Genomic DNA, 57,671 nt, shown 5'->3' with positions numbered 1-57,671 from the left:
CCTACTATGAAATGGATTCTGGGAAGCATCTCATCCTGATTTATGAAAAAACCCTCCTCAATACCGTGGGTGATATCAGACAACTTACGACTTTCTTCTCTATCCAACGGCTTTTCATTTTTAGAACATGGAGTTCTAGATTGTAGAATATCTTCGTACCATCCATGAAATTTTGAATTTGTCATAAGCTGATTAATCAATTCGAGCTTCTTTTCTTTCTCCATTCGTTTATTCTTCTGCTCACGGCCTTTTCGCTCATCGTTCGAATATTGGAAAAGATCGTGCTCGTACCCTTCAATAATTCGACAATCTATATAAAAGCTGTCCAACAAAAAAACCATGAACTCAGAAGAATTCGCGTACTGTGAAATATTACGACATAGAATTGTTTCTCCATTTTTCAAAAAGATCTCTTTCCAATCATTTCCGAGCAGCTCAGCTTCCACATAAATACCTTCACTTGTTTCAGGCAACCCGAACTCGGCTTGGATGATTTCACCTTCTGCGATGCTCAGTCTACGACGTCCACTTTTCATCTCCGAGACGCGCGGAGGATCCACACTTAAGAGTTCTGCTAACTGATTGGTCGATATAAAGTTACAGGCGTGCTCAACATAGAGCTTTGTGACCACTTTAGTATGTTTCTCGTCTTGCACTTGCATTAGACTCTCCATTTTTCCGGTTGGGATTGCCTAATCACTATACGGTCAAGACCATTACACTAAAAGCGTAAATGATGCGTAATAATTACAAAATTAGTATGGGTTGGTTAGGTTTATTGGATTGATAAAGTAGGGCCAGATAGGAGTTAACTCATCTAAAATAAAGTCAATTCAGGGGACTACTCCAAGGCGCTTTTGTCCCTGAGTGAACCGAAATTGGATAATGTAGAAAAGCAAACAGAACTGCATTGGCACTGCACGTACTGTTTGCATTAATTTCTGATTATTTCGCTAACTTAAGTTTACTCACCCGAGTCATACCTTCTGACTCGCTAACTTCTTCTAATGCCGCTCCGCCCACAAAAACTCCAATTTTGATATAGTTTTCAACAAAATAGTTTTTTTTCGGTTCCGTCTTGATTATAAGATCATTTGGGCTAAATTCTGATTCAGTAGATATTACATGCTTACCAGCATCAAGAATCTTGTAAAAATATACGTCTGGAGCTGATTCACCAATAACTTGCTCATCGACACGAATCGTCTTTTTAAGCGCTTTACCTACAAATGAGTCTCTGAATATATATAAACCAGATTTGCCATCTGGTGGTGTTACAAACTCTTTAGCTTTTGCATCGTCTTCATTAGAAGCCATTGGCACTGTTGCACAGCCGCCTAGAGTCATTAAAATTAAACCAACTGCTAATATTTTTCTCATTATTATTCTCTGTTGCATATGTAAAAATACAGGATATTTTAAATATGATTACTTATCAATATGATATGAGGAAAATTTAGAGCCTAAAACACCCCCCCTGAACATAATGCTGGAGGCAGGAATAGAGAATTACATTAAGGCGCTTTTGTCCCGAAGCGAAAGACGAACCAACACTATTTCAACGAAAAAAGAAATCCACTGCTAATTCTTCAACATCAGGTGTGAATGAAATTGAGTAATTAACCTCTAAAATGATCGCTTACAGGGCAAAAAACTTTGTCCTTACATTGAAAACTATGACTGTATGGGCATAGCATAGGCAAGTTCATGAACTAATTGTCTAAACAACGATTCTTTGCCCTCTGGGATAATTAACTGGTCTTTTCCTACGCGTTGGCACAATTTCTGTAATTTAGGTGCTGACGCTATGTTCTTTGCTATCGACTCGGTGTCGCATTTCAAAAGTAAAAAACGCCCCTCTAATCGTACTGCATTCTTATTGCTCTCCAACGTTTTGAAGAGGTGCTCAATTTGAGTCGGGAAATAAGGTTGTTCATCTCTTTCTGATAGGAAAGATTGTATTTCTTCTAAGTCACCACCATTTTCGAGGTGTGAGAGTATCTTGCTTGTGCATAGCTGCCAGACTTGGTCGGTAACTTCATCCGCATAATTAGTAAGAAATACTCGCTCACTTGTAGTGGGTGGCTGCATAAACTGAACACGATTCCTCGGCAATAATGCGATCGATGTTTTCGTTGATTCGGATACATCGATGTAGGTATCAACCACTCCAAGTACATAGGCTCCGAGCTTTGTAAGCCTGATATATTTTAAACCATCATAAATGGATAAATAATCTAGGTCATATTGCCCCCAACGGTCATAGTAATGATCTTGAGCGCTCTCCGGCGTTACGTAAGCTATGTCGACGATCCCTAGAGTCGCGAAATACTCCATAATTAAACAGCGAGAGTAAGCATTAGTAAGAAAAGTACCGTCATGAATGCGGCCATACGTCGAATCACCAATATACAAGCTATAGGGCTCAAACGTAATATTAAAGAATTGCCCCTCAACCGCCATTAATCTCATATAGTCATCAAAAGAGACCCATTCTTCAGGTGGGCAAGATCGCAATGTTTCTATACAAGCATCCCTGCGGCTCAGAACATTGGTAAAATATTTCTGACCTTTTCCTTTTTGCCCTTTAATCTGATTGATACGTGAGAACTCGTCAAATTTGCTTCGATCTTTCCAGTCCAAGAAAAGCTGCTTAATGACGTCACAATGTCGTTGTTGAAGAGCGGCTTTTTTTAGGTTGATTTGCAATTCGCCATTTGTCTCTTTGAACCATAGAGCGGCCCTTAGAATTTGAATCCAACCAAAAGCCTTTATACTTTTCGCTGATTCGTCATCAAGTGATGTTGCCTTTTGGTATGGTTCATTGAGTTTGTTGCACAGTTGGTTGAGCAATGCTTTAGAAGGCAGCCCAGTTTTCGGACTGACTTTTAACTTCTTAACCTTAATAGTGTTAAGAAGAACGTTAAGCTCGGCTTCCGTGTATTGTGGTGTTTCTGACGTTTCAACTTCGTCACCATCGACAATTGCCGTTGGCACAGAGAAATGTGGTGGCAATGGAACATGAGGTTTCAAAAAAGCTAATAGGTCATTAGGTATTCTGCGTGAAGATCCGTAACGGCGATCAGGATAAAAGAACGGAGATAAAGCTTTGTCACCGTTCTCTTTATCTCGACTTCGATACAACGACCAGTCTTCTGTACTAGGTGGTTCTTTTTGATATTTTGACCAGAATACGAAACCGTCCATATAACCTGCTTGATTATGAACGGCCTCTTGCAAAGCAAGCTTCTGAACCTCTGAGAGGTGGTTCCAAATTGACTGTAGGTTGTCTGGGGTCATCAATGCATTAAAGAGTACACTTGCAACTTCTGCTTTGCGACTGGGGATAGCACAAGAAAAGGGTAATGACTTGATACGAAATTTCAGGTCATCGACGGTGCTGTAATCAATAAGGTTTTGAAAATTATCCATGCTGTTCCTAGCTCTCTTTATATCTTCAGGAGATTTTATACCATCCCCCTTGGCTCTTTTCCCTTATTTTCGAAAAGGCGTACTTTGTATGGTTTGAATAAATGCAAATTCAATGGAAAATGTAATTTTCCTAAGGCGCTTTTGTCCCAATGAGTGCTATCACCGGAGAGGTCAAGCACGTCTCTGGACAAAAGTGTGTCAACGGTTTTGCTAAATTAGCAAATTACGGATTAGTCTACGTACTGCAAATTGCTTTTCTAGCTCTATGCGTTTATAGTCTTCACCAGTTTGAGGGAGTAGCTATTTTGCTTTGCTAGCATTGCAAAAGGTTGTGTCAACATATTTGACTAGACGTCATGGTGCAACCAGTAGTTTTTAGTACCTACCCAGCGAGACTCGAACAACTTACACACTTTATGCGAGGGCTAAGTGTGGGGTTGTTCGTGTTTGTTATAAGCCCTCTGAATACTTATTCTATGACTGTTTTTTTACTCCCATCGTTAGCGTTATCAATCGGCTTAGTTTTAGTGGCATTCAGTGCAGATCGGCTTATTTCTGCATCTGCAACCTATGCCAAGCATTGCAACATATCATTGATTTTTATAGGTATGACTGTTGTTGCGTTTGGAACATCGGCCCCCGAATTACTCGTATCTGCCGTTGCTGCTTTAAATAATGCAGGAGAGTTGGCTGTAGGCAATGGTATTGGTTCTAATATTATTAATATTGGTCTTGTGCTTTCCATTGCTGTGTTAATGGCTCCCATCCAAGCTAACAAGCGCTTTATCAAAAAAGAGTTTCCGATATTGGCAGGATCAATGCTGATCTGTAGCGCACTGATGTCCACAGGAAAGCTAAATATTACAGACGGTCTATTATTGGTGATTTTTCTAGCCGTATACTGTTTCTATTTAGCTAAGTCCGTAAGACAAGGTGAGGTTTCTGAAGATGATCTCGAGTTCTTGCCATTAACTAAAAAACGAGCCGGGTGGGAAAGTTTAGTGATGTTGTTACTGCTGTTAACCTCATCGCGGTTAATGGTCTGGGGAGCGGTTAACTTGGCTCAACTAGCTGGTTTGAGCGAGCTTACCATTGGATTGACTATAATTGCATTTGGGACAAGCTTACCCGAACTGGCGGCTGCGATTGCTGGAGTGCGCAGAGGAATGTACGACATTGTATTTGCCACTGTAATAGGCTCGAATATTTTCAATTTATTGGGAGTAATCGCTATACCTTCGATAGTAGGTCAAGAGTTGATCATTCCAGAGCAAGTCGTAAGCCGAGATATTCCTTACATGATTATTTTAACAGGGGTATTAGGTGTAATGCTTGCTGTTCCCTTGCTTAAATCACAATCATCGAGTAACAAACAAGCCACTTACACTCTTCATCGTTGGGGAGGTACTTTGCCATTAATGATATTTATAGCTTACCTAACAAAAGTAGCTAATTCGGCATTTTAGGACCTCGAAGAACATAGTTTCGAATTCTGTTAACTAACATCCGAAAGACAACATTCACCTTTATATCCTCCCCAACAGTTAATGCTGTTGGGAGATAATCTTACTATTTCTGCCAACATGTTTAGGTTCAATACCCAGAGTGTTTATCCGTTTCTAACATTAGAAAATTTTGGATAATCTCAGCAGACTCGCTTAACGAAGAGCAATTACTCTAAGTGAGAATGGGGCATTTCTGAGTCAGTGATTTTGCTAAATTAGAAAGTAATGAATAACTACAAGTATGGAAAGACGCTTAACTTGGTGTCCAGTCTATCTGGTGCAGATCATGTAGGTTTAGGAGATTTAATTAAGACAATTAGACAACAATACCCTGTAGAAGTGAAAATCTAAAAACTGTTTGAGGTGGATTCGCAACATGTGACATTTGTACTATGCGTTGGTTTAAATGATTGCGTTGTTCACGCCTACATGGATTCCCCTATTTATCAAGCATCAACTTGACTAGTGATGATGGTTCTTGGCTTGCTTATCGACGAATCGCATATGTAGTGGCCTAGTTTATTCAGTGTTCTTGTACCACCACACACTTCAGCTCTTATACATATGAAAGGTATACTTGCTTTTTGAATAAGTAGGTTACAGCGAGTAACCTACTTATGATGTATAACCTTACTATTTTTGTCTAAAGCATAAAGCATAAAGACAGGAGTGTTTTTTTGACTAGGTCGATACCGAAGAAATAAGAATCATCAAAGATGATGCCTCCGTTGCAATTAATTACCATATAAGTTTAGATAGCTCCTTGGGAGGGGGAGATGACTTATCCTTGAAAAACTTCCAGCCACCTTTTTTAAGACTTCAACTCATTTTTCACAGCAAGTCCAGCACGTTTCATTAAATATTTTTAAATATGAATCCCTTGTTACCGTGATGAGCTAGGTATGTTTGTCTTATCTGTGATAATTACAAATCAAGGGACACCTTACATCCCAACAAATGGAAAATATTTAACCCCCTTTGACGCTACCAATAATATGATGCGCCAAATTCAGGACATATTGTGCTGTAGTTTTCGTTACAGTAATCGAAAGTAAGTATCGAATCTTGGAACTTAGCTAACTATTTAAAACCTTCCGCGTCAGTTGTAGATTGTCCCCTTAACTTGATTCACTTGATAATTATTTTTCCTGAAATAACTAAATATCGGAAAGACGAATAGTCATGGGAATAGATGTAATAAAGATGTGGAGCCGTTTTACCTCTCATAAATTCATTCAGGGCAAGCTGCGTTTTTGGGAGTAAGCTAATGGGATCAACCACCTTGAAAGGGGTACTATCATTAAGTATGAACTCTTTCAATTCAGGCACTAACAAGTTTACATTAACCAATTTCTACTTATCCCAATTTTGTACGTTCGCTTGTTTCAATATTCGCTTTGGTACAGGTCCTTTTTCAATACACGGAATAGTAAACGCCTCATTGATATTCCCAGCGGACGGCATTGGGATTTTATTTCCATCCCCATCTCTTCGATATGTAGCAACCCGACGCACACTCACCTTGTTACCTGAAACTGGGATATTTAGATGCATATTCCAACCTTTAAAAATTGCTGAAAGTTTGCAAAGTAATGAGTAACTTGTTGACTCATGGACTAAAGACTGTAGGTAATTACGCACTTGATATTCAATATCATCTTCAGACGCTAGCCCTATTGAAGAAATGATTCGAGTGAGATATGTCTCTGGAGATAAGGGGAGTTCCTCATTCAGTGAGAAGTCTTTTAGTTTTTGTTTAATCAAGTAATGTGCGAAAGCATAAATCGCTTCAGAAACTTGGCTCTCTAGTTTGTGTCGCTTCACTATCTGAGATACAAAATCGACAGACAAGGCAAGTTCTTCATTCTCCTCTACATAAGACAGTATTTCAGAGGGTTGAAATGAGGTACCTTGAGTACCACGGAATGCAAATGGGTTAGTGGTCATGCCAAACGCTTTTGATAACATAGCTACACGAGATAGTACCTGAGCATTCACCTTAACCCCCGCCATTTCCAAAACTTGAGACCGAGAACGCAAATTACCTACATCGATATTTGCAAATGATAAATCGTCAGTTACATCATAAATAACTGCTGTAATAAAACCCACATTCGATGCGACGGAGGCTTCTAGGCGATGATGCCCATTGAGGATCTCGCCTTCAAATGAGATTAGAATGGGTTCTCCAGTAAGGCACCATTTACCCTTCCTCAAGGAGTCTGCATACATATTTATTCTACTTCTGCTTAGCTTTCTATTGGTGTTATTTGAGTTAACCACACCACGACGAGAATACTTCAACATATCACGTGCGAGCTGAGGGCTTATATAAATGACCAAACACTTCAACGTCGTTTGAACAGCTCTTAACCCTGCATAGTATCGAGCTCTTGATTTAAAAATACCTTCAACCTGTTGAGTTGATAGAATCTTTGCAGTTTTTAGCAGTTCTTTTGAACTGCCTAAATAGCTATTTTTCTTTTTTTCGTCGTATCGGTTAAACAAGCCGTCAACGATAGATGTTTCTAAATTTTCATCCAAAATGTCATTGCTATTATTAATTTTTTTATCTTTCATGTTACAACCTCTCAATTGTGGCATTATTACTATCAGAAGAGCTCGCGACTCTGCACTTACACTATTAGTATTGATCCGACATGCTTGTCGGATCAAGTTTAATTTTCAACATTTGAGTTGGTTTGTTAAGTTATTGGATGTAAAGAATTGAAACTTTTAGAAAAAAAAATTAGTGGTATGTTAGTTACGTCTCAAGGGCGATCACAGCAAACTTTGATAGCTACTATGCCAATGGTAGAAGTCGGTACATACTTCACAACGGATAGATTGTTACCAGAATTGAGGTGGATTGTTGATGCCGCTGTTAATCCTAAAAATGCTCAGCGGGTTGAGAAAATACGGACTGAACTGCAAAAGGTAGTGATAGACCGAACAATCAGCGCACCGTTGTCCCTTACGTTTGTTGTTGTCGGTAAGCCAGTCCTTTCTGAGTCTTCTCATCAGGTATCAGCTTTAAGTTACGATGCCTCCAATACATACGTTGTTGGTAATGTTTTGGGTTTGGTAGCTATCTGCAAAATATTAGGGCTAAAAACATTTCTGTTTAGTTCAAGGCTGAGCGTTAAAGAGGCTAATCAAAAGAGTGAATTGAGACAGCGTTTAGCTATGGAGGATGTTGAAATTCGTATTGTGTTTGATGCTAAGCAAGGCCTAAATCCCACGGATGCCGTCGAGTTATTCAAACAAAGTAACCTTTTTGATTCATCACTTAATCTCCCACACCTGAGTGATGGAAAAGATTTGTTACCAGAAGAGCCTTTCCCATTAAAACTTTTTATAGATCAACTGATACAAGAAACAGCCATTGAATCATATGGCGGTGCTAATTTTGACTCTAAGCATGTAAAAGTTTCGGAACATTACATCACCACTCAATACGTTCTGTTTAAGTTGATCGTTGGTGCGGTCGCAGGTTTAGGTACACAAGAGTACAGCAAGATGTCGAAAGACATTACGTTGCCAGATTCGAGAAGTCTCACGTCTGTATTATCTGATGGCTATTTAGGTAAGATAGTTGCCTTTTTGAAAGCGTGGCTCGAGTCCTTAAACGAAGTGTTTATCACTAGTCGTTCAGGGTATCACCTATCGCCTCAAGTCTGGCAAGCACTAGGATTAACTATCCATCAGTTGGTAAATGAAGGTGCTTCGTTGAGCGATCTGAAAGCAGCTGGAAAAGCATTGGGCTCTCTTGACTACAAAAAAAACGCCACCCATTGGGATGATTGCGCAGTGATGGAATTGGATTCTAAGGGACTAATTTATAAGAATGCGGCAAGTTCAACTAGGCTATTTCGAGTTGGATTATTTGAATATTTTGTTCAGGTTATTAAAGATATGGATAAGTAAAGGGAAGGTTATTAATAGTTGAATGTAATTTATTATTAACATTTGTCATTATTGTTTCGTAGTTTAGGTTAACGATATTTATTAGAAAATTGGGCCTTGTGAAAAGCTTGAGTACAACTTCCATTGTACTAGTCTAAATCTTCCACAGAGGCACTATTTTAGGTTAAGGCTGATGATAACAACAATTTCAAATGTTAAAAATCAAATGTAATCAATAACTTCTAAGTTCCCACATTCGTCCCAATCTCCCCACCACCATTTAAAGAAACCGCTAAGCAATTAGCGGTTTTTTTTCGTCTGTCGTTTATGCTAAGTATGCGAATTCTAATGGCTAGCATCCCCTCCTTTTCTTTCACTTCCTCATCAAGATACAGATCACATCTATACTGTCTCTATCTCTATGTTTCATCGTAAACAAACGATAACCTTTAATGACAATGACTCCCTTTGTTGCTCGCGCAGAGATCTCCAAGAATCGATTTATGCAGGGTGAAACTATTGCTTGTGCTGACTTTTATAAACACCAGATAAAAAAAAGCAGGATTAGTAAAATGCTAATCCTGCTTTATTCATTTCTGGCTTAATTTACTCGTAGTCAGAAGAGTAAGTCTCTTCATAAGTGTGCGAGTAAAGCTCAAATAGGTTACCAAACGGGTCTTCCATGTAGATCATTTGTGCAAGCTTGCTATCGTCTTCTGGGTGGTAACGCATGATATCCATGCGCGCTTTACCGCCAAACTTTTCAACGTTTGCAATTGTTGCTTCAAAATCATCAGTTTGTAGACAGAAGTGGAAGATGCCAATGCGAGAGAAATCGACTTCGTGGCGCTCTTGACGCTCTTTCATTTCAAACAGCTCAAATCCAATGCCATCTTTAGTCAACAAGTGAGCAATGTTAAAGCCTTTAAAGCCTTCACCGAATACGGCAATACACATACGACCAATGGCAGTTTCGCGCTCTTCAGTGACCTTGGTGTTGCCCATAACAATGTCAAGCCCTAGAGCTTTAGTGTAAAATTCAACGGCTTTGTCCATATCGCCAACCATGATGCCTACGTGATTCATTTTCATAATCTGCTCCAAATAATCTATGTAATTAGTGTCGTCTTTCGTTTCGATGTGGAGAAGTATAGGTGAATGATGACCGTATAAAAAATTATCAATAGTTATTACATTGATAATATTATTTTATCTAGGCATAAAAAAACCGGTGACAATGCACCGGTTCTTTATACGAATAGTCGTAAATATATAACTATTCAAATGTTTAACTTAGTAATTTTAGATCGCTTACTTACTTTCAACCAGAGCTAATGCTTTACGCGATACATCATGAGCGGCTTGAGTTAAGTTTTGCTGCTCTAATGTATTGGCTAAATGTGCATAGTCAGAGACACTTGAACGAACCCCTAATGAAGCCTCGAAGTGTTGCTGTGCTTCTTGCCACTTCTCATCACGCATATAAAGTTGGGCTAAGGCACTATGCGCTTCGGCATTATCTGCATTTTTAGCAACCGCATCTTTTAATAGGGTAACCGCTGGGTGGTAATCGGCTAAGTTTAGGCTTGGTAGAAGCGCATAAAGATCATCGGAAGGTGATTTCTTTAAGCTTTCTTTGATCATGGTATACGCTTCATTATCGGCTTTACGAACAATTAACTGTTTAATGAAGCAGTGCTTAAGATGTGTATCTTGCTTAACTTTACGTGGTAGACCATCCCAATGGCTAATTAAACCGCTGCTACCTTGCTGCTCAGCAACATCATTTAATATCCCACACTGTGCTTGTTGCGATAAAGCATCAAATTCAGCCTGATCAATTTGTTTATGCTTTTGTAGGCTAGGGAGCAAATCAAGCAATGGCTGCCACAACTTTAATTGCAAATAGGTTGTTCTGAGCAGATTGATAATCAGGGTATTATTTGGATAGCTCTTTCTTAGATCTTTTAATGTATCTAAAGCTAAAGAGTAAGACTCCTCACGAATAAGCTGCTTGGCACGGGTTAACTCAACAGCAAGGTGTGAGTTTTCTTGTTCGCTGGCAAGAGCAAGATAGCGATCACGGCTAGCCATATTACCAGAGCCTTGTGCTGCTTCAGAAGCAATTAAGTAGCACAGTAAAGGCATATCATGGTGGTTAGCCCAGCGAGTCACTTTTTTCTCTGCGCCTTTCCAATCCCCTTCGATTAACTTGATGACCCCTTCATTCGTTAGGCGTCGTGAACGTTTTAGTTTACGCAGGCTAAACCAGTTCCAAGTGCTTGAGCTAGCGTATAATGCTTTTTTAATTAAATACTCGAGACCAAAGAGAGCGGCGAGTAATACCCCGATCAATAAGACTAATGTTGTGACGCTCATTTCTATCGTTTTATCAGCGATCGAGATAAGAGCATAACCTTGCTGTCCAGAGAATTGGCTACCAGCGAATAAGCCAGCACCTAAGACAATAAAAAGAAAAATCAGACGAATCATTACTCTTCCTCCGAATTAATCGTTGTTACTGAGCGACGTAAACGCTCTGATATTACATCCTCAAGTGAATGCTGTGATTCTAGTTTTACTGGATAAGAGACTTCAATTTTCTGTTGAGCGAGTTGTGTTAGTGCTTTATTGAACTCTTTTACAGCATTATCGTCTTGGTTTAGGAATGATTCAGACCATTCACGCGCAACATTGAGAGCGGTTGTGTAGACTTCGCCTTGTTCGCTGTAGGTTGCGCGGATCGCCGTTTCAATTTTTCCTTTAATGTTTTCTTTTAAATAGAAATCTTGTTCAGGCGAAAGCAGTGGGATCACGTTGCCATCACGACTTCTGAAAGTAATAAATTGCTCTGAAAAGCTTTGTAAGGAAGCCTTGAGGTTATCTTGCCAATCATTAATGTCTTGCGAAACCACCTTTTTCTCTTCTTTGACAGCATCAGGCAAAATCGCGTTAGCTAACGGTAGCCTATCAACCTGTTGTTGTAGGCTCGTAAGGCGTAAAACCAGTCCATCACGATCAATTAAAGGTACCGTTCTGAGTTTTGTTATATCGTTGGCCATTAATTGACGCAATGAAACCAAGCTTGGATCGTTAAGTGATGCAATTCTTTGATCTGCACCTTCCATTAGCTTGGTTGCTGAAACGACGTCTTGCTCTAAGAACAATTTACGACCGGCTAATTTCACTAGGTAGTCTGCTTCTGCTAGTAGCCAATCGTTAGGACGGCGACCTTTTAGATCAGTAATGGCATTTTGTAAACTGGTAATGCTTTCTTGCTGCTGTTGTATTTCAACTTGAGCTCTTTCGCTGGCTGTATTCGCTTTACTGATTGTCTCCGCTTGAGTGCTTTTTAGTTCACTTGAGAGATTAGTTTGAGTCTGTTGGAGTTGCTGTTGCAGAGCACTGATTTGTTCTTTGTATTCTGCTCTATCTTTTTCCATTTTGTAGCTGAGGCCACCACCAAATAAAATCGCTAAAATGATAGCCACGGTGCCTAGCTTCACGCCACGCTTACCCTGTTTTTCCTCAAGTGCTGGAGTAGGTTCTTGCGCTGTTTTTGCCGTTGTTTTTTTATCAGATAGTTTTTCTTTATTACGCTCTGGTTTACGACTTTCTGGCTTGGTTGCCGTCGATTCCTTTTCTACCTCTGTTGGTGACGCCTTTGTATCGGCGACTGAGGTCGATTCTTTTTTATCTTCAGGTTCAATATGATCGTTATTCTTTTTACTTGTCATGCTTAAGTCCTGTTTTAGCTATGGCTGGAGAGCAGCCAGTAAATCGATGTTAGAAGCGCTACCCACATTCGTTACATGGATAAAACCTATCAGTGTAGCGTCTTGTAAAATACGTTGGCTTGGAACCAATAAGTGTCGTTGCAACAACCAAGTGAGATGACACTTAGGCGTTTGGCTTATTAAATGATTCAATTGCTCACTGCTTGTTACTACTATTTTCTCAATATTTTGCTCTTGCCAGAAGAGGAAAATATCGCCATCAGGCAAAGGAATCAGCTCACGTTGGTAAACTTCACTGTATTCAACGTAGGCACCTCGCTGGGTTAATGTTTCTTTAAGTAATTCACGACCACCATTCCCTCTTAAGATTAGGATATGTTTGTCGGTAATGTTTGATAATTCAGCGAGTTTTAGTAGATGCTCACTATCACTAATTAAAGGATAGTTTACGTTTAGTTGACAGTATTTGCTCAAAGAGTGCGCAGTTTTTTGACCGACGGCAAGGTAAATGATCCCTTTGGGCCATTTACTATGTTTTTCTTTCCGTTTTTTTTCGGCAAAGGAAACGGCGTGCTGACTGACTGCGATAACAATATCAGCATCGTGAAGTTGCTTGAAAAGGTGGCTTACTGCGGGGTTTTCGACAATACGAATCAGCGGACAGTGCAGGGCTGAAACCCCGATATCCGCTAATTGCTGGCAAAGTGTTAGCCCCTGCTGATCAGGTCGCGTTACTAACACTGCCATTGTTAATCGTGTTCGCTATAAAGCTTAGTTAAGATTTCACGAGCACCATCATTAAGCAATTGCTGACCAAGTTGCACACCGAGTTGTTCTGCATCTTGACGGTGTCCACGAATTTCACCGCGAATAATTTGTGACCCATCAGGCTCGCCAACCAATGCTCGTAGCCAAATGTTGTCACTTTCTAACAGGGAGTAACTGCCAATTGGAACCTGACAACCACCTTCAAGTGTTAGGTTCATTGCACGCTCACAAGTGACTCGATCAGCGGTATCGGTGTGGTTAAGAGGCTCTAAAAGCTTAATTAAGCGTTCGTCATCGAGACGGCATTCGATTCCAACGGCGCCTTGACCTACCGCTGGCAGTGATTCTTCTGGCTCAATAAAGCTAGCAATTCTATCTTCTAGCTCCAAGCGTTTTAACCCTGCCGCAGCAAGAACAATGGCATCGTAGTTCCCGGCATCAAGTTTACCGAGTCGAGTACCAACATTGCCGCGCAGGTCTTTAATAATAAGATCTGGGCGCTGCTCTTTTAATTGGCATTGACGGCGTAAACTGCAAGTGCCAACAACGGCGCCTTGAGGTAGTTCAGCGATCGTTTTGTAAGTGTTGGAGACGAAAGCGTCACGAGGATCTTCACGTTGGCAAATAGTGACTAAGCCAAGACCTTCTGGGAAATCAACAGGCACATCTTTCATAGAGTGAACCGCTAAATCAGCTCGCCCTTCAAGCATGGCAACTTCAAGCTCTTTGACAAAAAGCCCTTTACCACCCACTTTGGCAAGAGGCGTATCCAGAATGATGTCACCTTTGGTAACCATCGTTACTAATTCGACTTCTAAGCCAGGATGAGCAGCTTGTAAAGCATCTCTTACATAATAGGCTTGCCAGAGAGCGAGTGGACTTTTACGTGTTGCAATTCTGATTGGTGATGAGTGTGCCATAGGAACCCTAATATTTATCTATGATGCTTTCATCCTATCACTCTGAGAATAAAAATCTTACTGTTAGTTCCGCTCGTTTGATTTTTTTTAAGTATTAAGTTTATTAGTGGTTTAAAATTATGTGATTAACATCTCATTTGAACTTGTGATGGTTGTTAGATTTACCTATTCAAGCGACACTACTCTCGGCAAATTTTTGGGTGACCGATCTCATTTATCAACCTTTCGTTAGCGGGGGCTAATTCTTTACCAATCCTAAGAAAAATGTTAAATTGATCACGTTTTACACGTCCAAAAGAACGAAATGTAGACAACACGCGTCCCCATACATAATCCAAGGAAACGCTCTTGCAGGTTTATACTCAGACTTTAATTCAGCGACTAGATAGCCTTAACCAGCAGCGCATCGATCGCGCACTAGCGCTAATGGATGTTCAAAGTCAGAGGGTTTTTCATCTTATTCCTGTATTATTGCATTTCGACCATCCTCTGATTCCTGGTTTTTACGATAAAACAGTTCCTTATGGAATCAAAGATATTGAGTTTAATAGCGTACAATCTCGATTCTTAAGTGATATCCAAAAAATTGCAGGGCATAAATTAAGCTCGCTTGAAACTCCGAATATTTTAGGTCTTTATACCATGGGAAGTACATCTTCTATTGGTCAAAGTACTTCCAGTGATTTGGATATTTGGGTGTGCGTACCAACAAGTATGCCGCTCGATGAGCGTGCAAATTTGAGCAATAAGTGCCTTCTTATTACCGACTGGGCGAAAACTCAGGGGGTAGAAGCCAACTTTTTCTTAATGGATTCCGAGCGCTTTAGAACCAATCACTCCGAAGAGATGACCGGTGATAATTGTGGCTCTTCTCAACACCTTTTATTGTTGGATGAGTTTTATCGCTCAGCAGTAAGAATGGCAGGTCAGCGTCTATTGTGGCAACTCGTACCACCAGAAATGGAAGAGTGCTATGACGATTATGTCGATGAGTTATGCCAAAGAGAGTGCCTACAGCGAGAAGATTGGATCGATTTTGGTAAATTGCACAGTATTCCTGCAGAAGAGTATTTTGGTTCTAATCTGTGGCAGCTGTATAAAAGCATCGATTCACCTTACAAGTCGGTATTAAAAGCTATCTTGTTGGAAGCTTATTCGTGGGAGTACCCACATACACAACTACTGAGTTTAGACACTAAGCGTCGCTTTTTTTCTCAGCAAGGTGATATGTATGGGATGGACGCTTACTACCTGATGCTTGAAAAGGTAACCCGTTATTTAAAGCGTATTAATGATCATACTCGTCTTGATTTAGTGCGCCGCTGTTTCTATCTCAAAACTCATGAAAAACTCTCTCGTACACCAGGAGCAGGATCAGTTGCTTGGCGACGTGAAGCGTTAACCGAGATGATTAAAGAGTGGGATTGGCAACCTGAAGTGATTGAAGAGTTAGATAATCGACGTCACTGGAAGGTTGAACAAGTACAAGAGGTGCATCATGCTTTGTTGGATGCATTGATGTTGAGTTATCGTAACCTAATTCAATTTGCTCGTCGTAACGATATTACCTCCGCTATTAGCCCACAAGATATTAGCATTTTAGCTCGTAAGCTCTATGCCGCGTTTGAGGTATTGCCGGGTAAAGTGACTTTACTTAATCCGCAGATTTCACCTGATCTTCATGAGTCCGATTTAACGTTTATAGAAGTACCGGAAGGGCGAGTAAATAAGTCGGGTTGGTATCTGTATAAGCAGCCTTTAGTTGCGAGTGAAATCATTGGGCGCTCGCCACTAGAGCATAATGAATATCTCAGTAAATTGGTCGCATGGTCGTTTTTTAATGGCTTAATTACTGAGTCGACGCGTTTACAGTCCGTGGTACGTAGCGCACATATTGATATTGATAAGTTTTACCAGATGGTGAGTGACTTACGTAATACTTTCTCGCTCAACAAGCGTCGTCCGACAATGCAGGCACTGGCGAGTCCTTGTGAAATAAGCCAACTGGCAATGTTTATTAACTTTGAAAGCGATCCAACCCGTGACTTGGTGGGTAAGTCATTAAAAGTTGATATGAAAAACTTAGATATTTTTAGCTATGGACCCGAAGGTCGTAGTTTGATTGGTAGTGTTGATTTAGTGTATCGAAACTCTTGGCATGAAGTGCGCACGTTGCATTTTAAAGGCGAGACAGCAATGCTCGATGCATTAAAAACGGTACTTGGTAAGATGCATCAAGATGCGTTGCCACCTGAATCGGTTGATGTTTTCTGTTACAGCAAAAACTTCCGTGGTGTGATGCGTAATATTGTCTATCAACTACTAGCAGAATGCATCGATTTGCGTTTAAAGCCGATTGAACAAGAGAAACGTCGTCGCTTTAAAGCTATTCGTCTGGCAAACCAAATGTATGGCTTGTTCTTTGAGCGTCGTGGTGTGTCAGTGCAGAAGTTAGAAAACTCGGTCGACTTCTATCGCAGTATCTCAACCAGTAAGTTACATGGTTCACCACTACTGATGCTTGATCGCGATAAGGAATATCAACTGCCTGATGTAGTGGATAGTTTCGCGAGTGAAGGTTTGATTCAATTCTTTTTTGAAGATACGGCAGACGGTTTCAATATCTATGTACTTGACGAGTCGAATCAGGTCGAGGTGTACCATAAATACAGTGGTACAAAAGATGAAATGATCGCGAGTGTGAATTCGTTCTACACATCGGTGATTGATAAGAGCCAAGTGACTTCAAAAATTATCAACTTTAATCTGCCACAATATTATCAAGTGGTGACGCCTGAAGAGGGTGGCGTTTATGTTATTCCTTATCGTAATGATTCAAGTCTCTACTCAAAACGACCTGGTGTAGTTGGCGCTTAAAAGGAAAAAAGAGTTAGGAGAGGTTATCCGCACCTTGCTCTTTTATCCTTGCAGTCGATAAGCGAGTTATACCCACTCAATCTTTTCATCAGCTTGCTTTTCACATTCCTGTTTGACCATCGCAAAAAGCTCAATCCCTGTTTTTGAACAGATCCATTGCTCATCAATCAATTTAAAGTGAAAGCCGCCAGATTTAGACGCTAGCCAGATCTCATGCATTGGCTCTTGGCGGTTAATAATAATCTGAGTTCGGTTCTCAAACTCAAGCGTCATAACATTGCCCATCACTTCATAATCAATATCTGCACCTGAATCATCAATCGCTTCTTCGATGATTTGCATCTGAGTATCAACTAGTTGATGAAATTCAGTATCGTTCATCCTTCTATCCTATTGCTTTTCTTGAGTGTGGTGCGATTATAGAGGGCATTGACTCAATAATCACGATATGCAAAATGAAAAAATCATTCGTAGCACTTATTATAGTATCAGTATTGTTTCTATCTGGCTGTGGTCAGACTGGAGATCTCTATCTGCCAGATAAACCACAACCAAGTGAACAAGCACAATAATTCGCATCGTATTTTATAAGGGATAAAAATTTGGATTACTTCAACTATCAGGACGATGGCCAGCTTTGGGCTGAAAATGTCGCAATGTCAGAGCTTGCTCAGCAGCACGGAACGCCACTTTATGTCTATTCACGTGCCACTCTTGAACGCCATTGGAACGCGTTTGATCAATCGGTTGGAGATCATCCGCATCTAGTCTGCTATGCCGTAAAAGCAAACTCTAATTTAGGGGTTTTAAATGTTTTAGCTCGATTAGGTTCTGGCTTTGATATTGTTTCGGTTGGTGAGCTTGAGCGTGTTGTTGCTGCCGGTGGTAACCCAGCTAAAGTGGTTTTCTCTGGCGTAGGCAAAACAGAAGCAGAGATGAAGCGTGCGCTTGAACTGAATATTAAGTGCTTTAATGTTGAATCAGAGCCAGAGCTTGAGCGATTAAATAAAGTGGCAGGCGAGATGGGTGTTAAAGCGCCAATTTCACTACGAATTAATCCAGATGTCGATGCTAACACTCACCCTTATATCTCAACAGGCTTGCGTGATAATAAATTTGGTATCGCATTCGACCGCGCACCCGATGTTTATCGATTCGCTAACAGCCTACCGAACTTAGATATTCAAGGGATTGATTGCCACATTGGTTCTCAACTCACAGACTTAGCGCCATTTATTGATGCGACAGATCGCTTACTAGCATTGATTGATCAACTTGTTGCCGATGGGATTACCATTAAGCACCTTGATGTTGGTGGTGGTTTAGGGGTTGTTTACCGTGATGAATTACCGCCTCAGCCATCTGAATATGCGAAAGCGCTGATGTCGCGTTTAAGTAATCATTGCGAGTTAGAGCTGATTTTTGAACCTGGTCGAGCAATTGCTGCGAATGCCGGTATGCTTTTAACGAAAGTTGAGTTCTTAAAGCCAACAGAGCATAAAAATTTTGCGATCATTGACGCTGCAATGAATGACTTAATGCGCCCAGCACTCTACCAAGCTTGGCAGGATATTGTTCCTGTTAAACCTCGTGAGGGTGAGGCAGTGACATACGACTTGGTTGGACCAATCTGTGAAACGGGTGATTTCCTTGGTAAAGATCGCGCTTTGGTTCTAGAAGAGGGTGATTTATTGGCGGTTCGTTCTGCTGGTGCGTACGGCTTTACGATGTCATCAAATTACAACTCAAGAACACGTGTTGCTGAAGTGATGGTTGATGGCGATCAGATGCACCTTGTCCGTCAGCGTGAAGAGCTCACCAGTTTATGGGCGCTTGAAAATATACTACCGGAGTAATTGAGGCATTATGCATTTCCACTTTTCTAAAATGCATGGATTGGGTAATGATTTTATGGTCGTTGACTGTATTACTCAAAACATCTTTTTTTCACCCGATTTAATTCGTCGTTTGGCAAATCGTCATACAGGTGTTGGTTTCGATCAGTTGCTGGTTGTTGAAGCCCCTTATGATCCAGAAACAGACTTTCATTACCGCATTTTTAATGCCGATGGTAGTGAGGTTGAGCAGTGTGGTAATGGTGCTCGTTGTTTTGCTCGCTTTGTACGCATGAAAGGTTTAACCAATAAATACAGTATTAGTGTTAGCACCAAGAAAGGTAAAATGATCCTTAAAATAGAAGAGGATGACCAGATTACCGTTAACATGGGTGTGCCAGAGTTTGAGCCAAATAAGATCCCATTTAAAGCTAAGCAGACGGAAAAAACCTACATCTTACGCACGGAAGATCACACCCTGTTTTGTGGAGCAGTGAGCATGGGTAACCCTCATGTTGTCACCGTGGTTGATGATGTTGATAACACTGATGTCGATAAAATAGGTCCAGCACTGGAGTCACACGAACGTTTCCCAGAGCGTGTTAATGCCGGCTTCATGCAGGTAGTGAGCCGTGATGAAATTAAACTGCGCGTTTATGAGCGTGGTGCTGGTGAAACGAATGCATGTGGCAGTGGCGCGTGCGGTGCGGTTGCGGTTGGCATCGTGCAGGGCTTATTGGCTGAAAATGTAACAGTTCACTTACCTGGTGGTAACTTACAAATTAGCTGGCAAGGTCCGGGTAAACCTCTGTTTATGGCAGGACCAGCGACGCATGTTTTTGATGGGCAACTTTCTTGTTAACAAAACGAGAGTGCCTATTTTCACCGTATTAGCGCATTAATACGGTGAACCCATTATATTATTTATAGTAAAGGATTGATTTTGTCTCTTATTGAAGCTGACAGCATGACAGCTGAAGTGGTTGCTGGATACCTACGCGACCACCCCGATTTTTTCTTATCTCGTCGAGATCTTGTTGATAGACTCGCTTTGCCTAACCATCAGCAAGGTGCCGTTTCTTTAGTTGAAGTTCAATTGCGCAGGCAGCGCCAAAGAATCGAAGAGTTAGAAGAAGAAATAACCACATTAATGTCACTTGCGGCGAATAACGATAAAACGTTCTACGAGTTCATGGATCTGCAAGAGCAGGTGTTAAAGTGCAGCAGCTTTTCGGCTGTAGTGATGGCAATAGAGTCTATGGCAAGTGAGTTAGGGCTGTGTGCTTATATTCGCTTACTTGATCATGATGATGACGCAATAGCTTTACCAGGTGATGGATGGAAGCGCTTCTCTACCAATCACTTAAATGGTAAATCTGCTTATTTAGGTCGCTTACGTAAAGTGGATCGTGAATCTCTGATGGGTGAGCAGTATGCACCTGAAATGGGATCTTATGTCGTGATGCCTTTGATGCAACAAACGCTGCTAGGCTTTTTAGCTTTTTCTAGTGAAGATGGGGGGCATTTCCAACCGAATATGGATACCTTATTTTTACGTCATCTGGCGCTGGTGGTTGCTCACCTGGCAGAAACCTTACCTTGGCAATCGAGTGTGACTCATGACTGTATCCAATCCACCTCTGCCTAAGGCATTACAAAAATCACTCGATCGCTTTTATGAGTACTTACGCAGTGAGAAAGGTTTGAGCCTACACACACAGCGTAATTATCGTCAGCAGCTTGATACTATGGCAGGTCACCTTGCGAGTATGGGAGTGAATAGCTGGCAGCAGGTTGATGCTGGTTGGGTGAGACAATTGGCAAGTAAGGGAATGCGTGAAGGAATGAAGGCGAGCAGTTTATCGACTCGGTTATCTTCTTTACGTAGCTTCTTTGACTTTCTAATTTTACGTGGTGAGCTGAGTGCCAACCCTGCTCGTGGTGTCAGTGCGCCGCGTAAGCAGCGACCGTTGCCAAAGAATATCGATGTGGATGAAATGGATCAGCTGCTGGATATGGATGATGATGATCCGCTAGCAGTACGCGACCGTGCCATGATGGAAGTGATGTATGGTGCTGGGTTACGTTTGGCGGAAATGGTTGATATTAATGTCAAAGATGTCAAAGGCAGCCAAGGTGAAATCCGAGTCATTGGTAAAGGTGATAAGGAACGTAAAGCGCCTTTTTCTGGTCAAGCGAAAGAGTGGGTAGGTAAGTGGCTTAAAGTACGTAGTCAGTTTGCCAACAGTGGTGAGACCGCGTTATTTGTGTCTAAACTTGGTACGCGTATTTCGCATCGCAGTGTGCAAAAAAGAATGGCGGAGTGGGGACAAAAACAAGCGGTAGCCAGTCATATTAGCCCGCATAAATTACGTCACTCATTTGCGACTCATGTTCTAGAATCAAGTAATAACTTACGTGCTGTACAAGAGTTATTAGGTCATGAAAATATTTCGACCACGCAAATCTATACACATTTGGATTTTCAACATTTAGCTCAAGCATACGATCAAGCGCATCCGAGAGCGCGTAAAAAGAAAAGCGATTAGTAGGGAGTCACCATGCAACGATACCGCCGTACTCAAGCCATTTATGCCATGACCTTTGATCTTGATGATACACTTTATGATAATCATCCTGTCATTGAGCGTGTCGAGCAAAAGATGGTGGTATGGCTGCATACTCATCACCCTGACTCGCAAAAGCTGACTCTTGAGCAATGGCACCAGATAAAGTGCGATGTAGCGAAGGAAGATCCGCGCTTATATCATGATGTTTCTCGCTGGCGTCATACGCAAATTGTGCACGGTTTATTTTTGTTAGGTTATACGCAAACAGCAGCGATACAGGCAGCGAATGATGGGATGGCACATGCGCTTTGGTGGCGCAATCAAGTTGAAGTGCCAGAATTAACTCATCAGGTTTTATCGCAATTAGCCCAGAAATTTCCATTAGTGGCGATTACCAATGGCAATGTTGATGTACAGGCGATAGGACTTGAGTCGTACTTTACGCGTGTCTTACGTGCTGGTCCAGATGGTAAAGCGAAACCTCATGGCGATCTTTTTCACCAAGCACAGAAGATATTACAGCAACCTGCACAGCATATTTTGCATGTTGGCGATCATGTTATTTCTGATGTGCAAGGTGCGGTAGCGAGTGGTTTTCAAAGCTGTTGGTTTAACGATGGTCCACTCTCTTTATCTTCGCATCCTCAGGTTCGCTCTTTACCGGATATTGAAATTAATCAGCTCGATGAGTTACTGACTTTGTTGTAGTGGGGGCAACGTTGTCGTGGGAGCTACATGACCACAACGATCCGCTTGATACACCGCTAGGTAATGCTCAAAGTAAGCCATGAGTTTATCCGCTTCTTGGTCACTTCCTGTCTGTTTTAATAATTCTGCGCCCACCTCACAAGTGCATAAATGACCTTGATGTTGATTGCGGCGCAATGAGTAGCGCGAAGTTTGCTCTGTTTCAAAATGCACGTGAGGTAATGCTTGTAGCCACGCACTGCGTCGAATCATCTTTTTCGCTTCTTGCCACGTCGCATCCAAAATAATAAATAAAGGAATTGGCTTATCCACTGTCTCTGATGTGCTGACGGTGGAGATTAGCTGACTCTCTTCGCTAGGAAAAAGGATCATCGCATGGTAATCCGGGCTATTGATCAACTTGATCAGTTCGCTCGGTGGTGTCTTGCGTTGCCAAATATGTTGGGTGCAGTTGGTTAAAGTTTGTTGCAGTAGTTTGCCGGTATTGGTTTCACGTGAAACTTCATTTTCATGCATCAATAGTGCAAGGTGTATCGGACTGGTTAAGATCGGTACACTCGCACAAATACATTGATGTACAAATCCGCAGTTTGGACAAGGTGCAGGCATAGTAATTACTCTGTCGCTTCTATGTTATCTGTTGTGGTAGGGAACAAGGTTAACCCTCCATTTGCAATAGGGTAAACCACATTACCGACTTTTTCCTTATCTGCGTTCAGTTGGTTACCTTCACGAGTAAAGATGCGCTCTGCAACTAAGTATTGCTGCTGGTGGCGGGTCATCACAACTTGTACTTGGTCATGATTGAGCGCTTGCCAATAGCCTCTTTCTACGGTGTTTTCCGCTGGGTTCGCGTAATGGTATTCAGTGACGGCACTATGATCAGGATTGAGCGTCAGATTAATGCTAAATCCAAATGATTGTGTTGATTGAGCTTGATACTCTCCAGTCCATGCTTGATTGAACGCTTGGCTCGGTACTGTAGTGCAGTGCTTGGACTCATCAGCGCTTAATGTATTGATACTCTCGACGACAAATTTAGCGCGATAATCGGCATCATACCCAGTTTGGCTTGGTGTCGATAAGTAACCACTCACTTCTGTGTAAAGTGTTTGATTAGGACGTTGAGAGAGGGTCATTGCGTGTTGGATTTGCTCTGGGGTTAACTCCAAGAAGAAAGCTTGATTACTGCCACATGGGGTTAACGTGCGAGCTTGTGTTCCAATTACGGAAGTACCGCGCATGATGAAAGTCGGAGCTTTAATGTGGCTCGATGGCTCTAGGCTCACCACACTTTCAGCTTCATACGTGGTGGTTGAAGTCGTAGAGCAAGCTTGTAACCCGAGTAAAGTCACCATTGCTATGGGTAGAGTAAAGCGTTTCATATTATAGGATATGCTCCATTAAGTAGTGCGCGACAGCATCATCAGCATTTGATCCTATCACTTCATGATTTGGTAAAGCTGCCATGACCTTAGGGTGAGAGGTCGCCATGACTAGCCCTTTTCCTGCCATTGATAATAGTTCAACATCATTCATCCCATCACCAAAAGCAATGCAATTATCGAGCGTTAACTGTAAAGATTCAGCAACCGCTTGGAGTGCGTTTCCTTTTGATACATCCGCTGCCATCACCTCTAAACACCAAGGCGTCGAAAAAGCGATATTTAAGGTGTCACCAAACGTTGCTTTTAGCTTATCTTCAAAGGTGACCAAGTATTCATGGTTCTTACTTGGGTGTGAAAAGAAAATCTTCGCAATGCCTGTGGTGGGTGGATTTTGCGTATCAAAAACTTGATAAGTAAAGCCACTTTCAGCATGGAATTTCTTAAGGTTCATATCTTGTTGATTAAGTAGCCATAGATCATCTTGGTAGATATGAATATAAATATCAGGATCTTGAGCCCCAATTTCTACAATGGATTGAATCAGATGAGGAGGAATATTTTCGCTAAACATCAACTGGTTATTTGTGTCATGCACTCGAGCACCATTGGAGGTGATCATGTAGGCAGGAATTCCCACGGTGTCTCGGATACCACTGACATCAATATGGTGTCTGCCAGTGGCAAAGATGAAGGTAAAGCCTTTATCGTGTAATGCTTTTAGTGTCTGCTTACTAAAATCACTCAACAAATGGTTAGGTGATAGCAAAGTACCATCAAGGTCGGATGCGACGATAGAAAAGGGATGGTTCTTAGTTGATGAAGTCATACAGCGTTCTCCAGTGTGAGTCCGTGATCAGCGTGAAAGTACACCTATTGTTCCTCTCATATTAAGAGAAATCGCGTGAGAAAAAGAGGGTAAACATCATCCTTTGGTTTTTCCTCTATTTCTCCGAGCTTAAAAATAAGTGTAATTCCTGTTTTATCCATTTACATGACAGTGGTTTTTATTTCGATGAGCAAGCGGCAAAAAAATCATTGACGGTTTTGAGTGCTAAATTGCGCGCGTTATCTTGCTCAAAAAAGATCTCATGCCTTGCTGCGGGAATAGAAACCTTATGAGAATCAGGGTTGGTTTTGGCAAGTTGAGCAAAAAACGTATTTTGATCATCATTGCTGACAATGACATCTTCAGCAGCCTGCATTAATAGTAGAGGAATTTTTATTTGGTGAGTTTGCTGTAAGCACTGTTTGATGGCTAACGTACTCTGCCATACCCAGCGGCAACTTGGACCACCAATTTTAAATTCAGGGTGTTGTTCATACAGATCACGAAACCATTGATAGCGCACATGACTGTGGGTTAGGGGGTTATTTTCAAACGGTTTGATGTAATAGGCTTTTGAGGTTGGGGCATAGGTCGGTTTACGGTGCAACTTAGTTAAGAAGTGACAAACCGATCCAACGATAGGACGTAAATACCAATCGAGTTGAATGCCATACATAGGGGCAGACACAGCGATAGCATCGAAGTTATGTGGCTGAGTTTGAACGTAGCGAGTTGCCGTAGCTCCTCCCATTGAATGACCGATAATAAAGCGCTGCTGATAATGGCTTAGGTCGAAATGTTCAATGAGTGTCGTCAGATCTTGTACATAATCATCAAATTCCTCGACATGACCCATATCAGTATCGATCCTGTCTGATCTTCCTTGTCCACGATGATCATATGAATAAATATCAAAGCCTTGCTGGAAAAGATCATAAAACAGTTCTTGGTATTTCCAGCTGGTTTCCACGCGACCATTGACGATAACAATCGCTTTATTGTGCTGTTCAGAGGTTAATTTGCACCAATATAGCTTCTTTTTGTCCACTCCAGTGATGAACCCATCATGACGACGCTGCCATAGTTCGTTGATCTCATTTTCCATACAACCAATGAATTGAGGTTCACGTTGCTGATCTACACTTTGATTTGAAGTCATTACTGCTGCCTTACTGCCATCGATAAGCAGATAGAGTAAATCAGACGAACAAGATTGCCAATTAGAATGCTAACACTAAAAACAATAACGGCTTAAGCGGTTAACTCATGGACACTATATGAAGTTTTTATGACATTGTAGTGCGCCTGCTTGACGTTTTTTATCTTATAGCTAAGATATACGCATATGCATATATAAGGTGTTTGGTATGTTACCCCATCAATTTTTTAAGCTACTTTCCGATGAAACACGATTGCGCTGTTTATTACTTTTAGCACGTGAAGGAGATTTATGTGTTTGTGAGTTGACTGAAGCTATGGAAGAGAGTCAGCCTAAAATTTCTCGTCATCTTGCTCAATTACGCCAATCAGGAGTATTAGTAGATGAAAGGCGTGGTCAGTGGGTTTATTACCAAATAGCGAGTGATTTACCTGGCTGGATGACAAAGATTATCAGCGGATTAAAAGATTCAAACTGTTTAAAGAAACAATATCAAAAAGATACCAATAGATTAAGCAATGCGTGCCAAAGTGGCTGCTAAATTTTAAACAATTCAATGAAAGAGAAAAAGACATGACAATTAAAGTTGGAATTAACGGATTTGGCCGTATTGGTCGTCTTGCATTAAGAGCGTCATTTGATTGGCCTGAAGTTGAATTTGTACAAATTAATGATGCTGCAGGCAATGCCGCTACATTAGCTCACCTGCTGGAGTTTGATTCAGTGCAGGGCCGTTGGCACCATGCGGTAACCGCAGAAGGTAATACCATTATTGTTGATGGTAAAAAAATTCAGGCTACTCAAGAGCGCGATATCGATGCGGTTGATTGGTCTGGCTGTGATGTCGTGATTGAAGCAACGGGCGTTCACCGTAAAGTTGCTCTACTTAATAAATATTTAGACCAAGGCGTGAAGCGTGTTGTGGTTTCAGCACCAGTAAAAGAAGCCGGTGTGGCGAATATTGTTGTGGGTGTTAATGATGAACTGTTTAACCCAAGTGAACACCGCATTGTGACAGCAGCATCATGTACGACTAACTGTCTAGCCCCTATCGTGAAAGTTATCCATGAAAAATTGGGCATCGACAATGCTGCCTTTACGACGATTCATGATTTAACCAATACTCAAACGATTTTAGATGCACCCCATAAAGATTTACGTCGTGCTCGTGCTTGTGGAATGAGCTTAATTCCAACGACAACGGGCAGCGCAACGGCGATTGTAGAAATTTTCCCAGAGTTGAAAGATAAAATTAATGGTCACGCGGTTCGTGTACCCCTAGCTAATGCCTCGCTGACGGATATTATTTTTAATGTTAAGCGTGATACCAGCGTAGAAGAAGTGAATGCATTATTAAAAGAAGCGTCTGAAGGCGAACTAAAGGGTATTTTAGGCTTTGAAGCGCGTCCATTAGTGTCGATTGATTACCGTGGCGATCAGCGTTCAACGATTGTTGATGCTCTATCAACCATGCTTGTTGGTCCACGTATGGTAAAAATCTACGCTTGGTATGATAACGAAATGGGTTACGCAACACGTACGGCTGAATTGGTTCGTCGCGTTGGCTTAGAAAAATAATTATAGGAATAAATAATGACACATCCAACTTGGCAATTAGATTTAAATAATGAAACGCAATCGGCACTTATTTTCACTCCTTGCCCTGGCACAAAAGGTCTCGACTTATTAGCTTCACTGCAGCAATTAAAAGCGCAAGGTGTTGAAGCCGTAGTGACAGCGATTAGCCACGAAGAGATGCAAGAGAAATCAGTAACGACTTTAGGCGATGACATTCAAGCGCTGGGCATGCAGTGGCACCATTTAGTGATTGAAGATGATCAAGCGCCAGATGCAAACTTTGCTGAGCTTTGGCAAAAAACGAGTCCACAACTGCATGCTGTTTTAGAGCAAGGTGGCAAAGTTGCGATGCACTGTATGGGTGGCTCTGGTCGTACAGGTTTGCTTGCTGCTCATCTTCTTCTTGAGTGTGATTGGGAAACTTCGCGCATTATTGAAGAGGTAAAAGCATTACGTCCAGGTGCTTTTACTAAGCCAGTCCAGGTTGAGTATTTAAATAAAATCGCACAGAAATAATAGCGATTTTAGCTTTTGGAACATCATGATCTAAAAGCTTTTTTACTACGATGTACCTAAAGCATTTAGTTCATGATGTTCTAAATGCTTTTTTGTATCTATCTTCATGTTTTTAATTGGTTTTAATTGTTGTTTTGTTGGGGTTTAGCTATGTTTTCTACATTGAGTTCCAGTGTTAAGCAGTACATGTTAGTGACATTTAACTATTGGAATTTTACGCTTACGGATGGAGCATTAAGAATGCTGGTGGTACTGTATTTCCACCAACTTGGTTATGGAACATTAGCCATCGCATCGTTGTTTTTATTCTATGAGTTTTTTGGTGTGGTAACGAATCTCATCGGTGGTTGGCTGGGGGCTCGGCTAGGTTTAAACCGAACCATGAACATTGGTTTATCGATGCAGATCATTGCGCTATTGATGCTTGCTTTTCCTGGTGCTTGGTTAACGATTCCATGGGTCATGGCTGCTCAGGCTCTCTCTGGTATCGCCAAAGATTTGAATAAAATGAGTGCTAAGAGTGCGATTAAAACGTTAGTACCCGATGAGCAGCAAGGTGCTTTATATCAATGGATTGCCATACTGACCGGGTCAAAAAATGCGTTGAAAGGGGCGGGCTTCTTCCTTGGTGGCTTGTTACTTACTTTGATCGGCTTCCAATATTCTGTTTTATTGATGGCTGCAGTGTTGAGTCTAGTACTAATTGGTAGCCTTACTTGGCTCGATAACGACATGGGCAAAGCGAAATCTAAGCCTAAATTCTCACAAATATTTTCTAAATCTGGTCCGATTAATATTCTTTCTGCGGCGAGATTATTTTTATTTGGTGCTCGTGATGTATGGTTCGTTGTTGCACTACCGATTTATTTAGGCAGTGTATTTGGTTGGGATCATATTTGGGTTGGTAGCTTTTTAGCTTGTTGGATCGTTGCGTATGGCGTTGTGCAAGGGTTCGCTCCTAAAATTACCGGCAAGGCTCAAGGTCGTTTGCCAGATGGCCATGCCGCTTTTGTTTGGTCGGCATTACTGACACTAGTGACAGGTGGTATTGCTTACGGTGTACAAATAGAGTGGCACCCTCAGTGGTTAATTGTCATTGGTTTGATGATCTTTGGCGCAGTGTTTGCGGTTAATTCCTCGTTACACTCATACCTGATTGTCAGTTACGCTAAAGGTGATGGCGTTTCTATGGATGTTGGCTTTTATTATATGGCGAATGCGATGGGACGCTTAATTGGTACTATTTTATCTGGTTGGGTATTTCAGGTGGCTGGTTTAGCCGCTTGTTTGTGGGTTTCATTTGCTTTTCTTTTATTAACCACACTCATTTCATTAAAACTGCCGAAGTTAACCGCTGAATAATATCATCGATGTCTATTTTTAAACCAATAGGTATACCTTAGCGGTTTATCAACGTGTTGAGTTTGCTTATGACATAAAGCTGACCTTGTTTACGCATGGTCGGCTTTTTTATTGCCTGTATATTGTTATAGTCTTTTGATTGCTCGACTTAAGGAAAAGAATGTATGAGGCAACGAGTTTTATTTTTTGATTTATTGCGCTGTGTCGCTGCGATTGCTGTGATCATTATTCACGTGTTAGCGCCATATCGGCATGAGTTAGGTACTATTCCTTTTGGGGAGTGGTTAACTGCGATTAGCTTTAATGGTGTTAGTCGCTGGGCGGTGCCTGTTTTTATTTTGATTTCTGGCGCGTTAATGCTCAGTGATACTCGTCCTTTTGATGCGAAATATTATTTACAGCGTCGTTTAGGCAAAGTGCTTGTCCCTTTTATTATTTGGTCTCTCTTTTATGCTTACCTATCGGGTTGGTCGGTATCGGATGGCAGAGTGCTGTTTGATTCTCTGCAAGCTTGGTCTGTGCTAGCGGAGAGTTACCACCATAGTACCTATTATCACCTTGGCTTTTTTTACTACTTTATCCCGCTGTATTTTGTGATCCCTTTCTTTCAAATAATGGTGAGGAAAAGTGATGATATCGCAGTGTATGCCTTTACGGCTCTTTGGTTATTCACGACAGGACTGTTTTTATTTCATATTGATGGTCCGTGGAGTCATCAATTATGGCTTTATAGTGGTTATTTACCTTTGGGTTACCTGTTGTACAAAAAGGTGCCGCTGAACAAAATAACGTTAGCGATAATCACTTCATTAGGCGCGTTGGCATTATTATTGACCGTTGTGATGGTGGTGCAAATCAGTCTTGAAGCGGATAAATATTCGGTAGGTCGTTGGTTATCTTATAAAACGTTAAATACCGTTATTGCTGCTAGTATGGTGTTTATGTTGTGTCGTTATGTGGGGGAAGGGCTATCTGCATCCACCAATAAGATCGTTGGCTTTATTAGTCAGCACAGCTTAGGTATTTATATCTTACACCCTATTTTTTTATGGCCGATGAAAGAGTGGGGATGGTACGAGGGACATCCGCTTTGGGTTATCCCTACTTGGGTTGTTCTTAGTGGGGCAGGTGCACTTGGTTTGAGTTGGTTGTTTTCTCGCTCGGCTAAAACACGTTGGCTATTGCCTTAATGGAAGGTGTTACTCTCGTAGCAGTGCAAAATGGAGGAACTTATTGCCTTGATAGGTGAGGGTTCCTTTATCTCCAGGGTTCAAAGCGTGAAAATAGTGGATACCAATCTGAAATTCTCGCTTTGGACCGAATCGTCCCTTTTGTACATAAATCCAATATTCTTCCTCTTCTTCGCCAACTTTAGCCTCTTCAATCGCAATGGATTGTTTATCTAAAATTGTTACTTTAACATCCTGCTTTGGCGCATCTTCTCCTTGCATATGCTTGCGATAAAAGCGCTGAAAAGTCCAACCAGAAAGGATCACGAGTATCAATAAAGACAAGATAAGTGAAATAGGCATAACAAGCTCCAAATAAAAGATTGTGTACTATATAAATAACTTACCCTGTCGTTGTCTGAATTATTAATGTGAAACGTGATCAGTATAATATGATGAGTGTGAATTCTTGCTTATGCTCACAAAAATTAAGAGTAAATTCGGATACATAGAGTTATATAGAGAGTCAAACCACGCCTAAATCTGTTTGTAGAATAGCGATAAAAGGTACATACTCATTTCATAGGCTAAGGGAGATTAGATATGTCCGATATTGATAAAGTTGTGACTCGAACACGTAGGTTAGAGGCGCTGCTTAAAAACCAATATCATGCAGAAGGAAAAGGCTTACATCAATTGATCACGAGTTGTGAGGGAAGATTGCCTCACGATGTCGTGGGTAAGTTGCGCTTTATTGCTACAGTAAGAAATAAATTGCTGCATGAAGATGGCTATAAATTAGAGAATCGCCGTGATTTTTTAGCGACTTGTGATTTGTGTGAAACGGCATTAACACCAAGAAGCTCTCAGTTTATTTGGCGAATTGCTATTTTATTAATGATGTTATTTACATTGGCAGCAATGGGGTTTCATTACATACATTTAGATGAGTATTGGGATGTTTGGGGCATGATAAGTTCTAAATTTAAATAGTACGGTATTAGCAGCGTACTTAGTCGGCTTTGATATTCTTTAAGTCGCTTAATTAAAAAAACAGATAAAAAAAAGGGACGCAATCAGCGTCCCTTTTTTTTATCTATCTGATTTTAGTACTCATTAGTACATGATCGGCAGTGTCATTAACCCTGCAACAACTGCAATCATGATAAGACCTTGCTTTTGTGAAGAAGATAACATAACACTGCTCCTATATTTGGTGGATGTTCTCTATAATTAAAATAATAGCACCATTTTAGTGGTTTGATCAAGTTTTTAGCTTAAGGTCTATTAAAATTGTAGTTTTGTTGCTGATATTTTTGCTCTAATGACGAGTTAAAGGTGCTTTTTACGTTTGGTTTATAAGTGTTCGTATTGATGTTTTATTCTTCTTATCTGTATTTATGTTTCTGTTTTTGTTTGTGTTTATTTTTGTTGCACTTGTGTTTTAATAGGTAAAATTGCATAAGTTTGATGTTTTTTAACTTAATTGATTCTGAGTGCCATTAGTGCGGTTATTTTTTATTATTTTGGCTTGTAAATGAGTGACGGTAATAACGAGGATATAAAAATCACTTAATTACCAAAGATAAAGTCATCTTTTATATCATAGGATTATTTTATCTATATAACTGTCATTTATGAGGTTTTTTGTTTTAAGTTTATGTTATTGTTGGTTTTTGTGTGTCTTTTTAAGTGTGTATCTTCTGGATTTATGTTTTATATGATTAAATTAGAGGATGTTTATATTAGGTAGGGGGAGATGTGACAGCCAAATGCCAAGCCAGCTCACTTTAATCTTATGAGTGAAAGTATATGTATTTCTTATACTTGGCATCCTTTCTATCCGTAAGCTAGATCGACATTTCATAACTAGTTGCTTTACATAAAAGCTGACAAGATTAGACTAACTGGCAGTATTATTTTTCGAGGTTAGTCTATGTGGAGCTGGTTAGCAGTGGGTTTATCGAGTTTTGTCTCCATTACAGCGGCCAATGAAAATAAACCGAAGCGTGGAGCACTGTTTGCATTTCTCACCTTATTTTTATTATTGTGGATAATTATTACTTATCACGGTGAGCGAGAATTGACTCATTACTGGGTGATGGTCGCATTATTTTTTTCGACAAGTTCACACATGTTAAAAAAAATGGCACTGAAAAAGTATTGGTATGGATATTTTATAGGGTCTTTACTCGCCCAGATCTGTTATAGCAAAGCCTTCTGGATGCAACTTCCCATTGGTATCGTGGCTTGGTGGATTCCAGCGCTATTATTTGCTGCAGCTGTCATGGTTTTTTTATTGTTATTGCCTCAGTTAGAGCGGTTGTTTTTCCCCTCTTTTATTATGGGAATGATGCTGACTCAACTTAGCTGGTCAGCTACTCGATTGTGGTTAAATATGCCAACATTCTTGCATGCACTGGGCATATTAGGTTGTTTGCTACTGATCATCTCGGTGATCACCGGTGCAATTCATAACTATCGCCGACCAATTAAGCACCCTTTTTATATTATCCAAGGCAGTTTTTTTGCATCCCAAGCTTTATTGGTAGCCTCTGTTTTATAAAATAAAAGTGATAAGAATAGCGAGTAGATGGGGAAGAGCGTATGAGATTACTCAATACAAGCGAGTGAAAAGTCTTTATTCTACTCCCTCTATTTTTATCGATAAAACGCAGGAACATTATCATGGCACAAGATATCCACGCTCATAACCTCCTTAATTTACTGGTTGAGACACCGATGTCTCATAGTGAGTTAGCAGCAACTATCGCTTCTGAATATGGTTCAGAAGCGCGTTTCTGTACGTGTAAACAGCAAGGATTGGCTTTAGATGATTTGCTAGAGTTTTTATTAGCAAGACAGAAAGTTGTGATTGAAAATGAAAAACTGACCGTGAACACATCTCGCGTGTGCAACCACTAAATCATCGATAACTACTCTGTAAGACGGATAAATCTGCATAGCTATCTTTCAGCGACTAGAATAAGGGCATGAATAGTTTAATTCACTAAGAAGCACGTGCATCTTGGTGTTTTAAGTATATATTGTGCCCTTTCTTGTTTGTGGAACATAATGATGGAAATTTTATCCGCCGCGACCATGCTTTTTTTAATCATGGATCCACTTGGCAACTTACCTATCGTCCTGTCGATTCTTAAGCACCTTGACCCTAAACGACGCCGAATGGTGTTGATACGTGAACTCTTTTTTGCCCTATTGATCTTAATGCTGTTCTTGTTCGCAGGTGAAAGCATTTTATCCTTCTTACATATTCAACCTGAAACACTCAGTATTTCAGGTGGTATTATTTTATTTATCATAGCGATAAAGCTAATTTTCCCACAAGCAGGAAGCATTACTGGTTTAGCCGCTGGTGAAGAGCCATTTATTGTGCCAATAGCGATCCCGATGATCGCTGGACCTTCAGTTATTGCTTCCTTGTTATTATTGTCAAATCGAGAGCCTGACCGTTTATTAGATTGGACGATTGCTGTCTTAATCGCTTGGGGAGCCACTTTCTTTATTTTAATGTTCTATAACTTCTTCAATCGAATTTTAGGTGAAAAAGGCTTGAAAGCGATTGAGCGATTGATGGGCTTGTTATTGATAATGATTGCCACCCAAATGCTACTCGATGGTGTCAAAAGCTATATGGGTTAGTGGGTACTCGCTAATTATGTATTTTAATGTCGATTAGTGATATTTTTAGTTAAATATCATATGTATAGATGGTTTCATGAGTTGAAATAAAAAGCGCACTTCTCTTTGTTTGAGAAGTGCGCTTTTATTTTTTAAGCGATTAAGTAAGGCTTACATCATATGCTTACGACGAATATCGAGCAGAGAGAAGATGCCAAAAATCAAAATAGACCACTTTTCCCAGCGATTTAGTGTCAATTTATCACCAAAAGCACCTAAAAAAATCAGCATCTGTAATCCATGCATCATGAATAAGAATGCGGTCATAATATAAAGAGCAATCGCGGCATTACCTGGGAATGGGTGGACAATATTAACCAACAAAACAAACCAGACAAAAGCGATAGCAGCCTTAGCTAATATCAGTAGGTACTTCATTAACACTCCTTTCAAATAGTCGGTAGCGAACTTGACCGGTTTTTTTCTCACGGTGCACATGCCAGTTACTTGGAATGCCTTCAAGCGCTAACTCTTTTTCGGTTTCAATATAGATAATCGCGTTATCTGCTAACCAGCCATTTTCTTCTAGTAAAGCGACCGCTTGAGCAAGAAGGCCTTTATGAAAGGGTGGATCGAGAAAAACCAAATCATAAGGAGTACCAGGCTTGCGCAGATAGGCAAGTGCATCAGTATGCACGATATTCATATTGGTTGCTTTAAGCTCGATCGCATTATCTTGCAGTTGCTTAAAGGCTGTTTTATCCATTTCAAGTAAGGTAACTTCAGCCGCTTGTCGAGAAGCGGCTTCGAACCCTAAACCACCGGAGCCTGAAAAGACATCCAAACATTTAGAGTGCGCAATATCAAAAGCTAACCAGTTGAAAAGTGTTTCTTTTACACGATCCGTCGTTGGCCTTAGTCCTTCAGTGTCATGAACAGGCAACCGACGGCCTCCCCATAAGCCACTAATAATACGAATAGCCCCAACAGAAGGCTTTTTTTGTGATGAGTTTTGCTGGCGACGTCTTACCATAGATTTTTTGACCGCTAATAAAGTGATACTATACCCAGTCTCATACACGATGAGTGAGCATTAGACAAATTTGTGATGACAAAGTGTAGCAAGCTAAACGAAAAGTGTTCACTGCTTTGTTATTTTTCTTTCTTTTGGCGTTATGCTCAAGGAAAGAGTGGTAATTATTTTACTAGATCTAGGAAATCCCTCAGATGACGGAAAAGAAAAAACGCGGATTATTATCTTGGCTTGGTTTTGGCGATGAAGAAAAGGGCAATACACCTTCAGTTGAAACTCAAGAAGATAACCAACAAGCGACAGAGTTAAACCAAGACACCCAACCTCAAGCGATTAATGATGTTGATGACGCTACTGATGTGTTGTCAGTTGAACAAGCGGAATCGATCTCTGAAGTAAGTGAAGGCTTACCAACTAATGATAGTTCATTATCAGAAGACGTGGTTGCCGATGAACCTGTAGAGGACGTTGAACCTGTAGAGAAAGCTGAGCCTGTCGAGGTTGAGCGAATTCAAGAGCAAGAAAAACCAACCGAAAGTTTCTTTGCCCGCCTAAAGCGCAGTTTAAGTCGTACGAAAGCAAATATTGGTGCTGGCTTTTTTGGTTTGTTCAAAGGTAAGAAAATTGATGACGATCTTTTCGAAGAGTTAGAAGAGCAGTTGTTGATTGCCGATGTTGGTATGAACACGACCGTTAAAATTATCGAAAACTTAACGGAAAAAGCCTCTCGTCAAGATATGAAGGATGGCGAAGCGCTATACGGACTATTAAAAGAAGAGATGGCTGAGATTTTAAACCAAGTTGAGCAACCTCTTGAAATTGACACAACCAAAACACCGTATGTTATTTTAATGGTTGGTGTGAATGGTGTCGGAAAAACGACTACTATTGGTAAGTTAGCGAAACAATTCCAAAGCCAAGGTAAGAAAGTTATTTTGGCGGCAGGTGATACTTTCCGTGCTGCTGCGGTTGAGCAACTGCAAGTATGGGGCGATCGTAATGATGTTCCCGTTATTGCTCAACATACCGGCGCTGATAGTGCGTCAGTAATTTACGATGCCATTGAAGCGGCTAAAGCTCGTGGCGTTGATGTCGTGATTGCTGATACTGCTGGTCGTTTGCAAAATAAAAGTAACTTAATGGAAGAGTTACGCAAAATCGTTCGCGTGATGAAAAAAATTGATGACTCAGCACCACATGAAATTATGCTGACGTTGGATGCGGGTACCGGACAAAATGCGATTAGCCAAGCAAAACTGTTTAGTGATGTTGCACCAGTGACGGGTATTACCTTAACTAAGCTTGATGGCACGGCAAAAGGTGGGGTTATCTTCTCAATTGCCGATCAGTTCCAAATTCCAATTCGCTTTATTGGTGTTGGTGAAGGCATTGATGATTTGCGTCCATTTGAAGCGCATGATTTTATCGAAGCTTTATTTAGTCGCGAAGAGTAACACCAGCTTGATGCATTAATCACTCAGAGAAAATGTACTCGGCATAACGCGAAGTAAGGAGTGCCATAGATGTGGCACTCTATTCAATTAGGGAAGGGGTAAAGCTCGTGATTAAATTTCAACAGGTGAGTAAAGCTTATCGCGGAGGGCGACAAGCCTTACAAAAAGTTGATTTTCACCTTCGAAGAGGCGAAATGGCTTTTTTAGGAGGGCATTCAGGTGCTGGTAAAAGTACCTTGCTAAAATTAATCTGTGCGATTGAAAGACCAACCGATGGTCGTATCAGTTTTAACGATCATGATATTACTCGCTTACCTGCTAAAGAGATCCCCTTTTTACGTCGTAATATCGGCATTGTTTTCCAAGATCATCGCTTATTAATGGACCGCAGTGTTTTTGATAATGTTGCGCTGCCTATGCGAATCGAATCGATCGCTGAGAATGACATTAAAAACCGAGTGAATGCCGCGCTAGATAAAACAGGGCTATTAGATAAGGCTCGTTGCTTACCGAGTCAATTGTCTGGTGGTGAACAGCAGCGTGTTGGTATTGCTCGTGCTGTGGTGAATCGACCAACGGTTTTATTGGCCGATGAACCAACGGGTAACTTAGATCCTGAGTTATCAACTCGAGTGCTCGCTTTACTGGAAGAGTTTAACCGTGCGGGTGTGACGATTATTTTAGCGACCCACGATGTAGGACTGATGAAAAGCCGCCCTCAGTATCGCCATTTGGAACTAAACCAAGGCTTTTTGAGCGAGGTAGAAGATTATGGCCGCTAATCCACGTAGAAAGCAGGGTAATCAAGTCAGTCAACCGACAACCGAGAGCTTCTTACATCTCAATATCAAACAAGCGAAGCGTTCATTGGCGGAGTTTTGGCAGCGTCCTGTCGGAAACCTATTAACGTTAGCGGTTATCTCAATGGCTTTAGCAATGCCAGCTTGCTTGTATTTATTAGGTAAAAATATCGCAGAAGCATCGCAAGAAGTAACAAGCCCAGCTCAAGTGAGTGCTTACTTACAAGAAGGAACACCAGATGCTCGAGCTATTATCCTAAAAGACAACCTCGAAGGGTGGGATTTGGTCGCGCAGGTGGAATACATATCACCTCAGCAGGGGCTTGAAGAGTTAAGTAGCTACTCTGGCTTTGATGAAGCGATTAGCCTACTTGATAATGATGTTCTGCCTGGTGTGCTTGTTATTGATCCTAATGTGGAAACCGATGCGCAAATCAAGCAATTGGCACAACAGTTACGTGAGCAGAGCAATGTGACGGATGTTCGTCTTGATGAAGATTGGCTAACGCGTTTAGATGCGATTAAAACATTGGCCACTTGGACAGTGATCACTTTAAGTACTCTGATGCTTGGTGCTGTTTTTCTTATTGTCGGTAATACACTGCGATTTAATGTATTAGCGAATAAGCATGAAATTCAAACCATGAAGTTAATAGGGGCAACGGATAGTTATATTCTGCGTCCTTACTTGTTCTCTGGCATGTGGTTCGGCTTTTTAGGTTCAGCGATGGCTTGGTTATTAACCATGGTGATCACTTTGATCTTAAATGCTGGTGTTGATAATTTAGCGCGCCTTTATGATAGCCACTTCCGCCTTATTGGTTTGGCATGGGATGAATCTTTACTGCTATTAATGCTTGGCACTTTACTTGGATCGTTGGCTGCTCGTTTATCAGCTCAGCGTCATTTAAAAGAAATAGAGCCAGTTTAAAGTATAAATTGTCATACTTGTGTCACGAATATGTTTTCAAATAGGGTTTTCGCTTGTATAGGCACTCTGTTTATGCATAATTATTTACCCTGCTTGAAAACTGTTCATTTTAGGTTCAGTATATCAAGGTAGAATGAAATACACTTACTCCAGATCAGCGATTGATGAGGAATTGAATGGCAAACCCAACGTATCCAATGGCTCTAGTTACTCAAGATAGTCTAGATAGTTATATCCGCTCTGCACATGGTTATCCAATGCTTAGTGCCGATGAAGAGCGCGATCTAGCGGAGCGATTACATTACAAAGGTGAAATAGAGGCTGCGAAAGGTCTAATACTTTCACATCTTCGATTTGTTGTTCATGTTGCTCGTGGTTACTCTGGCTATGGTCTACCGATGGCTGACTTAGTGCAGGAAGGTAACATTGGTCTAATGAAGGCGGTAAAACGCTTTAACCCTGAAGTGGGTGTACGTTTGGTCTCTTTTGCTGTTCACTGGATCAAAGCGGAAATTCATGAGTATGTATTACGTAACTGGCGCATTGTTAAAGTTGCAACGACTAAAGCTCAACGCAAACTCTTTTTCAACCTACGTAAGTCTAAAAAACGCTTAGGTTGGTTTAATAGTAGTGAAGTTGAGACTGTCGCTCGTGAGTTGGGTGTTTCTCCTTCCGAAGTTCGTGAAATGGAGTCTCGTTTAGCGGCCCAGGACTCGACTTTTGAGCTGCCTTCTGATGATGATGACTCTAGCTCAGCTTATACTGCTCCTGTGCTTTACCTTGAAGATAAAGCTTCAGATGTTGCAGAGACCATTGAGGCTGATAACTGGGAGTCTCACACTAATAACCGTTTAGGCTTAGCATTGGCAAGTTTAGATGAGCGTAGCCAAGATATTGTTCGCTCACGTTGGTTAGATGATCAAAAATCGACGCTACAAGAGTTGGCAGAAACTTATGGCGTATCGGCTGAGCGCATTCGTCAGCTTGAAAAGAACGCGATGAAAAAACTGAAACAAGCGGTGGGTGAGTTTTAATCCCCAGCGATAAAGCTTGATAGCAGAGACGTAAATTTTAAAAAACCGAGATCACTTGATCTCGGTTTTTTTATGCCTGATCGAAAGTAAGTTGGGATTTGATCGCATATTAAGCGCCTCCCTGTGAATAACTCTGTGTAGTATTTTCACGGGTGCAGGGGTAAAGCAGGGTATAGCAAGGGGAGAGAGGGGGTTTACTGGTGGGGATAATTTTCACATTACACACAATTAAATAAGGATCATCACTATATGTTGTGGATCTATTTTGTTCAAACCACTTTATCAACGCAATCCACAGACTTATCCACAAATGGTGGTTTATTGAGCATATTCTATTAACCCTACTGAGTAGAGGTAAATGTTTTACTTGGGATAGGTTACACTATGAATTACTTATAAATTAAATGAGAGAGTCGTCATGGACCAGTTTCAACATATTGATGTACATAGTGCATACGCTTTACTTGACCAGGAAGGGACTCGTTTAGTTGATATTCGCGATCCTCAATCCTTTGCTTTAGCACGAGCTACTTCTGCCTTTCATTTAACCAACGATACCATGACTCAGTTTATGGATGATATTGAGTTTGATCAGCCTATTCTCGTGATGTGTTACCACGGAATTAGCAGCCAAGGTGCGGCGCAATACTTGATGAATCAAGGTTTTGAGCAAGTGTATAGTGTTGATGGTGGATTTGAAGCTTGGCACCGAGCTCAACTGCCCGTAGAGCAGAGCTGCTAGTGATGTGAACTGGTGGCAGTCGTTTTTTTAAGAGGTTCAAAAATGATTAGATTGATAGCCTTAAATAATCCTCGTATGGCGCAGGCGTTTATTGATTATTTAGCATCAAGAAAAATAGAAGTAAAGATGATGCCAGAAGGCGAGGGACAATTTGCATTGTGGCTGGTTAATGCTGAGCATCAAGTGGAAGCTGAAGCGGAATTGCAGCGATTTTTAACTAATCCACAGGACGGACGCTATCAAGCTGCATCATGGGATGTGGCAGAAACACGAAAAAGCCAGTTTCATTATGATATGCCGAGTATGTTAACAATGATCAAAGCGAAGGCTGGACCATTTACTTTGATCATTATGGTGGCTTGTGTCGTTATCTTTGCCTTGCAACAACTTGGTTTTAATCGCGCGATCTTTATGTCTTTGCACTTTCCCGCAATGGATGGGCAGCAGTGGCAAGTTTGGCGTTGGATTAGCCATGCCGTATTGCACTTTTCATTGATGCACATTGCATTTAATGTTTTGTGGTGGTGGCAGTTTGGTGGTGATATTGAGCAGAAGCTCGGTTCGAAGAAATTAATTCAGCTATTTTTAGTGTCAGCAGCACTTTCTGGCGCAGGTCAGTATTGGATTGAAGGCGCTAACTTTGGTGGCTTATCCGGTGTCGTTTACGCTTTGATGGGTTACGGCTGGATACTGGGTGAACGGGCACCACAAAAAGGGGTTTCAGTTCCCCGACCTATTGTTGGTTTTATGCTTGCTTGGCTTGTGCTTGGATTTGTTCAGCCCTTTATGGCGATTGCCAATACAGCGCACTTGGTTGGCTTATTAGCTGGTGGCGGTCTGGGGCTTTTTGATGCACATCGATCTTCATCAAATAGGCATTCGACTTATTAATGGCATGACCCGTCCCTTACTATGATGGGTATTATCCACATAGCTAGCCTATTTATAGCTATAAAAAAAGCGACGTTAACGTCGCTTTTTTTCGTTCAACTAAAGAGTGTCATGTTGCTGCTAGAGAAGTCGGTTATTGATATAAATACTTAGTAAACAGTAAATCAGTAATGATCATTTTGCCTGTTTCGGGAAGTAGCGCTTCATTTAATTGCTCAACCAAAGTATTGCGAATATCTTCTCGTCCCGCTAAAGATTTAATACTTGCCTCAGATTGTGTCCCAAGCAGCTCAATAATAGCATTACGAATGAGTGGCTGGTGATGCTCAACCAATGCAAGATTTTCAGAATCATTCACCATAATATCGATGCGAACTTGAATGTAACCGAGCTTTTTACCTATGGTAGTAAAATTGGTTGTAATGTCTGGTTCTAAGGTGAAATAGTTCAGTGTTGATTGAGCTTGAGCGCTAGAAAGTGCTGCAAACATCATGCTTAATATTAAAATTATTGGTGCGATATAACGTTTGTACATATAAATAACTTTTCTTTAGTTGGATGGCGATATTCGAAATGCATTTGTCTTGTTACAATAGCCATAACATGTAATGAAAATATTACATTACGAATGGTTAATGCCGAGTTAAATAGCCGTCTTATTGTACGATAGAATGTTATCAATTGAATACAAGTATGAATCAACCAATAGAGTTTTATCTGTCTTCCTTGATGAATATCGAGTGGGAAAGTCCTGAACATTTTTATTTTCCTAGTGAGTTAGCAAAACAGTGGCTAATTGAACCCAGTTCACTTTCTCTGCGCTTAGCAAAGCACTGCAGAAACCTTTCAGTTAAACTACAATATAATCAAATTGTTGAGAAAAAAATGCTACGTGCTGATGAGTGTGAATTATTTCCAGATCAGGTCTGCTTACTGCGCGAAGTTGTTTTACAAGGCGATGAGCAACATTGGGTGGTTGCTCGAACATTGATCCCAAGTGAGACATTAAATGATGGTCAATATGATTTGTCTCAGCAGGGAGAGGTCCCACTAGGTCTTACCGTCTTTCGGGCAGATAATGTTGAACGAGATCAATTACAGGTCGGTAGCATAAAGACAAATCATGGCGTACTACTTGCTCGCCGCTCAAGGTTATGGATGAATAATAAACCTATGCTGGTGGCTGAATTATTTTTACCTCATGCCCCTATTTATTCAATGGAGAAGAATTAAATGACGGCAGTAAAGGCGCAAGCTTATTGGCGACTGATGCGCATGGATAGACCAATTGGCACGTTGCTACTATTGTGGCCAACGTTATGGGCTTTAATTATCTCCGCGCAAGGTATTCCTGACCTTAAAGTTTTGGCTGTTTTTATCCTTGGTGTCTTTTTGATGCGCTCAGCGGGTTGTGTGATTAATGATTTTGCTGATCGTAAAGTGGATGGGCATGTAAAGCGCACCAAACTTAGGCCGCTACCTTCTGGGCTTGTGACGGCAAAAGAAGCCATCGTATTATTTATTGTTTTAGCCGTGCTCTCTTTTTTATTAGTGCTCACCATGAACCCTCTAACGATTCAACTCTCGTTTGGCGGCATTGTTCTCGCGTTTATCTATCCATTTATGAAGCGCTACACCCATCTACCACAACTTTTCTTAGCCTTAGCATTTAGTTGGGCAATCCCAATGGCATGGGCAGCGGAATCTAATGCACTGCCACCAATGGTTTGGTTTGTTTTTGCTATTAATGCTTTATGGACCATAGCCTATGACACTCAATATGCCATGGTGGATCGGGATGATGATTTAAAAATTGGTATAAAATCGACCGCCATTTTATTTGGTCGTGCGGATAAGCTTATTGTTGGCTTATTGCAGTTTATGACTTTGAGCATGTTGATGGGGTTAGGTAGTTTGTATCAATTAGGCGCCAGTTTTTATTGGTGTTTATTGATAGTTGGTGCGCTGTTTGTCTATCAGCAGAGATTAATGCGACACCGCGAAAGAGAGCTTTGTTTTGAGGCTTTTTTAAATAATAACTATGTGGGTATGACGATTACGGTTGGGCTGTTGATTGCTTTTTGGTAGCGACATTAACACCATGGCTGAATAAGATAATAAAAAGGCACCGCGAAGGTGCCTTTTTTTGTTGTTCTTGTTTACTGAACGGTTAAGCGTTTTCTTCCACTTCAGGCATTTGCACTTGGTGGATGCTTTCTTGAATCGTTAAACGAACTTCAGGATGCAGGATTGAAAAGAGCAATTTAGCCAGTCGCTGGGTACTTTCAGTATGACAGTTGCCATCGACATCTAAATAAGCCTGCTGTTTCAGTGTGCTAAACATGGCAGAGAATACGCCTTTATCAAAGAACTCTGGGGCATTGATGCCATGCAGTTGACCTAAACGTTGAGCAATATCTTGACTCTTTTTCTCTAAGTCCGACTTACCTAACTCTGGGTTTACGACCAATAAATTTAATGCGATCGCATAACGTTGCAGTGTTTCTGAAATCGTACGACCTAATAGCATCAGTGGTTGGCTATTTGATTGATTGGTTTCAATATTATTACCGTCTATCGTAAGAATATTTTGTTGAGCTAACTCGGCTAAAATCTTTTCAACGACACCGTTAAGCTGATCTTCTTCATAGCTTAAAAATAGTTCAGCTTTTAAGAATGGGTAGATAAGCGCAATATTGGTTTGGATTTCTTCAATCGTCATGCTGCGATTACGGATCAGCATTTGAGCAATCAATGAAGGCAAAGCAAACAGGTGAATGATGTTGTTACGGTAATAGGTCATTAAGATCGATTGATTGCGATCAAGCGAAATAATGTCACCCATTTTATCTGACTCAATGACAAACTTATCGAGAGACTCAGCATGCTTAACCAACTCTTCAGCAGTGCCATTTGGAACGGTGCTGGTGGTTGAGTAAGGTACATTTTTTAGTAGCGATAAGTAGCAATTGATTTGAGCAATGAGTGAATCACGAGATAGCGCACGTTGGCGAGAGGCAAGTAAAGCCGTCGCACACAAAGTAAGAGCGTTCGTTGCAGCCGCATCATTAATATGCGTCATCATCTTATTAGCAAGTTGATTGACGACAGGGTTCATCCATTGTGGTTTCGTCGTACCCATAGGATCGATATCTTTTGTCCAACCCGGTGCGTTTTCATTAAGGTAATGATTTAGCGGGATTGGCTCACCAAAGTTAACATGGCCTTGACCAAAGTTACGTAGCTTGCGAATAGTACGTAAGATTAAGCCTGCATTTTCTTTCTCTTTATTCTTGCCGCGTAGTTCTTTAGCGTAAGTACTTACTTCCATTACATGCTCATAGCCAATGTAAACCGGTACTAATGTGACGGGACGATTTAAGCCACGTAACATTGCTTGAACTGTCATCGCCAACATACCTGTTTTCGCTTGTAATAAGCGACCAGTACGAGAGCGACCACCTTCACTAAAGTATTCAACCGAGTAGCCTTTCGCAAATAGCTCTGCTAAATATTCACGGAAAATCGTGGAGTACAGTTTATTGCCTTTAAAGCTACGACGAATAAAGAAAGCACCGCCGTGACGGAAGATAGGTCCTGCAGGGAAAAAGTTAAGGTTCACCCCTGCAGCAATATGCGGTGGAACCATGCCTTCATGATAAAGGACATAAGAAAGTAATAAGTAATCCATGTGGCTACGGTGGCAAGGAACATAAACGATTTCATGACCTTCTTGCGCTAAGCGACGCACAGTCGCCGCGTTGCTCACATTGATACCTTGATATAGTTTATTCCAAAGCCAGCCAAGTACTTTTTTACCATGCTTAATAAGCGAGTAAGAAAAGTCAGCAGCAATCTCATCCATAATTGCTTTTGCTTCTTTATTGGCTTTCTCTATCGATATGTTTTTCTCTTTCGCTTCCGCTTCGATAGCTTGTTTGATTATTTCTGATTTCAATAGACGATTAAATAACGCTTGGCGCTGAGGTAGATTTGGACCTGAAGCGGCGAGTTTTTGGCGAGAAAAGTGAATTCGAGCCACGCGAGCAAGCTTATGTGCAATCGCTTCATCGGTACCGTGGTTATCGGCCATGTGACGCAGTGAAACAACAGGGCTAAAGCGCACTAAGCAGTCACGACCAGACATAATAACCGTTTGTGCTTTTTGTAAGCCATTCATCGCTTGTAGGTGTGGCGTTGCTTTTTCTTCTTTACCTGGCTTACGTCCCCATAAAACCGTTATTGGGACCATTTGAATATCAAGTTCAGAATCTAAATTATGTTCAGCCAGGAATTCAGAAAATAAAGCGATAGAATCAGTAGGAACCGATTGATCACTTTGCATTAATGTTGGACGAGCGGCGATGAAAACATAACGCTGCAACTGTTGGCCATTAATTTCAAGAGGCGCTAAAGGATCTGGCAGGCCTAGTTTCACAGCTTGTTTTTGTAAGGCTAGCAAGTCCACATTAGAGCGAAATGGCAGGGCGTACACCACTGGCTTATTCGTATCAATATTGTGGTCTTCAATGGGGTTTGAAGGAATTGCTGTTCCTTTTACTAGCACTGACATAGGCAGTTTTAGTAATGAACGTGAAAAAGATTGTCCAGAAGACATAAAGGGTCATCGCCTCTAAAGTTAGCTAGTATTGCTCAAATAAAGTGACGTGGCTTATGGTCAAAGCTCATAGCCATTATCATCTTATGCAAGCGCGTTAAAATTTAAACGATGGCAAGAATACCAGAAACTGGTCAAACCTTTTAATGGAATTACTGCCTTGGTTCACCTTATCAAGAAAATGCGAGTTGATGATGATAAATATAGGCAGATACCGATATTTAATCCTTCCTCTGAGAGTAGTAATTAATTAAAAAATAACCAATTGCCTTTCTATTTCTTCCCTTACTGGATATACTCACAGTCAACTGTATAAAAAGACAGGTGAACCGATGAAGCCGTTAACGCCAAGACAACAACAAGTTTTTGACCTTATAAAAAATCATATTGAAGATTCAGGTATGCCACCAACTCGAGCTGAAATTGCCCGAGAACTTGGCTTCCGTTCGGCAAATGCTGCTGAAGAGCATTTAAAAGCATTAGCACGTAAACAAGTGATTGAAATTATCCCGGGAGCTTCTCGTGGTATTCGTATCTTGCTTGCTGAAGAAGAAAAAGGCTTACCGCTTATCGGTCAAGTCGCTGCTGGAGAGCCAATTTTAGCTCAAGAGCATGTTGAGACTCACTATGAAGTCGACCCAGGTATGTTTAAACCTAATGCGGATTTCTTATTGCGCGTTAATGGTGAGAGCATGAAAAACATCGGTATTATGGATGGCGACTTATTAGCTGTACATAAAACACAAGATGTTCGCGATGGACAAGTTGTCGTTGCGCGAGTTGATGATGATGTGACAGTAAAACGATTAGAGCGTAATGGCGCTGAAGTTTTATTGCATGCTGAAAATGAAGAGTTCGCGCCTATTAAGGTCGACCTGACATCTCAGCAACTGACAATTGAAGGGCTTGCTGTTGGTATTATTCGTAATACTGACTGGATGTAAGCGCATTTTGTGAGTCGTTGTCGGCTTTAATCTAATGACCATCTTTTACTGTGATTGGTGGGTGGTCATAATCTTCTTTCTTCTTTCTTCTTTCTCTTTAATTTCCCTCTATTTATTTCTTGCCCCTGCGCACTAAGTTACACTCATTACTCTACTTGGAGGTGTGTGTGATTAATCAGTTATTCAAAATCTTATCAAATCGAGCAATGCATAAATCAGTGCTTATTCTTGCTATCCCGATGGTGTTATCCAATATTACCGTACCATTGTTGGGTTTGGTTGATGCTGCCGTTATCGGGCACTTAGATCAAGCATGGTATTTAGGTGGTGTTGCTTTAGGTAGTACGATGATCAGCGTAACCTTTTGGTTATTAGGTTTTTTACGCATGTCGACCACTGGGTTAACGGCGCAATCTTATGGTGCCAAAGAGAATGCCCAGCTGGGTTTAGTGTTTGTGCAAGGGACGGTGATGGCCTTAGGGTTTGCCATGATCTTTTTGCTTTTTCATGGCATGGCAGCAGACGCTATTTTTTCTTTTAGTGATGCCAGCGAGCAAGTTAAACACTATGGGCAGCAATACTTTTCGATTCGAGCATGGAGTGCACCAGCGGCACTAATGAATTATGTCATTCTTGGTTGGTTACTCGGGACGCAAAACGCCAAAGCACCGATGTGGATGGTGATCATTACGAATGTGATGAATATTATTTTAGATTTGGTGTTTGTATTAGGTTTTGAATGGAAAGTGGAAGGGGCGGCTTTAGCATCCGTGATTGCTGATTATTGTGGACTAGCCTTTGGATTATTGTGCGTTTCACGTTTTTGGATTGCAAAACGCCTTCCATCACCATTCGCTCTTTTACAGCAAACTCAACAAGGACTTGGACGCTTTGTTAAATTAAACCGTGATATTTTCCTACGTTCATTATGCTTGCAAGCCACATTTAGCTTTATGACTTTTCAAGGTGCCAGTCTTGGTGACAGTGTTGTCGCGGCAAATGCAGTATTGATGAGTTTCTTGATGATGATTTCTTACGGTATGGATGGTTTTGCTTATGCGATGGAGGCGATGGTTGGTAAAGCCATTGGCGCGAAGAGCCGTGATCAACTGGTGCAATCGTTAGTGGGAACCTTCTTCTGGAGCCTCGTGACTTGCTTAGTGTTGACGGCGAGTTTTATTCTTTTTGGATCGTCTTTGATCGCGATGATCACCTCTATTGATGCGGTTCAACTGCAAGCAGAGAAGTATTTACCCTGGTTAATGGCAATGCCTTTGGCTTCTATGTGGTGCTTTTTATTGGACGGGATCTTTGTTGGTGCAACGAAAGGTAAAGAGATGCGCAATAGTATGTTTGTCGCAACGTGCAGTTTCTTTGTGCTTTTTTATCTATTCTCTGCATTAGGCAATCACGCATTATGGTTGGCAATGCTGAGCTTTATGCTTATGCGTGGGATTGGGCTAGGGGTTATCTTTATACATCAATGGCGCAAGGGTGAGTTTCTCGTTTAATGTTATGCCAAGCTATGTTGGTATGGTATCAACATAGCTTGGTTGTCATAACAAATCGAATTGACGCTTATTTTTAATTAAAACAGGCGGTTCAATCCATTCAAAGCAGCAACACGGTAAGCTTCTGCCATGGTTGGGTAGTTAAAGGTGGTATTAACGAAATACTCGATAGTATTCGCTTCCCCTTTTTGTTCCATGATAGCTTGACCGATGTGAATGATTTCAGCAGCACGCTCACCAAAACAGTGGATACCTAAAATCTCTTTGGTATCACGATGGAAAAGAATCTTTAAGCTACCGATATCCTTGCCAGCAATTTGTGCACGAGCTAAGTGTTTGAAAGAAGAACGTCCCACTTCGTAAGGTACTTTTGCCGCTGTCAGTTCTTGCTCGGTTTTACCCACTGAACTGATCTCTGGGATGGTATAAATACCAGTAGGAATATCATCAATCAGTTGGCGACTCGCTTCACCATCGGCAATGGCTTGAGCAACAAAACGACCTTGATCGTAGGCTGCACTTGCTAAGCTTGGGTAACCGATAACATCACCAACGGCATAGATATGCTCAACACTTGTTTGGTAGTTACTATTAATAGCAATTTGACCACGAGAGTCTGCGCTAAGACCAGTCGCTTCTAAGTTAAGCTTATCAGTGTTACCGGTTCGACCATTAGCATACAGTAAGCAGTCAGCTTTCATCTTTTTGCCAGAAGCAAGGTGAACAATGACGCCATCATCGGTTGCTTCTACTTTCTCAAATGTCTCGCCATTACGAATAATCGCGCCACTGTTCCAGAAGTGATAAGACAGTGCATCAGATGTTTCGTTATCTAGGAAGGAAAGCAGTCTGTCACGAGTATTGATTAAGTCAGTTTTAACATCTAAACCTCTAAAGATTGACGCATACTCACAACCGATAACGCCAGCACCGTAAATGATGATGTGCTGAGGATCGTGCTTAAGAGATAAAATAGTGTCACTGTCGTAAACGCGGTCATGGGTAAAATCAATATTATCAGGCTGATAAGGGCGAGAACCCGTAGCAATAATAAAGCGATCAGCACTGTATTGCTCTAACGTTCCGTCGGCTCTAGTGACCGAAACGGTGTGAGCATCAATAAATTGAGCCGTACCAAAAACAAGCGTACATTGGTTGCGATCGTAAAAACCTTGTCGTAATCGAGTTTGTTTATCGATCACAGACTTAGCGTGATCAAGAATCGATGAAAACGTCGCATGAATGCTGGTATTGTTTTGGCAAAAAAGAGGGTTAGTATTAAACTCTATAATTCGACTTACCGCATGACGCAGTGCTTTTGATGGAATGGTTCCCCAGTGAGTACACCCACCACCAACGCTACTTTCTCTTTCTATAATAGCAACGTTTAATCCCGCTTTGGTAAGCCCCATGGCAGCCCCTTCGCCTCCTGGGCCGCTGCCAATTACGATGGCGTCAAAGTGGTTGGAATGCGTCATATTTCTATCCTTGTTGTGTTTAATTAACATGGGTGTCAATGTATTGGACTTGTTGAGACTGCGTACCCTCACGACACTAGAGAGTGGTGAGGATTACGCATAAATACCAGTGTACAATTTTTTCGCCAGTTGATGTCGCTATTTTTACTTTCTAGGATTGCAATCTTACCTTGGTAGGTATTAACTTTAAAAGACAACTAAAGAGTGATCTTCTATCTTATATCCCATTACTAATCGCGCTATATTAGAGGGATTAGTATGGCTCAGTGAAGAGTTGTTCAAAAAAGAATAGAATTAAATATGAAATCCATGGGTATCCGCGCACAACAAAAAGAAAAAACACGTCGTTCATTGATTGATGCAGCATTTAGTCAACTCAGTGCTGATCGTAGTTTTTCTAATTTAAGTTTACGAGAAGTGGCAAGAGAGGCGGGGATAGCTCCAACGTCTTTTTATCGTCATTTTAAAGACATGGATGAACTCGGTTTGACTCTGGTTGATGAGGGTGGTTTATTACTACGTCAACTAATGCGTCAAGCGCGACAAAGAATCGCCAAAGAAGGCAGTGTGATCAGAACCTCTGTAGAAACCTTTATGGAGTTTGTTGAAAGTAATCCAAACGTATTTCGTCTGCTATTACGTGAACGCTCTGGCACTTCTTTTGAGTTTCGAACCGCTGTCGCCCGTGAAATTCAGCACTTTTCAGCAGAGTTAACAGAATTTTTGATTAGTACCGGGATGAGTCGTGATGAAGCACAAACTCAAGCGGTTGCTTCCGTTATTCTTGTTTTCAACTCTGGCGCTGAAGTTTTAGATTTAGTCGATCGACGTGAACGAGATGAACTCGCAGAGCGTTTGATCATGCAGTTGCGAATGGTAGCCAAAGGGGCTTATTGGTATCGCAAAGAACGAGAACGTAACCGATTAAAAGGCAGGATTGAATAATGTCAAATGAGAACAACAATTTAAATAGTGGCTCAGGAAGAAAAACGCTTCTTTTGGCTGTAGTTGCTGGTGTGTGTGGTGATGCTTTCTTATCTTGGATGACGATGGACGAAGTAACGTTCTCTATTTTCCCAATTATTGCATTAGTGTTAGCTGTACAAGCCTTATATCAAGAGTATTTACGTAGCCCAGTGGCAGAGGATATTCCATTGGTTGGCTTAGCGTGCTTTTTCGTTGGAGCTTTTGGTCACTCGGCCTTTGTAAAAGCGCAGTACCCTGAAGCCGGTTCGAATTTCTTTGCGATTATTGTCGGAATGCTATTATTAGGATGGGTCGGTAATAAGCTAGGTTTCTTAGGTAAACCTGCATCGGCATAATCGATTTACAGTATTCAAAAAAACGAGCCTTCATCGGCTCGTTTTTTTATGCGTGTGGAGTTTGAAAAGATTTTCTTGTCCTTACAAGAGTCATAAGCGCTAGATATTTAGGTTTAGAGCATAGAAAGGAGCTAGGAATAGCAGAGTTTGATAAAAAAAGAAGGGTTAGGTGAGATGGAGCTAGGCTGGTTAGATAGGTTATTTATTAAAACGCTCAAGAATGCCTTAGAAGCACCTAAAATGAACCCAATTTCTAGAACTAGTGAAGACGGGAAGTCTGTTGATTATTTCTCGGTTTATGTCTCGGATGAGGCTGGCACTTATCTGGCAGAGCGTGTTGATGGGAGTAGATTAATTGCGAACCAATGGAACGAACAAGAAAGAACACATGATATAGAGCGAGAGTTAGATTTAAATCAATTAAAGAAGCTGTCTTTTGTTATTTACCACCACCACGGTCTGGTTACGCATACATACAATTCAAAGAGTAAGTTCTTACGGAGCGAAGTAACTAGGCTCTATAAGGTTGTATCGCTTTACGTATTGTCGAAAGAGGCAATACCAAAATTCATTGACAGTAATAAGCCTCTTAAGAAACCAGATAGGATTAAAATTCTTGAAACTATAGACAAGATGACAGAGAACTCCCCACTAAAAGAGCTAACGTCCAGTTCTGTCAGCGATGAGTTGTATGGTATGTGGTCTACCTTGAATAGTAAAAGAGCAGTAAGAAAGAATAGAGTGAAAAGAATTCTTGAATCACTAGTGGAATCAGGAGAGTTGAGTGCCAAAGATAGCTTTACGTTTTTAGCTAAAGGTAAGTTGCTTGTTACCTTAGAGCATTTAAAAGAAGAAAAGGCTAGACAAGATAGAGCAGAAAGTAATGCTATCTGGATGAGAAGACTTACGGTGATACTTGTCATTACGGCGTTATTTCAGTCAGGGCTTGTAAGGACGACTCACTTTTCGAGCATTGATTGGCTGATGCAGTACCTACTAGAGTTGGTTAATTTAGTAAAGGTGTGGGTAAAATCCATTGATTAAGGTCATGATGAGGTGTGGTGCTCATACCAAAGCAGCGTCATCCCAAAAGGTGATAACCTATTGAAATGACGCTGTTGCTGGGCTGGTGGGAGTTGGGTGCTTGTCAGCTTTCTATCAATAGATAACTATTCTACTCCCCGTACCCCAAGCCGTACCCATGTTTTATTTTCAGGGTGGTAGCTTTATGTAACTACTTGTTTTTAATCTCTAAAAATACACCTGCTTCCATGTGATGCGTGTATGGGAACTGATCAAATAAAGCAAAGCGAGTGATATTGTGTGTCTGCGATAAAATATCTAAGTTATCTTGCAGCGTTTCAGGGTTACATGAGATATACATAATACGCTCATAGCCTTGAACCATTTTACATGTGTCGATATCCATACCTGAGCGCGGTGGATCAACAAAAATGGTGTTGCAGTTGTAGCTCTTCAAGTCCACATTTTGCTGCTTTAGACGGCGGAACTCACGCTTCCCTTCCATTGCATCAGTAAAGTCTTCAGCAGACATACGGATGATTTGTACATTATCAATATCATTCGCTGCGATATTGTATTGTGCTGACTCAACCGATGGCTTCGCTAATTCTGTTGCTAGTACACGATCAAAGTTTTGTGCAAGCGCTAATGAGAAGTTACCATTACCACAGTACAGCTCTAATAAATCACCTTGGCTATCTTGAGTGCAATCAACCGCCCACTCCAGCATTTTAGTTGCTACTACGCCATTTGGTTGAGTGAAGCTGTTTTCAACTTGCTGGTAGATGTAAGGCTTACCGTTCACATCTAGCTTCTCAATCACATAATCACGATCTAATACGATTTTCATCTTACGAGCTCGACCGATAAGGTTAAGATTGAAGCCTTCATCGTTTAAGCGTTGTTTCAGTGCTTTGGCATTTTCGATCCAAGCTTCATCAAGTTGGCGGTGGTAAAGCAGTGATACTAAGATCTCGCCACTTAATGTCGAAAGAAAATCTACTTGGAATAATTTATGACGCAACGCCATGTTGTCTTTCATCGCTTCAACTAATAGCGGCATTAAGTCATTAATTAAACGACTTGCGGCAGGAAATTGGTCAACGCGGTATTTTTCTTTGGTTTCTTGGTTAAACATGACGTAATACATGTCGTCACCTTCGTGCCATACACGAAACTCAGCGCGCATACGATAATGCTGCTGTGGAGATTCATACACTTCCAATTCTGGCACGTTGTATTTAGCAAACATATCAGTCAGACGTTCAGTCTTCTCTGCCAGTTGTTCTTGGTAGCGTTGTGGATTTACGTCTAAAGTTGCCATTTACATGCCTTTTATTGGGTAGATTCAAATGCAGAGCGCAGATTTTATTCAATCCTAAGCCTTTGTCCAGTCGATTTCTTAAGACGTTCCCTCGCTAGGGTAAATTATAGCTTATTAAAACAATTAGTAGACAAGTTGGGCTGAGGTGAATATGATCGCCTTGCTGGTGGTTGTTATCTATATATATTAACAATTTAAAAGGGAATCTGGTGTGAATCCAGAACTGACGCGCAGCGGTATAAGAGAACGAAGCATTTATTAGACACTGCACAATATTGGATGCGTGTGGGAAGTCAAATGTTAGGTAATCGCAAGATTGTGCTCTTAAGTCCGAATACCTGCCAGCACCTGAGTTGAATCGGTCAGCTTAGGTGGATTTTCGCGATTTAGGATGAAATATGAATAACCCCCTTTTAGTGAGCATTACTGCCTCACTGCTTTGCCCTACCTTTTATTTAGCTGCACAAGAAAATACTCAAGAAGAGATCATGGTTGTTACGGCAAGTCGATTTGAGCAATCGGTGAAAGATGTGATTGCCCCAATGACAGTTGTAACCAAAGAAGAAATCATTCAGATTCAAGCTAAAAACATGACGGATATTCTTCGCTTGCAGCCAGGCATTGAGGTGGCGAGTAATGGTGGTCTTGGGCAAAATGCTTCTATTTTTATGCGTGGTACCAATTCTGATCATGTGTTGGTGTTGATTGATGGCTTTCGAATGAACAGTTCGATAAAGAGCGCAGTCAATATTAACCAAATTCCTGTTAGCCAAATTGAACGAATTGAAATCATCAGAGGATCTGGTGCCGTAATGTACGGGTCTGATGCTGTAGGTGGCGTGATTAATATCATCACACGCACTTCTTTTGATAATACTTCTAAGTCGATAACGGTTGGTGCGGGTAGTGATCAATATAAAGAAGGTAACTTTTCAGCCAATACAGTCGTTGGGGATAACGGTCACTTAAAAGTATCGGCAGGGTTTGTGCAAACAGACGGGTATAATGTCTATCCACAGCCAGGGTTTAACGATGGGGATGAGCATGGTTTTGAAAATAATCAACTGATGCTTAATTACCAACATCAATTTATGCCAAGTTTAAACCTTTTCACTGGGGTTAGGTGGCATAACAGTACAGCAGAATATAATCATTACACTAATACCAAGTCGCACTCAGATTCTGAGTCACTTACTTATTCGGCTAAATTATCATATTTAGGGGATAAGCTTGATTCAAGCATTAGTGCCAGCTTTCAAGATGATCAGAATATCGAATACCTTGAAAATGGTAGCATGGATTCAGAACAGCACATTGATCAGTTAAATGTTCAATGGGCAAACCAATATCAGGTTGTCGATTCTTGGTTACTTAGTGCAGGTGTTGACTGGAAAGAAGAAAAAGTGAAGGCCGATATAACCGATTGGCTTGGTGATGTAATCATCGAAGAAGGTGAAAGTCGCTCATCAACTGGCGTGTATCTAGGAACTAAGCATCAATTACAGCAGCTGTTACTTGAAGCTAATGGTCGTTTTGATAAACATGATAAATACGATGAGTACTTTACTTGGGGAGTGGGGGCAAGTTACCAGATCAACCATCACTACCGAGTTAATGGTGGCTATAATACCGCTTTTAAAGCGCCATCGTTTTATGATTTATCAACAGCACCTGATCTAGAGCCAGAGACATCCGATAATTTTGATTTAGGCTTTGCCGCGGAATACGATCGATTCACCGCGAACTTATCTTTGTATAAAAATAGCGTTGATAACTTAATCATTTATTATGATGCACCTAATTGGGCTGGCTACAGTGCGAATGTCGATGCCGAAATTAAAGGGGCTGAAATAGAGCTACTCTTTGATACTGGTATTATCTCACACTCTCTTATTGCTGAGTTTAAAGATCATAAGGATACGAAAGGTCAGCAACTTGCCCGTCGAGCAAAGGAAAATTATAAATGGACAGGGTATATCAGCCATGGCGATTTCGATTTGAATCTTTCTTATATCTACACTGGCAAGCGTTCTGATTTACCATCGGCACCAGGTGAGACTACTGCATACTTAGACCCATACTCATTATGGAGTTTATCAGGTGCTTATTGGTTTACATCTGAATTAGCTGTTCGTGGACGAGTTGAGAACTTACTCGATGAAGAGTACCAAACCGCTGGTGGTTATGAACCAGCTGAACGCTCTTTCTATGTTAGCTTAGATTACCAATTTTAATCTTGTATTAAGCCGCCTAATTGGGCGGCTTTTTTTATAGGGAGCAATAATGAAAAAGAACGTCATCATAAGTTGGTCATCAGGCAAAGATTCAACTTTAGCCCTAGAGCGTTTAAGAGAAAGTCATGACTATGAAGTGATAGCGCTTTATACCACTTATGTAGGTAGTGAAGTGCCATTTCAAGCGACACCACTGAATGTCGTCGCGATGCAAGCTGGGCTTATTGGCTTACCACTGATCACTATTGAACTACCAGAAACCTTCCCACCTAATCATATCTATAAAGAAACCATTACTTCAGCACTAAAGAGTACTGGACTGGTGATTGATGCCATTGCCTTTGGTGATATGCATTGTAATGGTATTGCTGAGTATCGCCAAAGCTACATTGAACCAGCAGGATGGGAGTGTCTGTTTCCATTGATGGGAGAAAGCAGTCACGATCTTGCCCAAGAGATAATAGATAGAGGGATTGAAACATTTTTAGTGACAGTGGATACCGATGCGCTTAACTCAAGCTACTGTGGGAAAAAATACGATAGCGCTTTAATTCGTAGCTTGCCTATTAATGTTGATCCATGTGGAGAGAATGGTGAGTTTCATACATTAGTGACAAAAGCACCCTGTTTCGATGGTGAGTTAGAACTTGAGTTAACACATATAGATAGTGAAGAGCGTTTTATCTCGCAACGTTACCAAGCTAAGATAAAAATGGGCTAGCGTTGGCGAATAATAATAGAAGGGGTATTATTGCTCGGTATTTTATCATAGGTCGTTCTCGTGTCTGCTAATCAACAAAAAAACATACTGATCTTTGATTCTGGTGTCGGAGGTTTATCTGTTTATAAAGAAATAAGCCAATTACTGCCAAATCATAACTATATTTATGTCTTTGATAACGAAGCTTACCCTTATGGAGAGCTGGATAAACACGTTCTGATTAATCGAGTTGATGTGATCACCGCGAGTTTTATCGCAAGTCATACGATTGATCTTGTGGTTATCGCCTGCAACACAGCAAGTACCGTCGTATTACCAAGGTTGCGTTCATTACATACTATTCCGATTGTTGGTGTTGTCCCTGCGATTAAGCCGGCTTCTCTTTTATCCAATAAAGCAGTTGGTCTTATCGCGACGCCAGCAACGATTACTCGAGAATATACTCATGAATTAATTAATACCTTTTCGAGTGATAAGAAAGTGGAGCTTCTTGGTTCGACTCAGCTGGTGGATATGGCTGAAGATAAGTTAAGAGGTGAAGTTATCGATTTAGGGTTGCTTAACCAAATTCTCAAACCTTTGATTAATACTATCGATGTTGCTGTTTTAGGTTGTACGCACTTCCCATTAATTAAACCAGAGATACAGCATGTACTAGGCAGCCATGTCGAGTTGGTTGATTCAGGTAGAGCAATTGCAAAGAGAGTGCAGGGTTTACTTAACTTGGAAGTAGAGGGAAGGAATAGAAGAGTGGGTAAGCGAGAGGTTTTTTGTAGTGCACCTCCTAAAAAAGAAAGTGCACTAAATGCGACGCTAAAGGAATTAGGCTTTAGTTTAGTTCAGCTTCATCCACTTCAGGGTGCTTAGGGTCGTTAGCAACACGAACCTTTAAAGTGCGCTGCATGTAATCTTTGTCGTTCAGAGCTGAGATCACATCGTCTACATCGCTACTTGCAACGACAACAAATCCAAATCCACGTCTTTTACCTGTGCGTTTATCTTTCATTAAGCGTACAGCAAATACTTCACCGTATTCTGAGAACAGTTCACGCACGTGAGATTCATTAGCTTTATAAGGTAAGTTACCTACATAAAGAGTTTTGGTTGAAGGAGCTAGTTCTGTTTCAGCAGTAGATGGGGTGTTTGAAAATTTTTGGATGATGAAAGCAGAAGCCAATACACCAAGAATAAAGGCAACAGCAGCAGGAATAGGTAATAACCAAGAAAGTAAACCACCAACAATCGCTGTGGCAGCTAATAACGAAATACATTTATTTGAGTTCATATGAAATACTACATTTTAAGTAATGGGAAAGTCTCATCTATCTTTAACAAAATAGATACATGAATCTTACGTATAACTGAATGGTTTTTCCAATCTATTGCTGTGATACGGCTCAAATGTTGATATTTTATTCGAAAAAAGACCGCAAAGGTCGCTTTTTGAGCGAACGAAATATTAATTGAAGAAAGTACTTGTCATGTAAGCAAACCTCTCTATAATGCCGCCTCACTGACACGGAATGAGGCGCAAGTCACATTTTATGTTCAGGTTGAGATAAATAAGAAGTTTAAATAAAACACTTGACTATCTCATTGGGAAGCGTATTATCCGCACCCCAACGCAATGACTTATTTGTGTTGCGAAAAGCTCTTTAACAATTTAAACCTATCAATCTGTGTGGGCACTCGTTGATGATAATCAAAAGATTA

55 protein-coding genes, 1 pseudogene and 1 riboswitch (1 of these 57 running past the window's edge) are annotated in these 57,671 nt (G+C 40.9%); of the genes and pseudogenes, 34 read left to right on the top strand and 22 right to left on the bottom strand.

Annotated elements, in window-relative coordinates; genetic code table 11:
- From BCU68_RS04495 to BCU68_RS04485, 3 genes are all read right to left on the bottom strand, one after another.
- On the bottom strand, positions 1-662 hold the 5' portion of the coding sequence (locus BCU68_RS04495; protein WP_102563607.1) for a hypothetical protein. It extends 538 nt beyond the left edge of the window; 662 of the gene's 1,200 nt are visible here — the first part of the coding sequence; its start codon is at positions 660-662; the stop codon falls past the left edge of the window.
- Positions 663-945: 283 nt separating this feature from the next.
- Positions 946-1,380, bottom strand: a complete 435-nt coding sequence (locus BCU68_RS04490; RefSeq protein ID WP_102563606.1) for a DUF2846 domain-containing protein — start codon at positions 1,378-1,380, stop codon at positions 946-948.
- Positions 1,381-1,674: 294 nt separating this feature from the next.
- Positions 1,675-3,432: a hypothetical protein gene (locus tag BCU68_RS04485; protein WP_102563605.1), complete on the bottom strand. Its 1,758-nt coding sequence runs from the start codon at positions 3,430-3,432 to the stop codon at positions 1,675-1,677.
- Between the two features lie 443 nt (positions 3,433-3,875).
- Between BCU68_RS04485 and BCU68_RS04480 the strand changes: the two genes are divergently transcribed.
- Complete coding sequence (locus BCU68_RS04480) at positions 3,876-4,898, top strand: calcium/sodium antiporter (RefSeq protein WP_241901269.1); 1,023 nt, start codon at positions 3,876-3,878, stop codon at positions 4,896-4,898.
- A 1,392-nt stretch (positions 4,899-6,290) separates the two neighbouring features.
- Here BCU68_RS04480 and BCU68_RS04470 read toward each other — a convergent pair.
- Positions 6,291-7,517: a ParB/RepB/Spo0J family partition protein gene (locus BCU68_RS04470; RefSeq protein WP_102563603.1), complete on the bottom strand. Its 1,227-nt coding sequence runs from the start codon at positions 7,515-7,517 to the stop codon at positions 6,291-6,293.
- 147 nt (positions 7,518-7,664) lie between these two features.
- Here BCU68_RS04470 and BCU68_RS04465 point away from each other — a divergent pair, with 147 nt between their 5' ends.
- The gene (locus BCU68_RS04465; protein WP_231904321.1) at positions 7,665-8,864 is read left to right on the top strand and encodes a hypothetical protein; all 1,200 of its coding nucleotides are present in this window, start codon (positions 7,665-7,667) and stop codon (positions 8,862-8,864) included.
- Between the two features lie 585 nt (positions 8,865-9,449).
- Here BCU68_RS04465 and BCU68_RS04460 read toward each other — a convergent pair.
- From BCU68_RS04460 to hemC, 5 genes are all read right to left on the bottom strand, one after another.
- Positions 9,450-9,935 (bottom strand): VOC family protein, encoded by a 486-nt coding sequence (locus tag BCU68_RS04460; RefSeq protein WP_102563602.1) that lies wholly within the window; start codon positions 9,933-9,935, stop codon positions 9,450-9,452.
- 219 nt (positions 9,936-10,154) lie between these two features.
- Positions 10,155-11,336 carry a heme biosynthesis HemY N-terminal domain-containing protein gene (locus BCU68_RS04455; protein ID WP_102563601.1) on the bottom strand — a complete coding sequence of 394 codons (1,182 nt, stop codon included), beginning with the start codon at positions 11,334-11,336 and terminating at the stop codon, positions 10,155-10,157.
- A complete protein-coding gene (locus tag BCU68_RS04450; RefSeq protein WP_102563600.1) occupies positions 11,336-12,580 on the bottom strand; it encodes a uroporphyrinogen-III C-methyltransferase in 1,245 nt (414 codons plus the stop codon). The genes BCU68_RS04455 and BCU68_RS04450 overlap by 1 nt, the downstream gene beginning before the upstream one ends.
- An 18-nt stretch (positions 12,581-12,598) precedes the next feature.
- Complete coding sequence (locus tag BCU68_RS04445) at positions 12,599-13,327, bottom strand: uroporphyrinogen-III synthase (RefSeq protein WP_102563599.1); 729 nt, start codon at positions 13,325-13,327, stop codon at positions 12,599-12,601.
- A gap of 2 nt (positions 13,328-13,329) precedes the next feature.
- Positions 13,330-14,268, bottom strand: a complete 939-nt coding sequence (hemC, locus tag BCU68_RS04440; protein ID WP_102563598.1) for a hydroxymethylbilane synthase — start codon at positions 14,266-14,268, stop codon at positions 13,330-13,332.
- Between the two features lie 348 nt (positions 14,269-14,616).
- Between hemC and BCU68_RS04435 the strand changes: the two genes are divergently transcribed.
- On the top strand, positions 14,617-17,145 hold the full coding sequence (locus BCU68_RS04435) for a class I adenylate cyclase (RefSeq protein WP_102563597.1): 2,529 nt from the start codon (positions 14,617-14,619) through the stop codon (positions 17,143-17,145).
- 66 nt (positions 17,146-17,211) lie between these two features.
- Here BCU68_RS04435 and cyaY read toward each other — a convergent pair whose 3' ends face one another.
- Entirely contained in the window at positions 17,212-17,526 is a 315-nt protein-coding gene (gene cyaY, locus BCU68_RS04430; RefSeq protein WP_102563596.1) for an iron donor protein CyaY, read from the bottom strand.
- On the opposite strand from cyaY, the pseudogene BCU68_RS04425 reads away from it, so the two are divergent.
- The 6 genes and pseudogenes from BCU68_RS04425 to yigB all read left to right on the top strand — a co-directional run bounded on the left by BCU68_RS04425 (position 17,506) and on the right by yigB (position 22,258).
- A pseudogene (locus tag BCU68_RS04425) lies at positions 17,506-17,717 on the top strand (lipoprotein). The gene cyaY and the pseudogene BCU68_RS04425 overlap by 21 nt on opposite strands.
- 30 nt (positions 17,718-17,747) lie before the next feature.
- Complete coding sequence (gene lysA / locus BCU68_RS04420; protein ID WP_102563595.1) at positions 17,748-19,001, top strand: diaminopimelate decarboxylase; 1,254 nt, start codon at positions 17,748-17,750, stop codon at positions 18,999-19,001.
- A gap of 10 nt (positions 19,002-19,011) precedes the next feature.
- The gene (dapF, locus tag BCU68_RS04415) at positions 19,012-19,842 is read left to right on the top strand and encodes a diaminopimelate epimerase (protein WP_102563594.1); all 831 of its coding nucleotides are present in this window, start codon (positions 19,012-19,014) and stop codon (positions 19,840-19,842) included.
- Positions 19,843-19,923: 81 nt separating this feature from the next.
- Positions 19,924-20,628, top strand: coding sequence for a DUF484 family protein (locus tag BCU68_RS04410; RefSeq protein WP_102563593.1), 705 nt, complete (start codon positions 19,924-19,926; stop codon positions 20,626-20,628).
- Entirely contained in the window at positions 20,600-21,529 is a 930-nt protein-coding gene (gene xerC / locus BCU68_RS04405; protein ID WP_102563592.1) for a tyrosine recombinase XerC, read from the top strand. The genes BCU68_RS04410 and xerC overlap by 29 nt, the downstream gene beginning before the upstream one ends.
- A gap of 12 nt (positions 21,530-21,541) precedes the next feature.
- On the top strand, positions 21,542-22,258 hold the full coding sequence (gene yigB, locus BCU68_RS04400; protein ID WP_102563591.1) for a 5-amino-6-(5-phospho-D-ribitylamino)uracil phosphatase YigB: 717 nt from the start codon (positions 21,542-21,544) through the stop codon (positions 22,256-22,258).
- Here the strand turns inward: yigB and BCU68_RS04395 are convergent.
- The 4 genes from BCU68_RS04395 to BCU68_RS04380 all read right to left on the bottom strand — a co-directional run bounded on the left by BCU68_RS04395 (position 22,241) and on the right by BCU68_RS04380 (position 25,631).
- Positions 22,241-22,867, bottom strand: coding sequence for a tRNA-uridine aminocarboxypropyltransferase (locus BCU68_RS04395; protein ID WP_102563590.1), 627 nt, complete (start codon positions 22,865-22,867; stop codon positions 22,241-22,243). The two genes, yigB and BCU68_RS04395, sit on opposite strands and share 18 nt — an antisense overlap.
- 5 nt (positions 22,868-22,872) lie before the next feature.
- Positions 22,873-23,643, bottom strand: a complete 771-nt coding sequence (locus BCU68_RS04390) for a hypothetical protein (protein WP_102563589.1) — start codon at positions 23,641-23,643, stop codon at positions 22,873-22,875.
- A gap of 1 nt (position 23,644) precedes the next feature.
- Complete coding sequence (locus BCU68_RS04385) at positions 23,645-24,472, bottom strand: Cof-type HAD-IIB family hydrolase (protein WP_102563588.1); 828 nt, start codon at positions 24,470-24,472, stop codon at positions 23,645-23,647.
- A 178-nt stretch (positions 24,473-24,650) separates the two neighbouring features.
- Positions 24,651-25,631 (bottom strand): alpha/beta fold hydrolase, encoded by a 981-nt coding sequence (locus tag BCU68_RS04380; RefSeq protein WP_102563587.1) that lies wholly within the window; start codon positions 25,629-25,631, stop codon positions 24,651-24,653.
- Positions 25,632-25,839: 208 nt separating this feature from the next.
- Here BCU68_RS04380 and BCU68_RS04375 point away from each other — a divergent pair, with 208 nt between their 5' ends.
- From BCU68_RS04375 to BCU68_RS04355, 5 genes are all read left to right on the top strand, one after another.
- Complete coding sequence (locus BCU68_RS04375) at positions 25,840-26,172, top strand: metalloregulator ArsR/SmtB family transcription factor (RefSeq protein ID WP_102563586.1); 333 nt, start codon at positions 25,840-25,842, stop codon at positions 26,170-26,172.
- A gap of 32 nt (positions 26,173-26,204) precedes the next feature.
- The gene (locus BCU68_RS04370) at positions 26,205-27,209 is read left to right on the top strand and encodes an ArsJ-associated glyceraldehyde-3-phosphate dehydrogenase (RefSeq protein WP_102563585.1); all 1,005 of its coding nucleotides are present in this window, start codon (positions 26,205-26,207) and stop codon (positions 27,207-27,209) included.
- Positions 27,210-27,224: 15 nt separating this feature from the next.
- Complete coding sequence (locus tag BCU68_RS04365) at positions 27,225-27,725, top strand: cyclin-dependent kinase inhibitor 3 family protein (protein ID WP_102563584.1); 501 nt, start codon at positions 27,225-27,227, stop codon at positions 27,723-27,725.
- Positions 27,726-27,875: 150 nt separating this feature from the next.
- Positions 27,876-29,087, top strand: a complete 1,212-nt coding sequence (gene arsJ / locus BCU68_RS04360) for an organoarsenical effux MFS transporter ArsJ (RefSeq protein WP_102563583.1) — start codon at positions 27,876-27,878, stop codon at positions 29,085-29,087.
- A gap of 164 nt (positions 29,088-29,251) precedes the next feature.
- Entirely contained in the window at positions 29,252-30,277 is a 1,026-nt protein-coding gene (locus BCU68_RS04355) for an acyltransferase (protein ID WP_102563582.1), read from the top strand.
- 9 nt (positions 30,278-30,286) lie between these two features.
- On the opposite strand, the gene BCU68_RS04350 is transcribed toward BCU68_RS04355, so the two are convergent.
- Complete coding sequence (locus BCU68_RS04350) at positions 30,287-30,619, bottom strand: DUF2500 domain-containing protein (RefSeq protein ID WP_102563581.1); 333 nt, start codon at positions 30,617-30,619, stop codon at positions 30,287-30,289.
- Between the two features lie 240 nt (positions 30,620-30,859).
- Here BCU68_RS04350 and BCU68_RS04345 point away from each other — a divergent pair, with 240 nt between their 5' ends.
- From BCU68_RS04345 to BCU68_RS04325, 4 genes are all read left to right on the top strand, one after another.
- Entirely contained in the window at positions 30,860-31,249 is a 390-nt protein-coding gene (locus BCU68_RS04345) for a DUF4145 domain-containing protein (RefSeq protein ID WP_102563580.1), read from the top strand.
- Between the two features lie 943 nt (positions 31,250-32,192).
- Entirely contained in the window at positions 32,193-32,822 is a 630-nt protein-coding gene (locus BCU68_RS04335) for a lysoplasmalogenase family protein (RefSeq protein ID WP_102563578.1), read from the top strand.
- Positions 32,823-32,944: 122 nt separating this feature from the next.
- Positions 32,945-33,181, top strand: coding sequence for a YecH family metal-binding protein (locus BCU68_RS04330; RefSeq protein ID WP_102563577.1), 237 nt, complete (start codon positions 32,945-32,947; stop codon positions 33,179-33,181).
- Positions 33,182-33,334: 153 nt separating this feature from the next.
- Positions 33,335-33,919 carry a YhgN family NAAT transporter gene (locus BCU68_RS04325; protein ID WP_102563576.1) on the top strand — a complete coding sequence of 195 codons (585 nt, stop codon included), beginning with the start codon at positions 33,335-33,337 and terminating at the stop codon, positions 33,917-33,919.
- A gap of 150 nt (positions 33,920-34,069) precedes the next feature.
- On the opposite strand, the gene BCU68_RS04320 is transcribed toward BCU68_RS04325, so the two are convergent.
- Positions 34,070-34,336 (bottom strand): DUF1145 domain-containing protein, encoded by a 267-nt coding sequence (locus tag BCU68_RS04320; RefSeq protein WP_102563575.1) that lies wholly within the window; start codon positions 34,334-34,336, stop codon positions 34,070-34,072.
- A complete protein-coding gene (gene rsmD, locus BCU68_RS04315) occupies positions 34,311-34,931 on the bottom strand; it encodes a 16S rRNA (guanine(966)-N(2))-methyltransferase RsmD (protein ID WP_102563617.1) in 621 nt (206 codons plus the stop codon). Before rsmD ends, BCU68_RS04320 begins: the two co-directional genes overlap by 26 nt.
- 194 nt (positions 34,932-35,125) lie before the next feature.
- Between rsmD and ftsY the strand changes: the two genes are divergently transcribed.
- The 6 genes from ftsY (at position 35,126) to glpG (ending at position 40,783) form a co-directional block, all read left to right on the top strand.
- Complete coding sequence (ftsY, locus tag BCU68_RS04310) at positions 35,126-36,385, top strand: signal recognition particle-docking protein FtsY (RefSeq protein WP_102563574.1); 1,260 nt, start codon at positions 35,126-35,128, stop codon at positions 36,383-36,385.
- A gap of 107 nt (positions 36,386-36,492) precedes the next feature.
- Positions 36,493-37,167 carry a cell division ATP-binding protein FtsE gene (gene ftsE, locus BCU68_RS04305; RefSeq protein WP_102563616.1) on the top strand — a complete coding sequence of 225 codons (675 nt, stop codon included), beginning with the start codon at positions 36,493-36,495 and terminating at the stop codon, positions 37,165-37,167.
- Positions 37,157-38,116, top strand: coding sequence for a permease-like cell division protein FtsX (gene ftsX / locus BCU68_RS04300; protein WP_102563573.1), 960 nt, complete (start codon positions 37,157-37,159; stop codon positions 38,114-38,116). The genes ftsE and ftsX overlap by 11 nt, the downstream gene beginning before the upstream one ends.
- Positions 38,117-38,292: 176 nt before the next feature.
- Entirely contained in the window at positions 38,293-39,150 is an 858-nt protein-coding gene (gene rpoH, locus BCU68_RS04295) for an RNA polymerase sigma factor RpoH (RefSeq protein WP_102563572.1), read from the top strand.
- Positions 39,151-39,568: 418 nt separating this feature from the next.
- On the top strand, positions 39,569-39,892 hold the full coding sequence (glpE, locus tag BCU68_RS04290; protein ID WP_102563571.1) for a thiosulfate sulfurtransferase GlpE: 324 nt from the start codon (positions 39,569-39,571) through the stop codon (positions 39,890-39,892).
- Positions 39,893-39,934: 42 nt separating this feature from the next.
- Entirely contained in the window at positions 39,935-40,783 is an 849-nt protein-coding gene (gene glpG / locus BCU68_RS04285; RefSeq protein ID WP_102563570.1) for a rhomboid family intramembrane serine protease GlpG, read from the top strand.
- A gap of 133 nt (positions 40,784-40,916) precedes the next feature.
- Here glpG and BCU68_RS04280 read toward each other — a convergent pair whose 3' ends face one another.
- Positions 40,917-41,318 carry a flagellar basal body-associated protein FliL gene (locus tag BCU68_RS04280; protein ID WP_102563569.1) on the bottom strand — a complete coding sequence of 134 codons (402 nt, stop codon included), beginning with the start codon at positions 41,316-41,318 and terminating at the stop codon, positions 40,917-40,919.
- Positions 41,319-41,476: 158 nt separating this feature from the next.
- Between BCU68_RS04280 and BCU68_RS04275 the strand changes: the two genes are divergently transcribed.
- On the top strand, positions 41,477-42,016 hold the full coding sequence (locus BCU68_RS04275) for a chorismate lyase (RefSeq protein WP_102563568.1): 540 nt from the start codon (positions 41,477-41,479) through the stop codon (positions 42,014-42,016).
- The gene (gene ubiA / locus BCU68_RS04270; protein WP_102563567.1) at positions 42,017-42,871 is read left to right on the top strand and encodes a 4-hydroxybenzoate octaprenyltransferase; all 855 of its coding nucleotides are present in this window, start codon (positions 42,017-42,019) and stop codon (positions 42,869-42,871) included. It abuts the gene before it with no gap.
- 82 nt (positions 42,872-42,953) lie between these two features.
- Here the strand turns inward: ubiA and plsB are convergent, their stop codons facing one another.
- Positions 42,954-45,401, bottom strand: coding sequence for a glycerol-3-phosphate 1-O-acyltransferase PlsB (gene plsB / locus BCU68_RS04265; protein ID WP_102563566.1), 2,448 nt, complete (start codon positions 45,399-45,401; stop codon positions 42,954-42,956).
- Positions 45,402-45,733: 332 nt separating this feature from the next.
- Between plsB and lexA the strand changes: the two genes are divergently transcribed.
- Positions 45,734-46,345, top strand: coding sequence for a transcriptional repressor LexA (lexA, locus tag BCU68_RS04260; RefSeq protein WP_102563565.1), 612 nt, complete (start codon positions 45,734-45,736; stop codon positions 46,343-46,345).
- Positions 46,346-46,551: 206 nt separating this feature from the next.
- A complete protein-coding gene (gene dinF / locus BCU68_RS04255; protein ID WP_102563615.1) occupies positions 46,552-47,856 on the top strand; it encodes an MATE family efflux transporter DinF in 1,305 nt (434 codons plus the stop codon).
- Positions 47,857-47,933: 77 nt separating this feature from the next.
- Here dinF and sthA read toward each other — a convergent pair whose 3' ends face one another.
- Positions 47,934-49,334 (bottom strand): Si-specific NAD(P)(+) transhydrogenase, encoded by a 1,401-nt coding sequence (gene sthA, locus BCU68_RS04250; protein ID WP_102563564.1) that lies wholly within the window; start codon positions 49,332-49,334, stop codon positions 47,934-47,936.
- A 300-nt stretch (positions 49,335-49,634) separates the two neighbouring features.
- Here sthA and fabR point away from each other — a divergent pair, with 300 nt between their 5' ends.
- From fabR to BCU68_RS04235, 3 genes are all read left to right on the top strand, one after another.
- Positions 49,635-50,279 carry an HTH-type transcriptional repressor FabR gene (gene fabR / locus BCU68_RS04245; protein ID WP_102563563.1) on the top strand — a complete coding sequence of 215 codons (645 nt, stop codon included), beginning with the start codon at positions 49,635-49,637 and terminating at the stop codon, positions 50,277-50,279.
- Positions 50,279-50,656: a YijD family membrane protein gene (locus BCU68_RS04240; protein ID WP_102563562.1), complete on the top strand. Its 378-nt coding sequence runs from the start codon at positions 50,279-50,281 to the stop codon at positions 50,654-50,656. Before fabR ends, BCU68_RS04240 begins: the two co-directional genes overlap by 1 nt.
- Before the next feature lie 147 nt (positions 50,657-50,803).
- A complete protein-coding gene (locus BCU68_RS04235; protein ID WP_102563561.1) occupies positions 50,804-51,700 on the top strand; it encodes a hypothetical protein in 897 nt (298 codons plus the stop codon).
- Between the two features lie 190 nt (positions 51,701-51,890).
- On the opposite strand, the gene trmA is transcribed toward BCU68_RS04235, so the two are convergent.
- Entirely contained in the window at positions 51,891-53,003 is a 1,113-nt protein-coding gene (trmA, locus tag BCU68_RS04230) for a tRNA (uridine(54)-C5)-methyltransferase TrmA (RefSeq protein ID WP_102563560.1), read from the bottom strand.
- A gap of 147 nt (positions 53,004-53,150) precedes the next feature.
- Positions 53,151-53,364, top strand: a riboswitch (cobalamin riboswitch).
- A gap of 37 nt (positions 53,365-53,401) precedes the next feature.
- Here trmA and BCU68_RS04225 point away from each other — a divergent pair.
- Genes BCU68_RS04225 through murI form a run of 3 tightly spaced genes read left to right on the top strand, consistent with a single transcriptional unit; the run spans position 53,402 to position 56,825 of the window.
- Positions 53,402-55,237, top strand: coding sequence for a TonB-dependent receptor (locus BCU68_RS04225; protein ID WP_102563559.1), 1,836 nt, complete (start codon positions 53,402-53,404; stop codon positions 55,235-55,237).
- A gap of 49 nt (positions 55,238-55,286) precedes the next feature.
- The gene (locus tag BCU68_RS04220) at positions 55,287-55,958 is read left to right on the top strand and encodes an ATPase (RefSeq protein WP_102563558.1); all 672 of its coding nucleotides are present in this window, start codon (positions 55,287-55,289) and stop codon (positions 55,956-55,958) included.
- A 60-nt stretch (positions 55,959-56,018) separates the two neighbouring features.
- The gene (gene murI / locus BCU68_RS04215; protein ID WP_102563557.1) at positions 56,019-56,825 is read left to right on the top strand and encodes a glutamate racemase; all 807 of its coding nucleotides are present in this window, start codon (positions 56,019-56,021) and stop codon (positions 56,823-56,825) included.
- On the opposite strand, the gene BCU68_RS04210 is transcribed toward murI, so the two are convergent.
- Entirely contained in the window at positions 56,788-57,243 is a 456-nt protein-coding gene (locus BCU68_RS04210; RefSeq protein WP_102563556.1) for an RNA-binding protein, read from the bottom strand. The genes murI and BCU68_RS04210 overlap by 38 nt on opposite strands.
- Between the last annotated feature and the right edge of the window lie 428 nt (positions 57,244-57,671).

The sequence above is a fragment of the Vibrio sp. 10N.286.49.B3 genome, from assembly GCF_002873395.1.
GTDB lineage: Bacteria > Pseudomonadota > Gammaproteobacteria > Enterobacterales > Vibrionaceae > Vibrio.
Note: the sequence above shows the minus strand (reverse complement) of the source record. Positions and strands in the feature narration are given on the sequence as shown.

What these genes read in the sequence shown, in the direction of transcription:
- ftsX (WP_102563573.1), top strand. Translation starts at nt 37,157, where the DNA reads ATGGCCGCTAATCCACGTAGAAAGCAGGGTAATCAAGTCAGTCAACCG.
- rsmD (WP_102563617.1), bottom strand. Translation starts at nt 34,931, where the DNA reads ATGGTAAGACGTCGCCAGCAAAACTCATCACAAAAAAAGCCTTCTGTT.
- BCU68_RS04345 (WP_102563580.1), top strand. Translation starts at nt 30,860, where the DNA reads ATGTCCGATATTGATAAAGTTGTGACTCGAACACGTAGGTTAGAGGCG.
- BCU68_RS04370 (WP_102563585.1), top strand. Translation starts at nt 26,205, where the DNA reads ATGACAATTAAAGTTGGAATTAACGGATTTGGCCGTATTGGTCGTCTT.
- BCU68_RS04460 (WP_102563602.1), bottom strand. Translation starts at nt 9,935, where the DNA reads ATGAAAATGAATCACGTAGGCATCATGGTTGGCGATATGGACAAAGCC.
- BCU68_RS04395 (WP_102563590.1), bottom strand. Translation starts at nt 22,867, where the DNA reads ATGCCTGCACCTTGTCCAAACTGCGGATTTGTACATCAATGTATTTGT.
- BCU68_RS04385 (WP_102563588.1), bottom strand. Translation starts at nt 24,472, where the DNA reads ATGACTTCATCAACTAAGAACCATCCCTTTTCTATCGTCGCATCCGAC.
- BCU68_RS04355 (WP_102563582.1), top strand. Translation starts at nt 29,252, where the DNA reads ATGAGGCAACGAGTTTTATTTTTTGATTTATTGCGCTGTGTCGCTGCG.
- rpoH (WP_102563572.1), top strand. Translation starts at nt 38,293, where the DNA reads ATGGCAAACCCAACGTATCCAATGGCTCTAGTTACTCAAGATAGTCTA.
- BCU68_RS04320 (WP_102563575.1), bottom strand. Translation starts at nt 34,336, where the DNA reads ATGAAGTACCTACTGATATTAGCTAAGGCTGCTATCGCTTTTGTCTGG.
- BCU68_RS04210 (WP_102563556.1), bottom strand. Translation starts at nt 57,243, where the DNA reads ATGAACTCAAATAAATGTATTTCGTTATTAGCTGCCACAGCGATTGTT.
- dinF (WP_102563615.1), top strand. Translation starts at nt 46,552, where the DNA reads ATGCATAAATCAGTGCTTATTCTTGCTATCCCGATGGTGTTATCCAAT.
- BCU68_RS04350 (WP_102563581.1), bottom strand. Translation starts at nt 30,619, where the DNA reads ATGCCTATTTCACTTATCTTGTCTTTATTGATACTCGTGATCCTTTCT.
- BCU68_RS04455 (WP_102563601.1), bottom strand. Translation starts at nt 11,336, where the DNA reads ATGATTCGTCTGATTTTTCTTTTTATTGTCTTAGGTGCTGGCTTATTC.
- BCU68_RS04220 (WP_102563558.1), top strand. Translation starts at nt 55,287, where the DNA reads ATGAAAAAGAACGTCATCATAAGTTGGTCATCAGGCAAAGATTCAACT.
- ftsY (WP_102563574.1), top strand. Translation starts at nt 35,126, where the DNA reads ATGACGGAAAAGAAAAAACGCGGATTATTATCTTGGCTTGGTTTTGGC.
- BCU68_RS04275 (WP_102563568.1), top strand. Translation starts at nt 41,477, where the DNA reads ATGAATCAACCAATAGAGTTTTATCTGTCTTCCTTGATGAATATCGAG.
- BCU68_RS04390 (WP_102563589.1), bottom strand. Translation starts at nt 23,643, where the DNA reads ATGAAACGCTTTACTCTACCCATAGCAATGGTGACTTTACTCGGGTTA.
- BCU68_RS04325 (WP_102563576.1), top strand. Translation starts at nt 33,335, where the DNA reads ATGGAAATTTTATCCGCCGCGACCATGCTTTTTTTAATCATGGATCCA.
- BCU68_RS04280 (WP_102563569.1), bottom strand. Translation starts at nt 41,318, where the DNA reads ATGTACAAACGTTATATCGCACCAATAATTTTAATATTAAGCATGATG.
- plsB (WP_102563566.1), bottom strand. Translation starts at nt 45,401, where the DNA reads ATGTCTTCTGGACAATCTTTTTCACGTTCATTACTAAAACTGCCTATG.
- glpG (WP_102563570.1), top strand. Translation starts at nt 39,935, where the DNA reads ATGATTAGATTGATAGCCTTAAATAATCCTCGTATGGCGCAGGCGTTT.
- BCU68_RS04485 (WP_102563605.1), bottom strand. Translation starts at nt 3,432, where the DNA reads ATGGATAATTTTCAAAACCTTATTGATTACAGCACCGTCGATGACCTG.
- cyaY (WP_102563596.1), bottom strand. Translation starts at nt 17,526, where the DNA reads ATGAACGATACTGAATTTCATCAACTAGTTGATACTCAGATGCAAATC.
- trmA (WP_102563560.1), bottom strand. Translation starts at nt 53,003, where the DNA reads ATGGCAACTTTAGACGTAAATCCACAACGCTACCAAGAACAACTGGCA.
- BCU68_RS04225 (WP_102563559.1), top strand. Translation starts at nt 53,402, where the DNA reads ATGAATAACCCCCTTTTAGTGAGCATTACTGCCTCACTGCTTTGCCCT.
- BCU68_RS04365 (WP_102563584.1), top strand. Translation starts at nt 27,225, where the DNA reads ATGACACATCCAACTTGGCAATTAGATTTAAATAATGAAACGCAATCG.
- yigB (WP_102563591.1), top strand. Translation starts at nt 21,542, where the DNA reads ATGCAACGATACCGCCGTACTCAAGCCATTTATGCCATGACCTTTGAT.
- BCU68_RS04240 (WP_102563562.1), top strand. Translation starts at nt 50,279, where the DNA reads ATGTCAAATGAGAACAACAATTTAAATAGTGGCTCAGGAAGAAAAACG.
- BCU68_RS04490 (WP_102563606.1), bottom strand. Translation starts at nt 1,380, where the DNA reads ATGAGAAAAATATTAGCAGTTGGTTTAATTTTAATGACTCTAGGCGGC.
- BCU68_RS04445 (WP_102563599.1), bottom strand. Translation starts at nt 13,327, where the DNA reads ATGGCAGTGTTAGTAACGCGACCTGATCAGCAGGGGCTAACACTTTGC.
- hemC (WP_102563598.1), bottom strand. Translation starts at nt 14,268, where the DNA reads ATGGCACACTCATCACCAATCAGAATTGCAACACGTAAAAGTCCACTC.
- arsJ (WP_102563583.1), top strand. Translation starts at nt 27,876, where the DNA reads ATGTTTTCTACATTGAGTTCCAGTGTTAAGCAGTACATGTTAGTGACA.
- BCU68_RS04375 (WP_102563586.1), top strand. Translation starts at nt 25,840, where the DNA reads ATGTTACCCCATCAATTTTTTAAGCTACTTTCCGATGAAACACGATTG.
- fabR (WP_102563563.1), top strand. Translation starts at nt 49,635, where the DNA reads ATGAAATCCATGGGTATCCGCGCACAACAAAAAGAAAAAACACGTCGT.
- sthA (WP_102563564.1), bottom strand. Translation starts at nt 49,334, where the DNA reads ATGACGCATTCCAACCACTTTGACGCCATCGTAATTGGCAGCGGCCCA.
- BCU68_RS04330 (WP_102563577.1), top strand. Translation starts at nt 32,945, where the DNA reads ATGGCACAAGATATCCACGCTCATAACCTCCTTAATTTACTGGTTGAG.
- BCU68_RS04470 (WP_102563603.1), bottom strand. Translation starts at nt 7,517, where the DNA reads ATGAAAGATAAAAAAATTAATAATAGCAATGACATTTTGGATGAAAAT.
- BCU68_RS04450 (WP_102563600.1), bottom strand. Translation starts at nt 12,580, where the DNA reads ATGACAAGTAAAAAGAATAACGATCATATTGAACCTGAAGATAAAAAA.
- dapF (WP_102563594.1), top strand. Translation starts at nt 19,012, where the DNA reads ATGCATTTCCACTTTTCTAAAATGCATGGATTGGGTAATGATTTTATG.
- lexA (WP_102563565.1), top strand. Translation starts at nt 45,734, where the DNA reads ATGAAGCCGTTAACGCCAAGACAACAACAAGTTTTTGACCTTATAAAA.
- xerC (WP_102563592.1), top strand. Translation starts at nt 20,600, where the DNA reads ATGACTGTATCCAATCCACCTCTGCCTAAGGCATTACAAAAATCACTC.
- BCU68_RS04335 (WP_102563578.1), top strand. Translation starts at nt 32,193, where the DNA reads ATGTGGAGCTGGTTAGCAGTGGGTTTATCGAGTTTTGTCTCCATTACA.
- glpE (WP_102563571.1), top strand. Translation starts at nt 39,569, where the DNA reads ATGGACCAGTTTCAACATATTGATGTACATAGTGCATACGCTTTACTT.
- ubiA (WP_102563567.1), top strand. Translation starts at nt 42,017, where the DNA reads ATGACGGCAGTAAAGGCGCAAGCTTATTGGCGACTGATGCGCATGGAT.
- BCU68_RS04380 (WP_102563587.1), bottom strand. Translation starts at nt 25,631, where the DNA reads ATGACTTCAAATCAAAGTGTAGATCAGCAACGTGAACCTCAATTCATT.